The following is a 56,060-nucleotide window of genomic DNA, read 5'->3' as shown; positions in this document are numbered from 1 at the left end:
GCGTCGGAGGGGCGCGACATCATCAATCTTGGGATCGGGCAGCCGGACTTTCAGACCCCGGACCACATTGTAGAGGCCGGGGTGAAGGCGCTGCGGGACGGTGCTCACGGATACACCCCGGCAAATGGGCTGACTGCACTGCGTGAAGCCGTCGCTGCGGACCTCTGCCGGCGCCATGGGGCCGAAGTGAACCCCGACAACGTGATCATCCAGCCTGGCGGCAAACCCACCATGTTTTTCGCGGTCTTGGCGTTCGGCGAGCCGGGGGTCGAGATCATGTATCCCAACCCCGGCTTTCCGATCTACGAGTCGGTCATCGCTTATTCCGGTGCGACGCCTGTTCCCATCGCATTGTCCGAGGATCAGGGCTTCGCCTTCGATGCCGGCACGGTGCTTGGTCAGATCACCGACCGCACCCGCCTGATCATCATCAACTCGCCCGCCAATCCCACCGGGGGCGTGACGCCGAAGGACCAGATCGACAAGCTGGTTGCGGGTCTGGAAGACTATCCCGACGTCGCGATCCTGTCTGACGAGATCTACTCCCAGATGCTCTATGGCGGGCGGGAGCATGTTTCGCTGCTGAATTACCCGCAGATCCGGGACCGCCTGATCGTTCTGGATGGCTGGTCCAAGACCTATGCGATGACCGGCTGGCGGCTGGGTTTTGCCGTGTGGCCGGACAAACTGGTGGAGCCGATCACCCGACTTTGCGTCAACGACCATTCCTGCGTGAACGCCGCGACACAGCATGCCGGGATCGCCGCGTTGGAAGGGCCGCAGGACGCCGTAAATGACATGGTGGCCCAGTTTGATCGCCGTCGCCAGTACATCGTAGAGGCGCTGAATGCCCTTTCCGGCGTTCACTGCGCTGATCCGGGCGGTGCGTTCTACGTGTTCCCCAACATCGAAGGCACGGGCATGGACGCCCGTACCGCCCAGGACCGGCTGTTGAACGACGCAGGCGTCGCCACCGTCGCTGGCACCAGTTTCGGCGCGCATGGCGAGGGGTTCCTGCGCCTGTCCTACGCGAACAGCCTCGAGAATATCGAGGCTGCCATCGACCGGATCGGCAAGCTGCTCTAGGCCATGTCGCAGGCCGCAATAGCCGCCATGTTCAGGATATCGGCGGCGCCCATGCCGGTTGACGCGATCTGGACCGGCGCACGCAGTCCCGTCAGGATCGGGCCTAGAACGGTCGCGCCCCCCATCTCCTGCATCAGCTTGACCGAAATCGACGCCGAGTGTCGTGCGGGCACGACCAACACATTCGCCGGCCCCGTCAGGCGGCTGAACGGATAGTTCTCCTGCATCTTGGGGTTCAGGGCCACGTCGACGGTCATTTCGCCTTCATATTCAAAATCCACCCCGCGGGCGTCCAGAACATGGGGTGCGTGGTGCATCTTTTCGGACCGTTCGCTGACGGGATACCCGAAAGTCGAGAAGCTGACGAACGCAATCCGCGGTTCCAGCCCCAACGCGCGCGCTACGTCGGCCCCGCGGGAGGCAATATTCGCCAAGTCCTGCTCGTTCGGCCATTCGTGGACCAGCGTGTCCGCGATCAGCACGACGCGACCGTTCAAAAGAAGCGCGGTGATCCCGACGGCCCCGTCCTCGGCTCGGGCGTCGAAAACCATGTTGATCTGGTCCAAGACATGCGCCGACTTGCGCGTGGCGCCGGTAACCATCGCGTCCCCGTGACCGTGGGCCAGCATGCAAGCTGAGAAGATGTGGCGATCCCGCGCGGCCATCCGATGCACGTCGGACCGGTCATACCCCTTCCTCTGAAGCCGGGCGTAGAGGAAATCCTTGTAGACTGCCAATTTATCAGTCTTGGCCGCGTTGACGATCTGCAACCCTTCCATCGCGTCTTCGATGCCTTCGGCGCGCAGTTTATCGCGGATATCGGCCTCACGCCCGACGACGATGGCTTCTCCCAGCCCCTCTCGACGATAGGCAATGGCGGCTTTCAGCACCCGCAAATCGTCACCTTCCGCGAAGATCATGCGTTTCTGCGCGGCACGTGCCCGCGCATAGATCCCCTGCAGGATCGAAGCGGTCGGATCCATCCGTGCTTTCAGGGCCTGCTGGTATCCATCCATGTCGACGATCGGCCGCCGCGCCGCGCCGGTATCCATTCCGGCGCGCGCCACTGCGGGTGGAATGCGCCAGATCAGCCGGGGATCGAAGGGCGTCGGGATGATGTAGTCGCGCCCGAATTTCAGGCTACGCCCATAGGCGATGGCGACCTCGTCGGGTACGTCCTCGCGCGCCAAAGCGGCCAGCGCCTCGGCGCAGGCGATCTTCATCTCGTCATTGATCGCTCGGGCATGGACGTCCAGGGCACCTCGGAACAGGTAGGGAAATCCAAGGACGTTGTTTACCTGATTGGGATAGTCCGACCGCCCCGTTGCCACGATCACGTCCTCTCGGACGGCGTGAACCTCTTCCGGCGTGATCTCGGGGTCGGGATTGGCCATCGCGAAGATGACGGCATCGGGGGCCATGCTTTCGACCATGGCCTGCGTCACGGCACCCTTGACGCTGACGCCCAGAAACACGTCCGCGCCGTCCATGGCCTGTTCCAGCGTGCGTAGATCGGTTCGTGCGGCATGGGCGGACTTCCACTGGTTCATGCCCTCCGTCCGACCCTGCCAGATGACGCCCTTGGTGTCGCACATGATGCAATTGTCGGGCGTGGCCCCCATGGACTTGAGCAGTTCGAGACACGCGATCCCGGCCGCGCCTGCCCCGTTCAGAACGATGCGAACGTCCCCGATCTTCTTGCCCGAAAGGTGCAGTGCGTTGATAAGGCCCGCCGCACAGATCACCGCCGTCCCGTGTTGATCGTCGTGGAACACGGGGATGTCCATCTCTTCCTTCAGGCGGCTTTCGATGATGAAACATTCGGGCGCCTTGATATCCTCCAGATTGATCCCCCCGAAGGTCGGTCCCATCAGCCGCACCGCCTGGCAGAACGCGTCCGGGTCCTCGGTATCCAGCTCGATATCGATCGAGTTCACGTCCGCAAACCGTTTGAACAGCACCGACTTGCCTTCCATGACCGGTTTGGAGGCCAGCGCGCCCAGGTTCCCCAAGCCCAGCACCGCCGTCCCGTTCGATATCACGGCGACCAGATTGCCCTTGTTGGTATAATCATAGGCCTGTCCGGGCTCGGCTGCGATGCGCTCGCACGGGACGGCCACGCCGGGGGAATAGGCAAGGCTAAGGTCGCGCTGGGTGGACATCGGCACGCTGGCGGCGATGTCGAACTTGCCCGGACGCGGGTGCATGTGAAACTGCAGCGCCTCTTCGTCGGTGAATTTCTTGGCCATGGTGCCCCTCTTGCCTGTACCCCGACGGCTTCCATGCCACGGTAGTGGTGCGGGATTCTAGACAAAAAAGTTTCGTGGAACGATCCTGCGGTGAAACATTTGTAAAACGACGAAGAGGAGAACCACCAATGTCCATGATCGACCTGAAGGACGTCGCGCCCCGGAACGAGAGCGGGACAGTGAACGTCTTCGTCGAGACCCCGAAGGGCTCGCGCCATAAATACGATATCGACGATCACGGGCTGGTGCGGATCGCCATCGAGCTTCCCGAGGGCGTGACCTTCCCCTGCTCCTTCGGGTTCGTGCCCAACACCATCGCCCCTGATGGGGACGCCTTGGATATTGTGCTGATCACCGCTGGCGAGGTTCCAGCCAGGTCCCTGATCGAGGCCCGGCTGATCGGCGTTTTGAAGATGGAGAACGACGAAGGCGGAGAGATGAAGCGCAACGATCGCGTCGTCGCCGTCGCCACGATGAGCCGCGTCTTCTCGGAAATCAAAGAGCTCGAGCAGATGCATTCCGGGTTCGCGTGGGATATCGAGGAGTTCTTCAAAACTTATAACGAGATGATCGAGCGACCCTTCGAGGTCGTCGGCCGTGGCGATGCCGCGGAAGCGCACCGGATGCTGGAAGAAGCCGAAGCCGCCGCCTGACTTCCGCCGGCCGGGAGCTTTTGCTACAGGATGCCGACCGGAACCAGGGGGGCATCCGTGACCGACGCACCGACGCCGATGATGGCGCAGTTTCTCGAGATCAAGGCCGATCACCCCGATGCCCTTCTGTTCTACCGGATGGGCGATTTCTACGAGCTGTTCTTCGACGACGCCGCGGCGGCCGCGGGTGCTCTGGACATAGCACTGACCAAGCGCGGCAAGCACCTGGGCGAGGACATTCCGATGTGCGGCGTCCCGGTCCATTCTGCCGAAGGGTATCTTCTTACGCTGATCCGCAAGGGGTTCCGGGTCGCGGTCTGCGAACAGATGGAAGACCCGGCCGAAGCCAAGAAGCGCGGTTCGAAATCCGTGGTGAAGCGCGGAGTGGTGCGTCTGGTGACACCCGGTACCCTGACCGAAGAGTCGTTGCTGGATGCACGCCGCCACAACTACCTAGCCGCATGGGCCGACGTGCGCGGCGACGGGGCGCTGGCCTGGGTGGACATTTCCACAGGAGAGCTGCGCGTCACCCCCTGCCCCCGCGTCCGGCTTGGCCCCGAACTGGCCCGTCTCGCCCCGCGCGAGGTCCTGCTGAGCGAGACGGTCGAGGCCGAACTCGAGCCGCTCGTCACCGAACTGGGCGGTGCGGTGACGCCCCTGTCGCGCGGATCGTTCGACAGCGTTCAGGGGGAAAAGCGGCTGTGTTCCACGTGGAAGGTCGGATCGCTCGATGCGTTCGGCACGTTCGGCCGGGCCGAGATCAGCGCGATGGCGGCCATCGTCGACTATCTGGAAATCACGCAGCGCGGGAAAATTCCCCTTCTGCGCGCGCCTCTGCGGGAAGAACCGCAGGCTGTAATGCAAATCGATGCGGCCACGCGCCGCAACCTCGAATTGACCCATTCACTGTCGGGCGGTCGTCAAGGCTCGCTTCTCTGGGCGATCGACCGAACTGTGACTGCGGCGGGGGGGCGCCTGCTCGAACGGCGGCTGACATCGCCTTCGCGCGATCTGGGCACGATCCGCGCACGACAGGCCGGTGTGGCCCTGCTGGTGGATGATGGGCGGCTGGCAGAAACCCTTCGTGACCGTCTTAGGGAAGTTCCTGACATGGATCGCGCCCTGTCGCGCCTTGCCCTGGACCGCGGTGGACCGCGCGATCTGGCCGCCATTCGCGACGGACTCGCGCAAGCGCTGGAACTGCGCGCGATCCTGACGGATGCCCCAGACCTACCGGACGCCCTGACCGACGCGGGTGCGGCCCTCGGTGGGTATGGCACTTTGACCGACCTTCTGGACGCGGCGCTGGTGGCCGATCCGCCGCATCTTGCCCGCGACGGCGGGTTCATCGCGCCGGGCCACGACGCCGACCTGGACGAAGCGCGCCAGCTGCGGGACGAAGGCCGGGGCGTGATCGCCAGGATGCAGGCGGACTACGCCGCCGAGGCCGGGATCTCCGCACTTAAGGTCAAGCACAACAACGTCCTGGGCTACTTCATCGAGGTTACCTCGACCCATGCCGACAAGATGTTCGCCCTGTCGGACCGTTTCATCCACCGCCAGACCACCGCCAGTGCCGTTCGCTTCACCACGGTGGATCTGAGCGAGCTGGAAACGAAGATCCTCAATGCCGGATCGCGCGCGCTGGAAATCGAGAAGCGCCTGTTCGCTGGCCTTTCGGGCGCCATCGTGGCGGAGGCCGCCGCCATCGGTCAGGCCGCCCGCGCGCTGGCCGAACTGGATGTCGCAACCGCCCTTGCCCATCTTGCCACGACCGAGGACTGGACGCGCCCCAAGGTCGAGGACAGCCGCGTGTTCCACGTCGACGGCGGCCGCCATCCGGTGGTCGAACGTGCGCTGAAAGCGCAGGGCGGCGGTCCCTTCATCGCGAATGATTGCGATCTGTCGGATGGCGACGGTCCCGCCTGCTGGCTGCTAACCGGTCCAAACATGGCCGGTAAATCCACCTTCCTGCGCCAGAACGCGGTGATTGCCCTGCTGGCCCAGATGGGCGCCTTCGTCCCCGCGGACGCCGCCACCATCGGCATCGTCAGCCAGTTGTTCAGCCGTGTGGGCGCCGCCGACGACCTTGCCCGCGGCCGGTCCACCTTCATGGTCGAGATGGTCGAGACGGCGGCGATCCTCAACCAGGCGGACGAAAGCGCGCTGGTCATCCTGGACGAGATCGGCCGAGGCACTGCCACCTACGATGGCCTGTCGATCGCGTGGGCGACGCTGGAGCATCTGCACGACGTCAACCGGTGCCGCGCGCTGTTCGCGACGCATTACCACGAGCTGACCCATCTGGCCGAGAAACTGGACGGAGTTCGCAATGCCACCGTCGCGGTCAAGGAATGGGAGGGGGAGGTGATCTTCCTCCACGAGGTGCGCAAGGGATCTGCCGACCGTTCCTACGGGGTGCAGGTCGCGAAACTGGCTGGCCTTCCGGCTTCGGTGATCCAACGTGCGGAAACCGTGTTGACCGCGCTGGAGAAGGGCGAGGCCGAGGGCAAGAAGACCGCCCTGATCGACGACCTGCCGCTGTTTTCTGCCGCCCCGCCCCCGGCGGTTCCGGCGAAAGGTCCGTCCCCCTTGATCGAAAGGCTTCAGGCGCTTCTTCCGGACGAGTTGACCCCGCGCGAAGCGCTGGATCTTGTGTACGAACTGAAGGCCTTGTCCAAGACTTAGGTGCCCAATTGCACCGCCTTCGCCCAAATGCGCGCGCCCACTTCGATCAGCGCGTCGGGAAAATCGTAGCGCGGATCGTGCAAGGGCGGCTGGTCTCCCGCACCCAGAAACAGCATTGCGGCCGGCGCAAGTGTTCCCAATCGCCCGAAATCCTCGGACGGACGCCAAGGCTGCCCCTCTGGTCCGTGCGGCACGCCAGCGGCATCCAGCGCCCCGCGCAACAGCGCGACGGCGGGGGGATCGTTCACCGTGGCCTCGAACACCTCGTGATAGTCGATTTCGATACCTAATCCGTCCGCCTTTGCCGCGCCGCGGGCCATGGCTTCGGCTTCGGCCATCAGTGCCTCCATCCGCGCGTCGGTCAGCGTGCGCAGGGTAGCGCGCAGTTCGCCCGACCCCGGGGCCACGCCGAACGCCGTGCCGCCCATCGACACGCCCGCGACGGTGACTAGCGCGAACCGATCTTGTGGAAAATCCCCTTCGGCCAGCCCGGTCAGTTCCTCCATCAGCTGCGCCAGGGCGGCACGCGGGCTGATCCCGTGTTCGGGGGTCGAGGCATGCGCCTCGCGCCCCTTCAGCTGCACGCGCATTCCACGTGAGGCGCAGCCCATCGCGCCCTCGGCAAGGGCCACCTGCCCGAACGGAAGCCCCGGCAGGTTGTGCAGCGACACCACCAGATCGGGCGCCAGATCCGCCGTTCGTGTGTCGTTCAGAACGGCCAGGGCGCCTGCGCCATCCTCCTCGGCCGGCTGGAACAGAAGCACGACGCGGCCCATGTCGAACCCGCGCCCCAGCGCGCATCCCAACGCGCACAGGATCGCCATATGCCCGTCATGTCCGCACAGGTGCCCCTGCCCCGGCACGTCCGAGGCCCAATCGACCTCACTGGCCTCGGGGATCGGCAGCGCGTCCAGCTCGGCGCGGATCATCAGGCACCGCCCGGGCGCCGCACCGTGAAACACCGCAGCGACACCGGTGCCGCCCAGCCCGGTCAAGACCTCGGCACCTGCGGATCGCATCTGCGCGGCGATCACGCTGGCGGTCCAATTCTCGTGCCCGGAAAGTTCGGGGCGGGCATGCAAACGGCGGCGCAGATCCCGCGCCGCCGTCACGTCGTCTTTCGTTACATCAACCATACCCGCGACCCTGTAGCGGGACGGGCAGTCCGTCAATTCACGAACGGTGCGTCGTCGCCCCAAACCTCGCGAACACGCTCGTCCCTTTGGCACCCGTTGCGGTAGCGCTCGTAAGCAACCGATTTCGGCACGGCCAGTCCGACGGAGGAGAACGCGATCCGCTCATCGGATTTGTAGTAATCCTGATGATAGTCGCCCACCGGATAGAACTCACCGGCTGACTGCACGGGCGTCACGATCTCGCGTCCCAATTCCTCTTCGGCTGCGGCGATCGCAGCTTCGGCGGCTTGGCGTTGGTCTTCGTTCTCGACGAAGATTGCAGTTGTGTATTCCAGTCCGCGGTCGCAGAACTGCCCACCGGCGTCGAACGGATCGATGGAGCGCAGGAACAAGTCGTAGATCTGGCGATAGCTGACCTCGGTATCGTCAAAAGGCACGCGCACCGCCTCGATATGATCGCCGGAGTTCCCGTAGGTCGGGCTTTCGGTCGTTCCGCCGGTGAAGCCCGAGATGGCATCGCCGACGCCCTGGACCTTCTCGAAATCGGCTTCGACACACCAGAAGCAGCCGCCTGCCAGATAGGCGGTCTGCTGCGCGGCATGGGCCATGCCGGACGGGGCCGCGATGCCGAGCGCAGCGAACAGGGGTGCGAGAATGAGCTTTGGATTGGTCATGAAAATCCTCCTTTGGCGTTACTTTCGCGCGCCTCGCGCCTCTTTCAACGCACGAGGGTGTCAGATCACCCGACCGTGACGGTTTGCATAGGAATTCGCATTTTTTGAAACCTTTCCGAATCCGCCTCGTGACTGTGGGCATCGACACCAACAGGGAAGAATACCCATGAAAACGATGACACTCGCCGCCGCACTCTCCGTTCTTGCGACCGGGGCCTTCGCCGAAGCGCATTCGATGACGCCCGCCGTGTCTGCCTCGGACCAGGATGTATCGGAAGGAACGGTCACCGCGGAAACCGTTACGGCCACCGAGAATGGCTGGCTGGTCGTTCACCGCACCGACGAGGAAATGGCTCCGGGCCCCGTGGTCGGCTATGCCCCGCTGAAGATGGGCGAGACAATGGATGTTGCCGCGATCCTGCAGGAAGACGTGGCCTCGGGCGATATGCTGATGCTGATGGTTCACTCCGAAGCGGGTGGGAACGAGACCGGCGTCTTTGAATATACCCTCGGCGCGACCGAAGACGGGCCGATCCGCATGGACGACGAACTGGTCATGCAGGTCATCACCGCCGAGTGATACTTCGGACATGTCTGGATCGGGGCGGCCTTCGGGCCGCCCTTTTCCGTTTTCGACCGTCGTTCACGCTCGATTGAAAGGCCGCTTCGGATTCCGCGCTAGGTCATGTCAGAAACCGGAGGAGGATCCCATGACCGACCGCCGCACCGTTCTGAAGACCAGCATCGCAAGCCTTCTGGCCGGGTTTTCCGCCGGGCGCGTCCAGGCGCAGGGTGCCGGGCCGGTCGTTCTTATCACCGGGTGTTCCTCGGGCTTCGGTCGTCTGACCGCGCTGGAGTTCGCGCGCGCCGGGTACCGGACCGTCGCTTCGATGCGCAACTTGGCAACGGACAATGCGGGGCCTGCCGAGGATTTGCGCGCGATTGCCGCCTCCGAAGGGCTGGCCCTTAAGGTCGTCGAGATCGACGTGCGTGACGATGCGTCCGTCTCGTCCGGGCATGCCGCGGCGGTCGCGGCCTATGGCCCCGTGGAGATCCTGGTCTCGAACGCGGGTATTGGGATTCCCCTTCCCGCCGGCCTGTCGATCCCGGCAACCCAAGAGGTGATGGAGACGAACTTTTACGGCGGGCTGCGCATGGCTCATGCCGTTCTACCGGGGATGCGCGCGCAGAACCGGGGCCTGATCATCCAGGTGACCAGTGCATTGGGGCGGTACACCCTGCCCCTGTATGCGGCCTATTGCGCGTCGAAACATGCGCTCGAGGCCGCGTTCACCGCTTTGGCCTATGAAATGCATCCGTTCGGGATCGAGACGACCCTGATCCAGCCGGGTGGCTACGACACGATGTTCAAGGAAAACGCCCGCCGCGATGTGAACAGGTATCTCGAACGTATCTCCGAGGATCGGCAGGCGCCCTATTCCGACCATATCGATGCGTTGGAAAACATCCTGCGCGAGCAGCGCACCCCGCCGCCCCGCCAGATCGCGCGAGCAATCTTGGCGGTTGCAGAAATGCCGCGCGGCGAACGACCCCTGCACGTGGCCGAGGGGCCGGGCATGTCCGATCTTGCGCCTTTGAACGAACGATTGACTGACGTGACCGAATCCAGCCTGCGGTATTACATCGACCGCCCCGATTGGATGGACGTCGACATGGGGTGATCTTCCCCAGTGCCGATGCGATCCCCATATGAGGCAGGATTTCGAATGAGTGGAGTCTTTCATGGGGTACGCAAAAACCGCGCTTCTTATGGCCGCAATGACGGCCCTGTTCCTTGGCGTCGGCTATTTGCTGGGTGGGACGGCCGGTATCGTCATCGCGTTTGCGGTGGCCGTGGCGATGAACGCCTTTTCGTGGTGGAACTCGGACAAGATGGTCCTGCGGATGCACAACGCCCATCCCGTCGGGCCGGACGACCGTTCGGGCCTTTCCGAGATGGTTGCCGATCTGGCGCGGAACGCCGGGCTTCCGATGCCGGCCGTCTATTTGATCGACACGCCGCAACCGAACGCGTTCGCCACTGGTCGCAACCCCGAGAACGCCGCGGTCGCGGTCACGGCTGGCCTGATGCAATCGCTCACCCGCGAGGAACTGGCGGCCGTGATCGCGCACGAGCTGGCCCATATCAAGAACCGGGACACGGCGATCATGACCGTGACGGCCACCTTCGCCGGTGCAATCTCGATGCTCGCGAACTTCGCGCTGTTCTTCGGTGGCTCGCGCGAGAGGATGGGGATCGTCGGCACGCTGGCCATGATGATCCTGGCCCCGTTGGCCGCTGCGTTGGTGCAGATGGCCATCAGCCGCACCCGCGAATATGCTGCCGACCGCGAGGGCGCGGAAATCTGCGGCAACCCGTTGTGGCTGGCCTCGGCGCTTGAGCGGATTGCCCAGGGGGCTGCGCGCATCGACAACCACGCGGCCGAGCGCAATCCCGCCACCGCGCATATGTTCATCATCAACCCGTTGCACGCGCACAAGCACGACAACCTGTTCTCGACCCACCCCGCGACCGAGAACCGGATCGCCGCGCTGCGCGAGCTGGCCGGAAATGTCCGCCCGTCCGCCATCCCGCGGACAGGTCGCAAGTCCGTCAAGGCTGGTCCCTGGGGCTGACTATTTCAGAAGCTGAGAGAGTTTCAGGGCGACCTTCATGTCGCCCGAAACCTTGATCTTGCCGGTGGCGAAGGCCGTCATCGGGTTCAGCTTTCCCGCCACGAGCTTCTCCAAGTTGGCCTGGGAGATATGGATGGTGCAGTCCGCTGGTTCATCGGCCAGCCGCGCCTCGGTTCCGTGGAGCGTGATCGCCCCTTCGCCGCCGCAGTCGAACTTGATGCTGTCGTCCAGCGGCTTGCGGTCCAGCCCGCGCTGAAACCTGTCGCGAATATCTGCAAGTGCCATGCCCGTCCCCCTTGCAGGTGATGTGCCGGAAGGACGGGCAGCGCGGAAGCGTGACGTTACGACCCCAGCCGCCGCTTGCGCGCGGCCAGCAGTTTCAGCCGCAGCGCGTTCAGTTGGATGAACCCCGCCGCGTCCTTCTGGTCGTAGGCGCCGGCGTCGTCCTCGAACGTGACATGCGCCTCGGAGTAAAGCGAGTGGTCCGACCACCGCCCGACCGTCCGCGCCACACCCTTGTAAAGCTTCAGCCGCACCGTGCCGGTGACGTGCTGCTGGCTGTGGTCGATGGCGGCCTGCAGCATCTCGCGCTCGGGCGAGAACCAGAAGCCATTGTAGATCAGCTCGGCATAGCGCGGCATCAGCTCGTCCTTCAGGTGCGCCTGTCCGCGGTCCAGCGTGATCTGCTCGATCCCGCGATGGGCTTCCAGCAGGATGGTGCCGCCGGGCGTCTCATAGATGCCGCGGGATTTCATGCCGACGAACCGCCCTTCGACCAGGTCCAGCCGCCCGATCCCGTGCTTGCCGCCCAGTTCGTTCAGCTTGGTCAGGATCGTGGCGGGCGACATCGCCTCGCCGTTGATCGAAACGGCGTCGCCTTTCTCGAACCCGATCTCGACATATTCCGGCTCGTTCGGGGCATCCTCGGGGTTCACGGTGCGCTGATACACGTAATCGGGCGCGTCCTCGGCCGGATCCTCCAGCACCTTGCCCTCGGACGAGGTGTGCAAAAGGTTCGCGTCGACGCTGAACGGCGCCTCGCCGCGCTTGTCCTTGGCGATCTGGATCTGATGCTTCTCGGCAAAGTCGATCAGCTTGGTGCGGCTGGTCAGGTCCCACTCGCGCCAAGGCGCGATCACCTTGATGTCGGGGTTCAGCGCGTAGGCGGCCAGTTCGAACCGGACCTGATCGTTGCCCTTGCCGGTTGCGCCGTGGGCGACGGCATCGGCGCCCTCCTCGGCCGCGATCTCCACCAGCCGTTTCGAGATCAGCGGCCGCGCGATGGACGTGCCCAGCAAATAAAGCCCTTCATACAGCGCGTTGGCGCGGAACATCGGGAACACGAAGTCGCGGACGAATTCCTCGCGCAGATCCTCGATATGGATGGACGCGGCGCCCATCTGTTCGGCCTTCTTGCGCGCCGGCTCAAGCTCTTCGCCCTGGCCCAGATCGGCGGTGAAGGTCACGACCTCGCACCCGTATTCGGTCTGAAGCCATTTGAGGATGATCGAGGTATCAAGGCCCCCGGAATAAGCGAGGACGACTTTTTTCGGCTGCGACATGGTCCCGTGTCTCCTTTACGTCAGGGGGGCGGATATGATGTTTCGCTGGTATCGGCAAGATTGCGGGACACGGCGCGCTGACCGATGGTCCTAAATTCCGAAGGAGGTGAGGCGATGAAGGGTTGGGATCTTTTCAGGCATTCGGTTGCCATGATCTCGCACAACGTCGGCGCTGCGTTCCGTGTCACGGGGCTGCCGTATGCGATCATCCTTGTCGTGACGCTGATGTTTCCGGCGGTGTTCGGGGTCGATCCTGACCCGTCGCCGCGGCTCGGTCTTCTCTTCTTTCCGGCCGTACTTCTGTCCGTGCTCGCATTTCTGTGGCTGGCTGTTCAGTGGCACCGTTACGTTCTGACCGGAGAGATCCAGCAAGGGCTCGTGCCGCACTGGCACGGAAAGCTGAACCTTGCCTATTTCGGGCGGTCGATCCTGCTGGGCCTTCTGAGCATTCCCATATTCCTGATCGCGTTCATCCCCGCGGGCCTGCTGATCGCGGCCGCTCCGTCGATCTGGGTCATCCTACTGTCGAACACGCTGGCATTCGGGCTGGCGGGGGCGATCGTCGGCCGGTTCAGCCCCGTGCTTCCTGCCATTGCCGTGGGTCACAAGCTGTCCTTCGGGGACGCGTGGCGCGCGACGAAGGGGGCCACTGCGCCCATTTTGGTGATGGCCCTGTTTCTGGGTTTTCTATCCGCATTGCCTTCGATCCTGATCTTTGTGGGGCTTGGGATTATCGCTGTTGTTGCCAACCTGGCGTTCCAATGGCTTATCACGGTCCTCAGCGTCAGCGTAATGACCACCCTTTACGGCCATTATGTCGAAGGCCGCGAATTGACCTGACGGCGACATCGCGTCATCTGCTGTGACATGAGCGAATTTACCGATGCGGCCCGCAATCTGACCGAGCGTCTGCGCGACCTGTTTCCCGCAACGCCCTTGCAGCAGAATGCCTATCTCAGCCAGAAATACGGGGCCGACATCTGGCTCAAGCGCGAGGATCTGTCGCCCGTTCGGTCCTACAAGATCCGCGGCGCGTTCAACGCGATGCGCAAGGTCAGGGATACCGATCCCGACCAGACCCTGTTCGTTGCCGCCAGTGCGGGCAATCACGCGCAAGGCGTGGCGTTCAACTGCGCGCATTTCGGGGTGAACGGGGTGATCTTCATGCCGGTCACGACACCCCGGCAAAAGGTCGACAAGACCCGGGCCTTCGGCGGCGTCCATGTCGAAATCCGGCTGATCGGTGACTATTTCGACGAGACTTTGCAGGTCGCGAAAGAATTCTGCGCGGCGGAAGGCGGGCATTTTCTAGCCCCGTTCGATGATCCGGATGTGATCGAAGGACAGGCCTCGGTCGCCGTCGAAATGATGGCGGAGTTGCCGGGTGTTCCCGATCTCGTGGTCCTTCCTGTCGGTGGCGGGGGGCTGTCGTCCGGCGTGAAACGCTATCTGGAGGAGAACGCCCCCGGCGTGCCCCTCATGCTGGTCGAACCGAAGGGGGGTGCAAGCCTTTCGGGGGCGCTAAAGGCGGGTGAACCGGTTACGTTGCCGTGGGTTGATTCGTTCGTCGATGGCGCGTCCGTTGCGCGGATTGGGCAGTCCACGTGGGAGGTTCTCAAGGACGTGCCACCGGATCGCGTCTTGTTGGTACCAGAGGACCGGGTTTGCGCGACTATCCTCGAGATGTTGAACGTAGAGGGGATCGTGCTTGAACCTGCGGGTGCACTGTCCCTTGACGTTCTGCCAACGCTGGCAGCTGATATTCGCGGCAAGCGGGTGGTTTGCGTGACCTCTGGCGGCAACTTCGATTTCGAGCGCCTTCCAGAGGTCAAGGAACGGGCACAACGCTACTCCGGTGTCAAAAAGTATCTGATCCTGAGGATGCCGCAGCGACCCGGCGCGTTGAGGGATTTCCTGGACTTGCTTGGCCCCGACGATGACATCGCGCGGTTCGAGTACCTCAAGAAGTCAGCGCGGAATTTCGGGTCCGTCCTGATCGGGATCGAGACCGTGGCCGAAGAAAATTTCGCGGCACTGTTCGCCCGCTTGGATGCGGCGGAGTTCACCTATCGTGATATTACCAACGACCAGCTTCTGGCCGAGCTTCTGATCTAGCCGCCCGACAGCATCGAGCGGAGTTCCCGGCACGAGTCGGCGTAGGCCAAGGTTACGGATTGAAGATCGACGGGCAGGTTGTCGCGCGCCGCGTTTTCGCTCTGCTTGCAGATCACGGCCAGCCTGGAGAACCCCAGGTTTTCGGCGCTGCCACGAAGCCCGTGAAGCTGATCGGCAAGCTGGTCAGGCACTTGTTGAGGAAGCGCATCGACAGGGCCGGACGACTCCTCCTCAAACAGGTCGAGGAGTTCCAGAAGACCTTCCGTCCCGAAGATCTCCCGCATCTCTGCCAGGTGGGTCATGTCCAGAAGTGAAATCATCATGTCCTTGCGATAGGGCGCGCGGGTTAAGAATGGGTTAGGCCGTTTCTTAACCTGGCATTAAAGGGCGTCAGTCTATCTTGTTTAAAACGGAGCAAGAGTAACCTTGAAGGCAATCGATCCAGATACCCTCGTCTCTGTCGACGAGGCCGAGGCGCTTGCCAGGAACCTGCGTCTTCTGATCGTCGACGATTCCCGATTGCAGCGGCGTATCCTGATGACCGCACTCGGCGGGCAAGGCTACGATCTGGCCGAAGCGGGAAGCGCGGCCGAAGCGATCGAGGCCTGTCGAAGCGAACTGCCGGACATCGTCATCAGCGACTGGATCATGCCCGGGACCAGCGGCCTCGAACTCTGCGCGGAGATCCGTCAGACATTCACCGACGATTATATCTATTTCATCATCCTCACGTCCAAATCCGCGAAAGAGGATCTGGCCGAGGCGCTACGCTCGGGCGCCGACGATTTTCTCGCCAAACCCCTGTCCGGGGAGGAACTGTCGGCCCGGATTTCCGCCGGTGAACGGCTTTTGAGGATGAGCCGGGAACTGCGCGACAAGAATCGCCTGATTACCCGGACCCTGGAACAGATGCGCGCGATCAACGTGCGCCTAGATAAGGACCTTGCCGAGGCGCGGCGTCTGCAGATGTCGCTTGCCCCCAAGACAGCCGTGCGGTCGGATGCTTGGGACATTTCCTTCCTGCTACAACCTTCGGGCCACGTCGGTGGTGACCTGGTCGGGACCTTCCCAATTGCGAAAGACAAGATGGGGCTATTCTCCCTCGATGTCTCTGGTCACGGTATCGCGGCCGCCTTGATCACCGCCCGCCTGTCCTCATGGCTGTCCGGGGGATCGCCAGACCGAAACGCTTCCCTTTACTGGGAGGGGGATACGATACGCATGCATTCCCCCGACTACGTCTGTCGACAGATGAACGAAAGATTCCTGACCGATCACGATACGGGGCACTATTTCACCATGGTGATCGGTGAGCTTGATCTGATAACCGGCAGGTTCGTGTTCTGCCAGGCCGGGCACCCACATCCGCTGCTTCAGACGAAAAACGGGGATACGCGTTTTATCGGGTCGGGCGGCCCGCCCATCGGTTTGATAGATGGCGTGGAATACGAGAAATCCGAGGTCATGATCGACCCCGGTGATCGTCTGTTGATCTGTTCGGACGGAATCACGGAATGCCCTGACAGGTCCGGGGATTTGCTGGACGACGACGGGCTGAATGCGCTCATCTCGAATAATTTCGACGTCAGGGGCGAGAACCTCCTCGCTGTGATCGAGGGTACGCTGCGGCAAAGGATCGACGACGACGATTTTTCCGACGACGTTTCAGCCGTCCTGATCGAGCGTCAACTGTAGAACAGCCGTTCCAGGAACTGCCTGTCCCCGTCTATGGCCAGGCTTTCCCGGGCCTGCGCGATGTCCATCCAGGCGGCTTCGTGATCAGGCTCTGCCGGTGGGCCAACCCGCAATGTCGGTCGCGCCAGGTAAACGTGACACAGCTTTTCGGCGTACATCTCGTATTCAGGCATGTACACGAACCGGCGATGCGCGCCGAGCCGTCGCGGCCCGGAAATCCGGTATCCCGTTTCTTCGAGGACTTCGCGGTGAAGCGCTCGCAACGGCGACTCCCCGGGGTCGATCCCGCCACCCGGCAATTGCAGTTCCGGCCGCGGCGCCACCTGGTATGTCGTCAGGATCCTGCCACCGGATACCAGGATCGCGTAGACTCCGGGGCGCAGTGTGTACCTTATACCGCGGACCGGTCGTTCTCCGATGGGGATCATTGCGCAAGCTCCGGGGTTCAAGGACGCGTCATGCAGCTTATATGCACGCGGTATGCCAAATTCCGCCCATCCGAGGAAGCCATGACCCTGGGACAGACCATCGCCTGGGACGACACCGTCCTGCCATTTCAACTTGACCGATCCGACATCCGCGGCCGTGTCGCGCGGCTCGACGGGGTCTTGGGTAACGTGCTGTCGCAGCATGACTATCCCAAAGAGATCGAATCCCTCGTCGCCGAGGCCGTCGCGCTGACGGCCCTGATCGGGCAGACCATCAAGCTCCGCTGGAAGCTTTCGCTTCAGGTGCGTGGCGACGGTCCCGTGCGCCTGATCGCGACCGATTACTATGCCCCCGGCGAGGATGGCAGCCCGGCGCAGATCCGAGCCTATGCCAGTTACGACGCCGAACGACTGGAACCGGAGGTCACTCCGTTTTCGCAGATCGGCAAGGGATACTTCGCGATCCTTCTGGATCAGGGCGACGGGATGAAGCCGTACTCGGGGATCACTCCGATTGCCGGCGGATCGTTGTCGACCTGTGCTGAAACCTACTTCGCACAGTCCGAACAGCTGCCCACGCGATTTGCGGTGACCTTCGGTCAGACGCAGGAGCCGGGGCGGTCGCCTCATTGGCGGGCCGGGGGGGTCATGCTTCAGCACATGCCGGAAGCATCGCCACTGAGGGCCGATACCGAGGCAAGCGGGACCACCGGGCTGATGACGCCGGACGATATCCTGGACGGGGAAGAGGCCGAGAACTGGAACCGCGCGAACACGCTGCTCGACACCGTGGAGGAGACTGAGCTGATCGGGCCCCACGTTCAGCCGACCGAGCTTCTGGTGCGCCTGTTCCACGAGGAAGCGCCGCGTGTCTTCGACGCGCAGCCCGTGCGCTTCGGGTGTACATGCTCGGCGGATCGTGTGCGCGAGTCCCTGTCAATCTATTCGCAGCGCGACATCGCCCATATGACCACGGATGAGGGGATCGTTACGGCCGATTGCCAGTTCTGCGGTGCGCATTACGAGTTCGACCCAAAGACGCTTGGCTTCGAGGCCGAAAAGGCGCCCGGCGAGGGTGAGTGAGCTTCGCGAAAGATTGACGACGGCCCTGTCTCGACCGACCGGGCCGTCGTCCGATTTCGATCTGAACCGCAGCGCCGTGCCCCCGTCGCAGCGGTCGCTTCGGGGCGCCGGGGTTCTTGTTCCCGTTCGGCACGACGGGCGGATGATCCTGACCAAGCGGGCCTCGCATCTAAGCCAGCATCCCGGTCAGATTGCGTTCCCGGGCGGCAAGATCGATCCCACGGACGCCGACGCCACCGCCGCGGCCCTGCGCGAGGCTTGGGAGGAAACTGCCTTGCCGACGGATGCGGTCGAGGTTCTGGGTCACCTTCCCACCCATGAAACGGTGACGGGGTTCACGATCACCCCGGTTCTGGCGCTGGTCTCAGGCGATCCCCCATTGCGCCCCGAGATCGGCGAGGTGTCCGAAATTTTCGAGGTCCCACTGTCCTTCGTCGCGGACCCCGGTAATTTCACTGTGCAATCGCGGGTTTGGCGCGGGCAGAGGCGACATTACTATGCCGTTCCGTTCGGGCCGTACTACATTTGGGGGGCGACAGCGCGAATTTTGCGGGGCCTGGCCGAGCGAATGACATGGCAAGATTGAAGGTCGACGGCGACTGGCGTCGGCACGAAGGGGCACAGGCCCTGATGGGTGCCATTGCGGCATCCGGGTTCCGGTCCCTGTTCGTGGGCGGGTGCGTGAGGAACGCGGTGTTGGGGGCACCGGTCCTCGACATCGATATCGCGACGGACGCGTTGCCGCAGACGGTCATGGGCTTGGCCGACGCGGTGGGGTTCAAACCGGTTCCGACTGGCGTTGATCACGGCACTGTCACCGTCGTCGCGAACGGACATCCTTTGGAGGTGACGACGTTCCGCAAGGATGTCGAAACTGACGGGCGACATGCGGTGGTCACCTTCTCCGACGACGTGGCCGAGGATGCGGCACGTCGGGATTTCACGATGAACGCCCTCTATGCCGAAGCCGATGGGACCGTTGTCGACCCGCTAGGCGGGCTGCCCGACCTTCACGCCCGTCGCGTGCGTTTTGTCGGCGATCCCGGCACCCGCATCCGCGAGGATTACCTTCGCATCCTGCGGTATTTCAGGTTTCACGCTTGGTATGGCGACCCCGATGCCGGCATCGACGCTGAGGCGCTGGCCGCCTGCGCCGAAGGAGCCGAAGGGCTTGCAGGATTGTCGGCCGAGCGCATCGGGCAGGAAACGCTTAAGCTGCTGGGCGCGCGGGATCCCGCCCCCGCCATCGGTGCCATGCAGCAAAGCGGGATCCTGATGCGCGTCCTTCCTGGCGCCGATCCCGCTGCGCTTGCCCCCCTTGTCCATCTTGAGGATCTGATCGGTGCCGAGCCTGATCCGATCCGCCGTCTTGCCGCTTTGGGTGGCGAGGATGTGAGCGATCGACTGCGCCTGTCCAAAAGGCAGTTCAAAGGGCTGGAGACCTTGCGCGAGGGTCTCGGCTCGGAGGGTGGTCTTGAGGAAACCGCCTGGCGATACGGACGCGAGCAAGGCCAGGATATCGTCCTTCTACGGGCCGCCGTGTTCTCGGCGCCTTTGCCTGCCGATCTGAATGCGCGGTTGGATACCGGGGCAGGGGCCGTCTTTCCCGTGCGAGGCGCCGATCTGGCCGGGAAGCTTGAAGGGCCTGCCATCGGCCGCAAGCTGGACGAGCTTCAGCGGCGGTGGATCGACTCGGGCTTCACGCTGGACCGAGAGACGCTCCTCAAGGGGTGATCGTGCAAGGTTTTCCTTTCGGTCGCCGGTCCCTATCTGAGGGAGGTTAGCCCGAAAGGCCACGATGTTCCGGTTCTTCGAAAACCTTGTGGATCCTTATGCCCGGCATGAGGTGACGGATACCCCGCCGCACCGTCTCTGGCCGTTCCTGTTGTCGTGGTCGCATCCGTTCAAGCGGGTGTTCGCGTTGGCCGGTGCGACCTCGGTCGTGGTCGCGGTGATCGAAATCCTGCTGATCGCTTATATGGGCCGGGTTGTGAACATCCTGTCCGATGGGAACCCCGAGGCGGTTCTTTCGGATTACGGGGTCGAACTTGTCGTCGTCGCGCTGGGCATCCTTCTGGTCCGTCCGGCGATCCAGGCGCTGAACGTCCTGCTGTTGAACAACGCGATCATTCCCAACTACGGCACGTTGTTCCGGTGGCGCGCGCACAGCCATGTCATGCGCCAGTCCGTCGGGTGGTTCGAGGGGGACTTTGCCGGGCGGATCGCCAACCGGATCATGCAGACCCCCCCCGCGGCCGGCGAGGCCGCGTTCCAGGTCTTCGACGCGATGACCTATGCCGTCGCCTATATCGTAGGCGCGGCGCTTCTGCTGTCGGACGCCGATCCCAGGTTGGTCCTGCCGCTTCTGGTGTGGGGTGTGCTCTACGGCGTTCTGATCCGGTGGGTGATCGTGCGCATCGGACCAGCCAGCCAAGCGGCTTCGGACGCGCGTAGCTTTGTCACCGGTCGGGTCGTCGACAGCTACACCAATATTCATTCGGTTAAGCTGTTCGCACATCACGACCGCGAAATGGAGTACGGGCGCGAGGCGATCGAAAATGCCCGCATCAAGTTCCAGGAAGAGATGCGCCTCTACACCCTGATGGACATCGCCCTGACTATTCTGAACGGGGTGCTGACCGTTGGTGTCGTTGGTTGGGCCATTGCGCTTTGGTATGCGGGGTCGGCAACCGTCGGCGTGGTGGCGACCGCGACCGCGTTGGTCATACGGCTTGGCGGGATGACCGGCTGGATCATGTGGGCTGTCAGCTCGTTCTTCCGCAACCTCGGCGTGGTAGCCGAAGGGATGCAGACCATCGCCCAGCCCATTGCGCTGCGTGACACGCCGGGTGCGGGGGACCTGAACTTGGAAAAGGGCGAGATCCGGATCGAGGGTCTCAGCCATCACTACGGCAAAGCGCGAGGCGGGCTTGATGCACTGAACCTGACCGTTCGACCGGGCGAGAAGGTCGGACTTGTCGGACGCTCGGGCGCGGGGAAGTCCACGCTGGTGAAGCTTCTTCTGCGTTTCTACGACGCCGAAGGCGGGCGCATCCTGATCGACGGGCAGGACATCGCGACCGTCACCCAGGACAGCCTGCGCCGCCATATCGCGATGGTCAGCCAGGACAGCTCTCTGCTGCATCGCTCGGTCCGGGACAATATCCTGTATGGCGACCCGTCTGCGACCGAAGAGCAGATGGTCGAGGCCGCGCGCCGCGCCGAGGCGCATGAGTTCATCCCCGGATTGCATGACGGCGAAGGTCGGACCGGCTATGACGCGCATGTGGGCGAGCGTGGCGTGAAACTTTCCGGCGGGCAGCGCCAGCGCATCACGCTGGCCCGTGCGATCCTGAAGAACGCGCCGATCCTCGTCCTGGACGAGGCGACGTCGGCCCTTGATTCCGAGGTCGAGTCGGCGATCCAGGAAACTCTGTACAAGGTGATGGAAGGCAAGACCGTCATCGCCATCGCGCACCGCCTTTCGACCATCGCCCGGATGGACCGGATTGTCGTTCTGGACGACGGCCGGATCGTCGAAGAGGGCGCGCATGACGACCTGATTGCCGCCGGGGGCCTCTACGCGCGCCTCTGGGCCCGGCAATCGGGTGGATTTCTCGAACTGGAGGCCGCTGAATGATGTGGCGCATCGCGAACCTGATCGACGCCTTCCGTCCTGCGGATGGACCCCCGCCGCGGAGTCTGGGCAAGTTCTTCGTCTGGGCCCTGTCGGGGGCGTGGGGGTGGATGGCGCTGGCCGGACTGTTCTCGGCCATTGCCGGCACGGCCGAGGTGTTCACGGCGCTTCTTCTCGGCAGCGTGGTCGACTCGGCTGCCGGCACCGCGTCGGTTGCCGACTATTTCCGCGAGAATGCGACGCTGTTGATCGGCACGCTGGCCTTTTTTCTGATCTTCCGCCCGATCATGTTCGGACTGTCGTCGGCGTCGAACTCGATCATGGTATCGCCGAATGTGAACCCGATGGTGCTGATGCGCCTGCACCGGTGGACGCTGGGCCAGGCAGTGACGTTCTTCGACAACGATTTCGCCGGGCGCATCGCGCAAAAGCAGATGCAGACGGCCCGCGCGATCACCGATGTCGCGTCGGAGTTCATCAACGTGGTCTGCTTCGCGCTGGCCTCGCTGGTGGGCGCCGCGCTGCTGGTCGGAACCATCAATATCTGGATGGCGGTCGGGCTGTTCGTCTGGCTGGCTGGCTATCTTCTAACCATTCGCTGGTTCATGCCGCGGATCCGCACCCGGTCGAAGGCGCGGGCGGCCAGCCGGGCGATGGTGTCGGGCCAGGTTGTCGACACGATCACCAACATCAAGACAGTCAAGCTGTTCGCCCATGACGATCACGAAGATCGCGCCGCGCTGGATTCCATCGCGACGTTCCGCACCAAGGTCGTCGATTTCGGGATCCTCAGCGCCGGGTTCCGCTTCACGCTGATGACGCTGGCGGGGATCCTGCCGGTCCTGCTGATCGGCGGCACACTGTGGCTGTGGTCCCGTGGCGCGGCGACGCCGGGGGACATCGCGGCGGCCGGTGCGATCTCGATCCGGATCGCGCAGATGACCGGTTGGGTCAGTTTCACCCTGATGGCGATGTATTCCAACGTGGGCGAGGTCGAGGATGGGATGAACACTCTGACCCCGCCGCACCAGCTGACCGATCCCGCCTATGCGGATGCCTTGCCCGCCGGGTCCGAGGTGAAGTTCGAGGACGTGACATTCACCTACGGCCGCCAGGAGGGTGGTCTGCGCGATGTCAGCGTAACCCTGCATGAAGGAGAAAAGCTGGGCGTCGTGGGCGCCAGCGGTGCAGGCAAGTCCACGATGGTCGCGCTTCTTCTACGGCTCTACGACACCGAGGGCGGGCGGATCAGCGTGGCTGGCAAGGATGTCCGCGAGGTCGCGCAGGAGACGCTGCGCCAGCGGATCGGTATGGTCACGCAGGAGACCGCGATGTTCAATCGCTCGGCCCGCGAGAATATCCTGTACGGGCGCCCCGACGCGACCGAGGACGAGATGATCGAGGCTGCGAAACAGGCGGAAGCGCACGAGTTCATCCTGAAGATGAAGGATCACAAGGGGCGAAGCGGGTATGACGCGCATCTGGGCGAGCGCGGCGTGAAGCTGTCGGGCGGTCAGCGTCAGCGCATCGCCCTTGCGCGGGCCATTCTGAAGGACGCGCCGATCCTCGTCTTGGACGAGGCGACCTCGGCCCTGGATTCCGAGGTCGAGGCGGCGATCCAGGAGGCGCTCGACCGGGTGATGGAGGGCAAGACCGTTCTGGCCATCGCGCACCGCTTGTCCACCCTGGCGAACATGGACCGGATCATCGTTCTGGAAGAGGGCCGCATCGTCGAGGAAGGCACCCATCCCGATCTTCTGCGCAAGGACGGCATTTACGCCCGATATTGGAAGCGCCAGTCGGGCGGGTTCATGCGCTATGACGAGGCCGCAGAATAGAATGCGCCTGACGGTCGAACGCCTCGGACACAAGGGCGACGGAATTGCGCCGGGTCCCGTCTTCGTGCCACGCGCCCTGCCGGGGGAAGTGGTGGAAGGCGGTGTGACGGGCGATCGCATGGAGGCGCCGGTGATCGTGGAGCGGTCAGACGCCCGCGTGGCGCCGGATTGTCCTCATTACGATCGGTGCGGCGGGTGTTCCCTGATGCACGCGGCCGATCCGTTCGTCGGCCGGTGGAAGATAGACGTCGTGAAGCAAGCCATGGCAGCCCGCGACCTCCCTGCACCCGTGGTGGGCATCGCAACGTCTTCTCCGAGATCCCGGCGCCGAGCCGTCTTCACCGGGCGGCGCACCAAGGGGGATGTCATCGTCGGCTTTCACACTCGCCGCTCGACCGACGTTACCGCGGTGGACCAATGTCGCGTGGTCACGCCGCGCATCCTCGATGCCCTCCCGGCGCTTGAGACAATGACCGCCCGGTTGGCCAAGGCGAAATCGGACCTCTCGATCCAGGTCATCGACGGACCCGCGGGCCTGGATGTCGCAGTCACCGGGTGCGCCTCGCCCGATCGCAGCATTCTGACGGACTTGGTTGCGCTGGCGGGGAAAGCCGGGTTCGCCCGCCTGTCCGTCGCCGGAGAGCCGGTGCTGACCGACCGCGCGCCGTACCTGTCGCTGGCCGGCGTTCCCATGACGCCGCCCCCCGGTGCGTTCGTCCAAGCCACGGCCCATGCCGAGGCTGCGCTTCTGGCGTGCGTGTCCCGCGCGCTGGGTGATGCTCGCCGCGTCGTCGATCTGTTCGCCGGGTGCGGAACTTTTGCCCTGCCCGTGTCCCGCCGCTGCGACTTGCACGCGGTCGAAGGCGACGCCGCGATGACCGAAGCCCTGCAAACTGCATGGCGAAAGGCGAAGGGCCATCGTCCCCTGACGGCAGAGACGCGGGATCTTTTTCGCGATCCTCTGATAGCGTCCGAGCTGGATCGCTTTGATGCCGCCATCATTGACCCGCCCCGTGCGGGGGCCGAAGCGCAGTGCCGCGAACTGGCCCAGTCGCGCGTGCCGCACATCGCCGCGGTGTCCTGTAACCCCATAAGCTTTGCCCGGGATGCGGCGATCCTGATCGAGGGGGGCTATGCGCTGGAATGGATCCGGGTGATCGACCAGTTTCGCTGGTCCACGCATGTAGAGCTTGCGGCCGCGTTCCACCGGGCTTGACGGCAACAAACCGCCTCGCAGGAACGTGAGGGGCGTGGCGCGGCTTTCGACGGTATGGAAATGGCGATACAGGGAAAGAAAACCCCGTAGGCAAGCAGAGCATTTCAATGACGCTATCGCGCGCGATCCTGATCGTCGTCTTCCTTCTGGGGCTGAGCGCTTGCGGCCCGACAAGCAAATTTCTGACCTATGACGGGCCTGAGGTCACGCGGGTATTGGTCTTCAAGGAAGAAAGGAAGATGTATCTTCTGAACGGGACGAAGGTGCTTGAGGATTACGACATCGGACTTGGGTTTGCACCCACTGGCGACAAGAAGATCGAAGGCGACGGTCGCACGCCCGAAGGGCATTACCTGATCGACAAGCGCAATCCCAACAGCCGCTTTCACCTGTCGATCGGCGTCAGCTATCCCAACGCGGACGACATTGCCGAAGCCAAGCGGCTGGGCAAACCGCCGGGGGGCGATATCTTCATCCACGGGCGCGGGCCGACTTATCGCAAGGATGCCCCAGACGACTGGACGTGGGGCTGCATCGCGGTGACCGACCGCGAGGTCGAGAAGATATATGCCATGGTGAAGAACGGGACGCCGATCAGCATCTACCCGGCCGAAGCCGACATGACCCGGGAACAGGCAGAAGCCTTGCAGGCCAGACAACAGGCCCTGATGGCGCCCGCCGTGCCAATGCCCGGCCCAGTTTTGATGCAGGCAACCCCCGCTGTCCCGGCGCCCGGGGCGATTGTCGAGCCCAGCCCCGACGGCACGCCCGCCCCGGCCGCGGCTCAGTAGGGCGTCAGCGCCCCGCGGGAGGCGCGACGGCCACGCCTTCTGTCGTTCGGATCGCGGCGGCGTCTCGGGTTCCGGTGACCATGGTCCACCAGATCTTGCCGTTCTCTTCCTGGTACCAATCGAAACCGAGGTCACGCGCACGGGGGTCCGTGACGATGTCCCGTGTCTCGGGTGTTTCCATCCAGGCGGCAAGCGTCTCAAGCTCGGTCTCGTAGGTCTCGGAAATGTTCTCGCCCAGAAGGCGGCCTGTATAGCCCACGCGACGCACCCGATCCACAGGCGACGATCCATCAGACCCGAAGTGCCATGGTCGGTTCTGCACGCTCATGTCCCGGGAATGGGTGGCTGCGGCCGCCGTAAGCTCGGAATTCAGTGCCACGGGCGGGGCTCCGGCTGCCTGCCGGATGGCGTTCATTCCATCCAGGAACCGAATCTGGACGCGATCGCGTTCGATCGGGTCGATGCGGTAAAGCTGTGGAAGCGGGCGCCCGTCGGGCCCCAGCTGAACCGGCGGAGGCGGCGCAGCGCAGGCCGTTGCGGTCATCACAAGCGCCGCGGCGGCGATCAAGCGGATGGGCGTCATTGGTGTTCACTCCGGGTCGGATCAGCGAATGCCTCTAACTTCTGTCGCCCTCGTGTTCAATCTAGGGTCAGCGGATTGACGCCTGCGTGATTTGCGGCGTGTCCCGGTTCACGATACTTTAAGGCCGTAGGAAACGAGCATTTCCCAGAGGCAGATCACAATGACGACGAAACACAAGTTCGGCCTGAGCCGGCGTTCCTTTGTGGCCGCGGGCGCGGCTTCATTTCTGGCCGCCCCGGCGATCGCGCAGCAGAACGGGTCCACGGAATTTCGCGCCCCCGTCTCGGACAACACGAGGCGCAATGCCTCCAGCTTCCGAACCCTGGACTGGCAGCCCTATTTCGACACGTTGACGGGCGGTGCGATTCTTTGCGACATCTCTTCGCGCGCCCTCCATTACTGGAGCGAGGACGAGAGCGTGTACAAGCTGTACCCGACATCTGTGCCTCAGACCGACGACCTGACGCGCCGGGGCCGGACCGAAGTGATTCGCAAGGTCGAGGGGCCAAGCTGGGCGCCGACACCCGAGATGAAGCAGCGCAACCCAGAATGGCCGGACTTTATCGGTCCCGGCCCGGACAATCCGCTTGGAACGCATGCATTGTATCTGAGTTGGCAGTATTATCGCATCCACGGAACGCAAGACACCCGCAAGATCGGGCGTCGATCGTCCAACGGCTGCATCGGCCTTTATAATGAGCATATTGCCGAACTGTATTCGATGACCTCGAACGGCACGCAGGTGTTGCTCATTTGACAGATTCAGGCGGCGGTGGAACCAATCACGCGGCAGTGGCATTTGCGTGATGTAACTATTGGTGCTTATACCACGGTCGAGGTACAGTCTTTAGGTGCCTGCTGCCGCCTCGTTAAATTCTAGGCACCAGGCTAAACTGGAGTAATGACATGAAGAAACTCGCTCTTGCTGCCGCTCTCTCCGTTGCTGCCACCGGTGCGTATGCCGGCGGCATGGTCGTGGTTGAGCCCGTGATGGAGCCCGCCGTCGTCGTGGAAGAATCCTCGTCGTCCTCGGCTGGCATCGTGATCCCGCTGCTGCTGCTGGCCGTCGTGGCCGCGGTTGCCGCTTCGGACTGATCCGACACGCATTGAACTTCGAAAAGGCGATCGCTCAGCGGTCGCCTTTTTTTGTGCCTGTTTTCAGATCCAGCCCGACAGGTTTTCCACGATGACCTCTTCCAGCGCCGCGATATGCGCGTCGTCGTCATTGAGGCACGGGATGTAGGTGAACTTCTCGCCGCCGGCTTCCTCGAAGCTCTCCCTGATTTCCTCGTTGATCTCTTCCAGCGTCTCGATGCAATCGGACGAGAATGCCGGGGCGCACACGGCGATATTTTTGATCCCGCGCTCGGCCAGGCGTGCCACTTCCTCGACGGTATAGGGCTGCAGCCATTCCTCGGGGCCGAAACGGCTCTGGAATGTGGTTTTGATCTGGGTGTCGTCCCAGCCCAGCCGCTCCTTCAGCAGGCGTGTCGTTTTCTGGCACTGACAATGGTACGGATCGCCCTCCATCAGATATCGCTGTGGCACCCCGTGATAGGAGCACACCAGCATGTCGGGCTTGGTGTCGAGCGCGCCGTAGCTGCGTTCGACGGACCTTGCCAGTGCGTCGATGTATGTAGTGCGGTCGAAATAGGGGGGCACGGTGCGGGACGCCGGCTGCCATTTGGCCTTCATCAGGGCGCGGAAGAACTGGTCGTTCGCGGTGGCCGTGGTCGCCCCGGCATATTGGGGGTAGAGCGGGAAGAACAGGATCTTCTGGCACCCCTCCCGGATCATCTGGTCCACCTTCGACATCGTCGACGGATTGCCGTACCGCATGCAGAACTCGACCCGCACGTCATCGCCGAACCGCTGGTTCAACGCCTCGCGCAACTTCACCGTCTGAGACTTGGTGATCGTCATCAACGGGCTCTCGCCTGCATCCTCGTTCCAGATCGACTTGTAGGCCGCCCCGGACGAGAATGGCCGCTTCGACAGGATCACGCCCTGCAACAGCGGCTGCCAGATAAGGGGCGAATAGTCGATGACGCGCTTGTCCGACAGGAACTCGCTCAGGTACCGTCGCATCGACCAGTAATCGTATCCGTCAGGTGTTCCCAGATTGGCCAGCAGCACGCCGATCCGGGCGGGCGGCACCTTCGGGTGGTCCTGTCGAGCATGTTCGGGACGTTCCGCGTCGGCGGCGGTGAACATCGGTTTGTCGGTCGCTTTACCGTCCAGCATGTCTTTCGTCCTCAGGGTCCTGGGCTTCCGGTCGGCATATAGAATTGCCTTGGGGGGTCAATCTCCGCGCTGCTGCGAATCGTCGCGCAGGCTGTGTTCGTCCGTTCGCAATGCATCGGCCAACCGCGACTTGGCCGACCCCGGGCGCAGCGGCTTGGGTTGGCTGTCGTCCGGGGCCCATCCCGAAAGGTGCATAAGCTCGAACGTCGCCCGGATCCGCGCGGGGTCGTCAGCCGCGGGGAATTTGTCGCGGTAAATGCGCGCGGCCGTGTCAAACATCCGACGGGGCGCGAACCGCCTGTCCCTTGATGCCAAGGCATTCGCCTCACCCATCCCGCGAAGTTCGCGCATCAGGGCAAAAGCGTCGGCGTAGGACACGGTCAAACGCTCGGTATCCGCCACTGGCAGGGACAGACCGGCGCGTTGCAGAAGGCCACCTGCGTCGCGCAGGTCGATCATGGGGGCGACGCGGGGCGACAATCCACCACGCACGTTGGCTTCGGCCTCGGACAGGGAAAGGCGCAGTTCCGACAAGGTCTGACCGCCGAAGCTGGCTGACAGGAACAGGCCATCGGGTCGCAGAGTACGGCGTGATTGCACCATCTGGCCGATCGGATCGTCGGCCCAGTGCAGGGCAAGGGCGTGGATCACCAGGTCGAACGATGCAGGTTCTGCGTCGAGGGTCGGGGTATCGGCGATCATGGTCGCACCGGGAAACTGACTTGACCAGAATTCAGGCTGCCCGGTCACGACCGCCACGTCCGTGAACGATCGTTTAACCATTTCCAGTCTTTCCTTCACCTGATCGGCGGCGATCTCGTGCAGGAACAGGCCGGACCGCGTCGTGCGGTCGCGTCGGCGCAGAAGGGCGGGGCGGTCGGTCAGCTTGGGTGGATCGGCGGTCATGGCAGGAAGGTAAGATCGGATGGGACTGTTGCAAACCGCGCTTGGCGTGATCTACCCGCCAAGCTGTTCGCTGTGCGAGGCCGAAGTCGACACGACGGGCGGCCTGTGTGGTGCATGCTGGGTCGAGGCGCGGTTTCTGGACGGGTGCCTGTGCGGGTTATGCGGGGTGCCGTTGCCCGGCGAAAACGCCGAGGACGGGCTGCGTTGCGACGATTGCTTGTCCATCGTTCGCCCGTGGACCAAAGGCCGATCAGCTATGATCTATGCGGGTGCGGCGCGGCAAATGGTTTTGCGTCTGAAGCATGGGGACCGTCTGGATCTTGTCCGCCCTGCCGCCCAATGGATGGCCCGCGCGGCCGAGGGGGTGATGCCGGTCGACCCGTTGCTGGTGCCGGTTCCGCTTCACTGGACGCGTCTAATCGCAAGACGATACAATCAGGCTGCGCTTCTGGCGCGCGAGGTTGGTCGGATCGCCGGTGCAGAAGTGGCGCCCATGGCCCTTCGCCGCATCCGCCGCACCCCGAAGCAAGAGAGGACGACGCTTGCGGACCGGTTCGAAACGATGTCAGGCGCTATTTCGGCCGACCCTGTCCACGGTGCTGTGATGCAGGGCCGGAACGTGGTTCTGATCGACGATGTCATGACGTCCGGCGCGACCCTGTCGGCCTGCGCGGACGCGTGTCTTTCGGCGCGGGCGGCAGACGTTCGCGTCGTGACACTGGCACGGGTGGTGAAGGACGCCTAGATCGGGGGCAAGACGTCAGAACACTCGAGGATATCATGTCGAACGTAGAAATCTATACTACGCCGCTTTGCGGGTACTGCCATGCCGCCAAGCGCCTTCTGAAATCCAAGGACGCCGCGTTCATCGAGACGGATGTGTCATCCGATCCGGGCCTGCGCGAAAAGATGATGGAGCGTGCAAGCGGGCGCCGCACCGTCCCGCAGATTTTCATCGATGGCGCCCATGTCGGTGGATACGACGACCTCGCGAAGCTCGATCGCGAGGGAAAACTTGATCCGATGCTTGGATGAGGGTGGGGCTTCTTCAGCTTCGATCCTCGGACGATCCCGCTGCGAACCTGCCTGTTACGCTGAACCATGTGCGCGATGCGGCAGGGCAGGGGGCGGCTCTGATTGTGACGCCGGAGGTCACGAATTGCGTTTCAGCCGACCGGGCCCATCAGAAGACCGTCCTGCGCCCGGAGGCTGAAGATCCCACCCTGGCCGCCTTGCAGCAGGCCGCGGCCGAGCTTGGGGTTCACGTCCTCATCGGCTCTCTCGCGGTGAAGACAGAGGAGGAGCGGTTCGCCAACCGCTCGTTCCTCGTGAGTCCGGATGGTCAGATTGTCGCGCGTTACGACAAGATCCACATGTTCGACGTCGAGGTGTCCGAGACCGAGAGTTACCGCGAATCCGCGGGCTACAGACCCGGCGAGACTGCGGTTGTCACGAGGATCGGGGATGTCGGCGTCGGAATAACAGTCTGCTATGACGTCCGGTTTCCCCACCTCTACCGGCTGCTTGCCCAGAACGGTGCGCAGATCTTGACCATCCCGTCCGCTTTTTCCCCCGTCACTGGTGCCGCCCATTGGGAGCCGTTGCTGCGCGCCCGTGCGATCGAGACCGGCTGCTTCGTCCTTGCCCCCGCGCAATCGGGCCAGCACGAGGCGCAGGCTGGTCGTCCCCGCAAGACATATGGTCACAGCATGGTGGTCGGACCCTGGGGCGAAGTCCTGCTGGATATGGGAGAGGAGCCGGGCGTCGTGGTTCTTGATCTCGACCTCGATCAGGTGGACACGGCGCGGCGACGCGTCCCCAGTCTGACAGCCGATCGGCCTTTTACGATTTGACGGACCCGGTGACGTAGTTCACCGACAGATCCCGGTCCGACAGCGACCATCGCCACGCCACGGGGTTGAAGACCATCCCGGTCCTGTCGACACAGGTCAGGTCGGTGGAATCGATCATCTGGCGCAACTCGTCCGGCGTTATGAACCGGTTCCAGTCATGCGTCCCCCGGGGCAGCCAGCCCAGAACCCATTCGGCCCCGACGATGGCCAGCGCAAAACTTTTCGTGGTGCGGTTCAGTGTCGAACAGATCAAAAGCCCGCCGGGCTTCGTCAGCCGATCGCATGTGGCTATGAACTCGGCCGGATCCGCGACGTGCTCGACGATTTCCATGGCAAGCACGCCGTCGAACGCCGCGCCTTCGTCCGCAAGCGTTTCGGCCGTGGCCGCCCGGTATTCGATGTCTAGGCCCTGCTCGGCGGCGTGAGTCTGTGCAACGGGGATATTCCGCTCGGCCGCGTCGATGCCGGTCACACGGGCGCCAAGTCGTGTCATCGGCTCGGCCAGCAGGCCGCCGCCACAACCCACGTCCAAAAGGCTCAGACCTTCGAACGGACGGTCGGTCTTCAGGTCGCGGCCGAACTGCGCGGCGATCTGGCGGGTGATGTAGTCCAGACGGCAGGGGTTCATCTCGTGCAGGGGTTTGAACTTGCCGGTGGGATCCCACCACTCGGCTGCCATGGCGCTGAATTTGTCGATCTCGGTTTGGTCGATAGAGGACATGGGCGACCTTTCCGTCATTTTGGCTGATACACCCCTCGCAGGGGCGGCTTCGGGGCTATATAGGCGGTGTATGGACAAGGCGGCAGGGCAAAAGAGCGCGGCGGCGTATCTCTATCCCCGGATCGACCCGTTCGACCAGCGAATGCTGGCGGTGGGCGACGGGCATTCGGTGTATGTCGAGCAATGTGGCAACCCCGAAGGTGTTCCCGTCGTGGTGCTGCATGGCGGTCCGGGCGGTGGATGCTCTCCGTCGATGCGCCGGTACTTCGACCCCGAGCATTATCGGATCGTGCTGTTCGACCAGCGCGGCTGTGGCCGGTCGCGCCCACATGCGAGCGTCCAAGACAATACCACCTGGCACCTGGTCGCGGATATCGAGCTGATCCGGAAGACTCTGGGGATCGAGGACTGGATCGTGTTCGGCGGATCCTGGGGGGCCACGCTGGCCCTGATCTACGGCGAAGCGCATCCGACGCGGGTCCGGCACCTGATGCTGCGCGGCGTGTTCCTGATGACGCAGGCCGAGCTTGACTGGTTTTATGCCGGCGGGGCCGGGCGGTTCTGGCCCGACCTTTGGCAGCGCTTCACCAACCTCGTCCCGGAGGACGAGCGGGACAATCTGGTCGCGGCCTATCACAAACGCCTGTTCTCGGGCGAGATGATGACCGAGGTGCGGTTCGCCCGCGCATGGGCCGCGTGGGAGAACACGCTGGCGTCGATCGACAATGACGGTCCGTCCGGGGAAAGCCCGGCCGATTATGCCCGAGCCTTCGCCCGCCTGGAAAACCATTATTTCACGCACCAGGGCTTCCTTGACTACGACGGACAGATCCTGGGCGAGATCGAGAAGCTGAAGGACGTTCCCGGCACCATCGTGCAGGGCCGGTACGACATGATCTGCCCGCCGGTATCGGCGCATGCCCTGCACAAGGCGTGGGACCGCTCGAAGCTGATCTTCGTTCCCCATGCGGGTCACGCGCTGAGCGAGCCCGGGATCAGCGCAGCACTGGTGCGCGAGATGGATCGTTTGAAGCGGGAATAGCCCATCTTGCATTCCCCGGCGCGTTGGATTATGTGCCCTTCAACAGCGGCGCATCGGGGTCCAAACCCGAAGCCCACCGGACGCTTTCGAACGGGCCGCGGGCCCGTTTTTTTGTGCCGGAATACGAACGTATCTAGTAGGAGTCCCGTTTCAGACATGTCGGACCTGATTGCCAAGGCCAGCATCGACCGCCGCCTCGCCGAGGTGGTGACGCCCGTGATCGAGGATCTGGGTTTCGAGCTGGTGCGCGTCCGCTATCAAGGCGGCAAGACGCCCACCGTGCAGATCATGGCCGACCGTCCGGAAGGCGGGATCGAAGTGGATGACTGTGCGATCATTTCGACCGCGGTGTCGGCGCATCTGGACGTCGAGGACCCGTTGGAGGATGCCTACAATCTGGAAGTCTCGTCTCCCGGGATCGACCGTCCGCTGACCCGTCTCAAGGATTTCGAGATGTGGGAGGGCTATGTCGCCAAGATCGAGACGACCGAGATGATCGACGGTCGCCGCCGCTTCAAGGGCGTGCTGGCCGGCGTCGAAGGCTCGGAAGTGCTTGTTGAGATCGAGGAAGGCACCATCGGGCTGCAATTCGACTGGCTGTCGGACGCCAAGCTGGTGTTGACCGACGACCTGATCCGGGACGTTCTGAAAAGCCGCAAGGACAAGGGCGAGATCGACGAGACCCAGTTCGACGAAGTGCAAACCATCATCGACAGTGAAGACGATGCGCGTCTTCCCGACCAGAAGGACTAGAGCCACATGGCCATCACCTCTGCCAACCAGCTTGAGCTTCTCCAGACCGCCGAGGCCGTCGCGCGCGAGAAGCAGATCGACCCCGGTCTGGTGGTCGAAGCCATGGAAGAGAGCCTCGCCCGGGCCGCCAAGTCGCGCTATGGCTCGGAAATGGACATTCGCGTATCCATCGACCGCAAGACCGGCCGCGCGACCTTCACCCGTGTGCGCACCGTGGTCGAGGACGAGGAACTGGAGAACTATCAGGCCGAGATGACGGTCGAGACAGCGAAGCAATACATGGCGGATCCGCAGATCGGCCAGACCTACGTGGAAGAGGTTCCGCCGGTCGAGATGGGGCGGATCGCCGCCCAGTCCGCCAAACAGGTCATTCTGCAGAAGGTCCGCGAGGCCGAGCGGGACAAGCAGTTCGAGGAATTCAAGGACCGGATCGGCACGATCATCAACGTTGCCGTCAAGCGCGAGGAATACGGCAACGTCATCGTCGACTTGAACCCTGGCGAGGGCGTCTTGCGCCGCAACGAGAAGATCGGCCGCGAAAGCTACCGGACCGGCGACCGTATCCGCGTCTATATCAAGGACGTCCGCCGCGAACCGCGTGGACCGCAGATTTTCCTTAGCCGCACCGCACCCGAGTTCATGGCCGAACTGTTCAAGATGGAAGTGCCCGAGATCTACGAGGGCGTCATCGAGATCAAGGCGGTTGCCCGCGACCCCGGTAGCCGTGCGAAGATCGGCGTGATCTCGTATGACAGCTCGATCGACCCCGTGGGGGCCTGCGTCGGCATGCGCGGCAGCCGCGTTCAGGCCGTCGTGAACGAGCTTCAGGGCGAGAAGATCGACATCATCCCGTGGAATGAGGACATGCCGACCTTCCTGGTGAACGCGCTGCAGCCGGCCGAGGTGACGAAGGTCGTCTTGGACGAGGATGCCGAGCGGATCGAGGTCGTGGTCCCCGAGGAGCAGTTGAGCCTGGCCATCGGCCGCCGCGGTCAGAACGTACGTCTGGCGTCCCAGCTTACCGGTCTGGATATCGACATCATGACCGAAGAAGAGGAAAGCGCGCGCCGCCAGAAGGAATTCGAGGAGCGCACGCAGCTGTTCGTCGACACGCTGGATCTGGACGAGTTCTTTGCCCAGCTTCTGGTCGCCGAAGGATTCACCAACCTCGACGAGGTGGCTTACGTCGAGCTGGACGAGCTGACGGTGATCGACGGCGTGGACGATGACACCGCCGAAGAGCTTCAGGCTCGTGCCCGCGACTATATCGAAGCGCAGAACAAGAAGGCCCTCGATCACGCCCGCGAGCTGGGTGTCGAGGACAGCCTGGTTGAATTCGAAGGGCTTACGCCCCAAATGATCGAAGCACTGGCGGAAGATGGCGTGAAAACGCTGGAGGATTTCGCCACCTGCGCCGATTGGGAGCTTGCCGGCGGCTGGACGACAGTCGACGGACAGCGCGTGAAGGACGACGGTCTTCTGGAGAATTTCGGAGTCGACCTCGAAGAGGCGCAGGCGATGGTCATGACGGCGCGCATCCAGCTTGGCTGGGTGGACCCCGAGGACCTGGCCGCCGAGGAAGAAGACGACGCGGAAGAAACCGATGAGGAGGCGACCGCCTAAGTGAGCCGCGGCAAGCCGAAGCCAGCGCCGGACGAACCCGAGCGCAAATGCCTGGTCACAGGTGAGGTGAGCCCGAAGCGCGGGCTCATCCGGTTCGTCGTGGGACCCGAAGATATGGTGTTCCCCGATGTCGCGTCGAAGCTTCCGGGACGGGGAATGTACGTGTCGGCCGAGCGTGATGCGCTTGAGATGGCGGTGGCCAAACGGGCGTTTTCGCGCGGTGCGAAAAGGCAAGTTTCGGTGCCGGACGATCTGGTCGATCAAGTCGAGGCGCAACTGACCAAGCGCGCGACCGACCGACTGGCGATGGCCCGCAAGGCGGGCGCTGCCATCTCGGGGTTCGAGAAGGTGAAGGACTGGCTCGAGAAGGACAGATGCAGGATCCTCCTGCAGGCCTCCGACGGGTCCGAAAGAGGCAAGTCGAAGCTCTATCGCCCTGGGGGGCGTGGCAGCTTCTTCGACATATTGACCGCGGATGAATTGGGTTTGTCCTTCGGTCGGGAACGTGTGATACATGCGGCGCTTGCCGCAGGCAGACTCGCTGAGGATTTCAGGGACGATGCCGTGCGGCTTTCAGGCGTTCGCAAGCGGGAAGTTGGCGACGAAGACGCCGGAAAGGTGAAGAAGACCTGATGAGTGAGAACGACGGCAAGAAGACCCTCGGCGTGCGTGGTGGAAATCGTCCCGGACAGGTGAAGCAGAGCTTCAGCCACGGGAGGACCAAGAGCGTCGTGGTCGAAACCAAGCGCAAGCGCGTGGTCACGCCGAAACCCTCGACTGCGAAGACCGAAGGCGGCGGAACCACGAAGCCCGTCGGTGGGGACCCACGCAAGCGTCCCGCCGGGATTTCGGATGCCGAGCTTGAGCGTCGGATGAAAGCACTTGCCGCCGCAAAGGCGCGCGAGTCCGAAGAGGCTGCGGCCCGCGAGGCCGAAGAGAAAGCCCGCGCCGAAGAGCGTGAGCGCAAGAAGGCCGAGATCGAGGCCAAGGAACGTGAAGAGCGTGAGCGTGAGGAAGCCCTCAAGGCCAAGGCCGAGGAGGACGCCAAGCGTCTGCGCGAGGAGCAGGCCGCGAAAGAGAAGGCGGCCGAACCCGCCGCACCCGCGGTCGATCCCGCCGAAGCCGAGGCGAAGGCGCAGCGCGCAGCCAAGCCCGCGCCGAACCGTACCGACCGCGACACCCGCGATCGGGATCGCGCCGCGAAGCCCACCAAAGGTGGCGACGATAAGCGCCGGTCCGGCAAGCTGACCGTTAATCAGGCCCTGACCGGTGGCGAAGGCGGCCGGCAACGGTCCATGGCGTCCATGAAGCGCCAGCAGGAACGCGCCCGACGCAAGGCGATGGGGCAAAACCAAGATCGTGAGAAGGTCACGCGCACCGTTCAATTGCCCGAGGCGATTGTGGTCAGTGAGCTGGCCAACCGCATGTCCGAACGTGTCGCCGACGTGGTGAAAGCACTGATGCAGAACGGCATGATGGTCACGCAGACGCAGACCATCGATCAAGACACAGCCGAGCTGATCATCGAAGAGTTCGGCCACAAGGTCCAGCGCGTCAGCGACTCGGACGTGGAGCAAGTCATCACGCAGACCGAAGACCGACCGGAAGAGTTGAAGGACCGCGCGCCCATCATCACGATCATGGGCCACGTGGACCATGGCAAGACGTCGATCCTCGACGCGATCCGGAAAGCACGTGTCGTCCAGGGCGAGGCCGGTGGAATCACGCAGCATATCGGCGCATATCAGGTGCAGTCGGAAAGCGGCACGACGCTGACCTTCCTGGATACGCCGGGCCACGCTGCCTTTACGTCGATGCGGGCCCGTGGCGCGCAAGTGACGGACATCGTTGTTCTCGTCGTGGCAGCGGATGACGCCGTGATGCCGCAAACGATCGAGGCGATCAATCACGCCAAGGCCGCCAAGGTCCCGATGATCGTGGCGATCAACAAGTGCGACAAGCCCGAAGCGAATCCCGACAAGGTTCGAACCGATCTGTTGCAGCACGAGGTTATTGTCGAGAAAATGTCCGGCGAAGTGCAGGACGTGGAAGTGTCGGCGACCACCGGGGCGGGCCTTGACGATCTGCTTGAATCCATCGCGTTGCAATCCGAGTTGCTCGATCTGAAGGCCAACCCGGATCGTGCCGCCCAAGGTGCGGTGATCGAGGCAAAGCTCGATGTCGGCCGTGGTCCGGTCGCTACGGTTCTGATCCAGCATGGCACCCTGAAGCAGGGCGATATCTTTGTCGTCGGCGAGCAGTGGGGCAAAGTGCGCGCCATGGAGAACGATAAGGGTGAGCGCGTGAAAGAGGCCGGCCCTTCCGTGCCCGTCGAAGTGTTGGGCCTCAACGGTACGCCCGAGGCCGGCGACGTCCTCAACGTGGTCGAGACCGAGGCGCAGGCCCGCGAGATTGCCGAGTACCGCCAGAAAGCGGCCAAGGACAAACGCGCCGCTGCCGGCGCCGCGACGACGCTCGAGCAGATGATGGCCAAGGCGAAGGCGGACGAGAATGTCGCCGAGCTGCCGATCCTGGTGAAGGCGGACGTGCAAGGTTCGGCCGAGGCCATCGTTCAGGCGATGGAGAAGATCGGCAACGACGAGGTTCGCGTGCGCGTGCTGCACTATGGTGTCGGCGCGATCACCGAGACCGATGTCGGTCTGGCGGAAGCATCCGGAGCTCCGATCATGGGCTTCAACGTGCGGGCCAATGCATCCGCACGGCAGACCGCGAACCAGAAGGGCGTCGAAATCCGCTACTACAGCGTGATCTACGACCTCGTGGACGATGTGAAAGCGGCGGCCTCGGGGCTTCTGTCGGCCGAGGTTCGTGAAACCTTCATCGGCTATGCCCAGATCAAAGAGGTTTTCAAGGTCACCAAGGTCGGCAATGTTGCCGGTTGTCTGGTGACCGAAGGCGTCGCACGCCGGGCTGCTGGTGTTCGTCTTCTTCGCGACAATGTCGTGGTCCACGAAGGCACGCTGAAGACCCTGAAGCGCTTCAAGGACGAAGTGTCCGAGGTCATCTCGGGTCAGGAATGCGGTATGGCGTTCGAGAATTACGACGACATCCGCCCGGGCGATGTCATCGAGATCTTCACCCGCGAGGAGGTCGAGCGCAGCCTGTAACGGGCGACGCTCGCCTAACCTGGCAGTATCGAAAAGCCCGTCGGTCGATTGGCCGGCGGGCTTTTTGCTCATTATATTTTTTCGGCAAAACCCATATAGATCACCGTCTTGAACGGCAACGGCCCGAAGATCAGGTCACCGCGCCAATCGATGCCGCGCGGACCCAGCCCTGTCGATCTTACCTGAGCCAACCCAGCCTTGGTCAAAGCCGCAGAGAGTTCGTCAGGCGTGATGAACAACTGTGGGTCATGAGTGCCTTTGGGCAGGACCTTCAAGAGGTCTTCCGAAATACTGATCGCGGCGAGGCGGGAAATTGCGTTTCGATTCAGCGTATCGAAGAAGAATCGTCCGGAGGGGCGAAGAACGCGTGCGACATTGGCCAAGACAGCATCAAGATCGCGAACGTGCTCCAGCACATCGACGCAGACCACGGCGTCGAAACTGGCGTCGGGATAGTCCATGTCTTCTCCCGTTCCGACATCGTAACGAATCTCAAGGTCTTGCGACGCGGCATGCTGTTTCGCCGCAGCGATCGCCCTCTTTGCAGGATCGATGCCCGTCACATTCGCGCCACGTTTCGCCAGGGCTTCCGCCATGAACCCCCCGGCACATCCCAGGTCCAACACCGTTTTTCCATGCCAATCAAAATGCCGATCGAACCATTTAAGTCGGCCGGGGACCATGTTTTTAAGGGTTCGGATCCACCTCACGTCGTCCGACCACCAACGGTCAGCCTCGGTATCGTATATCTCAAGGTTGTTTCGGGGCATCGCGATCTCCTTCCCGACGGAACTTAGGCGAGATCGGGAATTACCAAGCGGGTTTTAACTGTTAGCGTCCTCTTCACACCGGTCCCTTAAACCCGACCCTGGGGAACAAAGAGGGAATTGTCATGGCAGGGGGCAACGCACCGGTCATTATCAAGCGAAAGAAGAACATTGTGGGCGGGGGCCATCATGGGGGCGCCTGGAAGGTCGCCTATGCGGACTTCGTAACCGCGATGATGGCGTTCTTCCTGATGATGTGGCTTCTGAATGCAACGTCGGAGGAACAGAGAGCCGGCCTTGCCGACTATTTCAGTCCTGAAATTCCGGTGTCACGCGAGTCAGGGGGCGCGCGATCCTTGCTCGACTCGCCCCCTGTAATCCAACCATCCCAAGCCCCTGCGCCGGCAAACAGTGAGGAAGAGGATAATTTCCAGGATGTGCTCGAACACTTCGTGGCCAATTCGGGCGAAAGTGACGTGGGCGACGATTTGTTGCAGCATATTCTGACGCGGGTTACGGACGAGGGCCTCGTCGTGGACCTGTTCGATCTTCCAGGCGCCCCATTGTTCGAGCCTTCCAGCGGGCGCCCGACGCGGCTGATGCGCGATCTGGTGGCCGTGGTCGATGACGTCTTCCGTGATCAGAAGAACAAGGTCGCGATCAAGGCGCATGTCCGATCGGATCTTGCGGCGACCCGCACGCGATCGTCTTGGCCTTTATCGACCTCTCGCGCTGAATCCGTGCGTACGCTGCTGGCTTCGGGATGGATCGGTGACGCCAGGCTGGACCGCACGGAAGCTCACGGGGACAAGGAACCGCTGCACCGCAATCGTCTGGATGTGCGGAACAACAGGATCGAGATCGTTTTGCTGCGCAGAAACGGGACGCGTTAGGGGGCCGTTAAGGTCGGTGACGTAACGATTGGGAAACACCGGAGGATCCGGAGATTAAAGGAGCCTAGTCCCATGTCGATTTCCTCTTCGCTCGCAGCGGGTGTCAGCGGCCTGAGCGCCAATGCCGAAAGGTTGGCAAGCATTTCCGACAATATCGCGAACTCGGCGACCTACGGATACAAGCGCTCGACCACGGACTTCCACACGCTTGTCGTCAATGGCGGCGCGGGTGCGAAGTATACGGCCGGCGGTATCACGACCTCGAACATGCGACTGGTCGATGAGCGTGGCCAGTTGCAAACGACGAGCAATGCAACAGACATTGCCATCAATGGGCGCGGCTTCTTGCCGGTTCGGGATTATACCGACACTGATGGTGGCGCGACATTGGGACTCAAGACGACCGGCTCTTTCCGCCCGAATGCCCAAGGTTTCCTCGTCGATGCGACCGGGCAGGTACTTCTGGGCATTCCGGCGAATATCGACGGTACATTTCCGAAGTTTGCCCGCGACAGTTCGGATGCGCTCCGCCCGGTGAGCGTGTTCCACAACCAGTTCGCGGCGAACCCGACGGATGAGATGAAACTTGCCCTGAACCTGCCGTCATCGGATTCCGAGCCGGGGAACATCGGCGCGCAACATGAGCTTACGATCGAATATTACGGTAACTTGGGCCAGACCGAGCAGCTAACCTTTGGGTTCACTTCGACCGCAGCCAATACTTGGCAACTTGAGGTCACCGACCTTGGCACAGCGGCAAACGTTGGGACGTTTGACCTATCGTTCAATGACTTGACGGTGGGCGGCGGTACTTTGGCTTCGGTGACGCCCGCTGCGGATTACGATGCCGCGACAGGTGAACTGATCATGGACGTCAACGGCGCAGAAATTCGCGTGGATATCGGTTTGCTGAACGAAGGTGGTGGCATCACGCAGTTGAACTCGACCTTCGCTCCGTCAAACATTTCGAAGAATGGATCCACGGTGGGCAACTTTGCCGGGGTCGAGGTCGATCCCAAGGGCGTCATCCACGCAATCTACGACTCTGGCTTCACGCGGCCGATTTATCAGGTTCCGGTAGTCGACGTTGCAAACCCCAATGGGCTTACGGCTTCGGACAGCGGAACTTTCGAGGTTTCACTGCAATCGGGTAACCTTTTCATGTGGGATGCTGGCACCGGGCCCGTTGGTGAGACGGCCGGATACACACGGGAAGCGTCTACCACCGACGTCGCGATGGAGCTTACGCAGCTGATCCAAACGCAGCGTGCCTACTCGTCGAACGCAAAGGTCATCCAGACCGTCGACGAGATGTTGCAGGAAACAGCGAACCTGAAGCGGTGATCTGAAAAATGAGCATTTCCGCCGCCCTCTCTTCCGCTGCCTCTGGTCTGACCGTCACCGGTCGCGCCGCCGCGACTGTATCAACGAACATCGCCAACGCGATGACGCCGGGTTACGCAGCACGTCAACTGGAACTCAGTTCCGCGCCGTATGGCGGCGTATCCAGCACAGGTGTTTCCCGACGCGAAACGGCGGCAGTCTTGTCAGCAAGACGGGAAGCGGACGCCAATGCGGCGGGTATCAATGTCCGTCTCGGCGCGGCGAACAAGGTCGCAGATGCGATCGGGCGAGCCGAGGATCCTGATTCGCTCTCCGCGAAGGTCGCCGCATTCTCAGCAAGCTTGACCTCAGCTGCCAGCCAGCCCGGCTCGACTGTCCGTCTTCAGAACGTCCTTACCGCAGCAACTCGCTTGTCCGACCATGTCAATCAGGCCGGACAGGCCATTCAGGATGAACGTTTGACGGTTGAGAAAGGAATTGCCAAAGACGTGAATTCCTTGAACGAAGGCCTCAGCCGGCTGGAAACCCTGAACAAGGATATTATCCGCGCCGCAGCTTTGGGCCAGGATACGAACAGCCTTCTGGATCAGCGACGCCGTACGGTCGACACCATCTCGGATCTCGTGCCGGTGAAAGAAATGCCGCGCGATGATGGGAGCATCGCCCTTGTGACCGAAAACGGGGCAATCCTGATCGACGGCAAGGCCGGAAAGATCGGCTTTACCGAGATGCCCGCGATGACGCCCGCAATGACCCTTGGAAGCCCTCTGTCGGGACTTACGTTGAACGGTCGCCCGATTGATATCACAAAGGGCAACCATGCTTTGGCTGGCGGGTCGATCGCGGCCAAGCTCGAGATCCGCGACGAAGCACTTCCCGCCGCCCAAGAGAAGATGGACGCGTTTGCGCGAGACATGATCGAACGCTTCTCCGAAGCCGGGCTCGACTCGACGCTGGCGCCTGGCGCCGCGGGGTTGTTCACGGAGGCCGGTAGCGCATTGACCGTTCCAGCCGCTTCGGGACTTGCGCAGCGGTTGTCCGTCAATCCGGCGGTGGACCCCGCGTCGGGGGGCGCGCTGTACCGCTTGCGGGACGGTTTGGGCGCGGCGGCGCCGGGGCCTTCGGGCGAAGCCCGGTTCCTCCATGCGCTTGGGGACGCTTTGGATTCCGCTCGCCTTCCATCCAACCCATCTTTGGGAACAAGCAGTCAGAGCGCCGGGGGGCTGGCAGGCTCGCTGGTATCAGGTTCCACGGCATCGGCCTATGCGCTTTCCAACGACCTGGGCTTCGCCGAGGCGCGCGCGACCACGTTCCGCGACGCAGAGCTGTCCGAGGGCGTCGACACGGATGACGAGCTGAGAACGCTGATGCTGATCGAGAAATCCTATGCCGCAAACGCCCGGGTAATTCAGGTGGCAAATTCGATGCTCGATCGACTGATGGAGATTTGACATGCCAACATTGACCATAGGTGATCTGGCCCAGAATTTCCTCATGCGGCACTCGAATGCGCGTCTCTCAAGGAATCTTTCGACGCTGGGGGACGAACTGACCTTCGGGATCAAGAAGGATGTTGCTGCGGCAATGTCCGGCGATACGGGACAGGTCGCAAGTATTGATCGAGCTCTCGTTCGACTGGATGCTCAGATGCTGGCAACGAACGAAGCAGGCATTCGCGCCGATGCGACCGGAATCGCACTGAAAACGTTCACGTCGCGGCTGCAATCTATCGATTTGAGTGTACTGTCCCAAAGTGCAACTGGGCCGCAGCTTCCCGCTTTGGCCGCAGGCGCCAAACAGGCGTTCCTCGGGGCGCTGTCCGACCTCAACGGCACGGCGGCGGGGCGGCCACTTTTTGGTGGGACCGCCGGAGCCGGTCCAGTGCTGCGAAATGCTGAAGAAATCTATGCCAACCTTGTCGCAAGCGTATCAGCCGAAACAACTTCACAGGATGCAAGTAACGCGATCGACGCGTATTTTGCGGATGGTGGGCCATTCCAGACCGGCGATTACCTGGGCGAGGTAACTGATGATGCGCCAGTTCGGCTGGGTGGCGGTGCCGTGGTGGAAATGAACACGCGTGCGGACGATCCGAAGGTCCGCGCCGGACTGGCCGCCATGGCACGAGTGGCGATGTTGGGGGAGAACATCGCAATGTCCCTTGAGGAGAAAGCGGCGCTCGGACGCAATGCCGTTCCGCACTTGCTTGCCGCCACCGGGGGCGCGATCGAGCTGCACTCGCAGACCGGCGCATCTCAGGCAACGATCGATTCTTCAAAAGTCCGGCTGGGGGTTGAACGTGACGCGCTCCGAACCGGGCGGTTGGATTTGCTCTCGGCCGATCCCTACGAAACAGCAACGCGCCTTCAACAGACCGAGCAGCAGATCGAAACGCTGCACACTCTCACGGCGCGTCTTTCCCGACTGAGTTTGGTGAACTTCATATGATACGTTTGCTCGCCGCAGTCGGACTGATCCTGTTTGCCGGATTGGCGCATGCCACGCCGGTCCGGATCAAGGACTTGGTCGAGTTCGACGGCGTTCGCGGCAATGACCTTGTCGGCTACGGTTTGGTCGTGGGCCTCAACGGAACGGGTGACGGACTCCGCAACTCGCCGTTCACGGAAGAAATCATGTCGAGCATTCTGGAACGTCTCGGCGTGAACGTGTCGGGTGAAGACTTCAGGCCGAAGAACGTGGCGGCCGTTCTGGTTACCGCGGATTTACCTCCATTTTCTCGGGCAGGTAGCCAAATCGACGTTACCGTGTCTGCTATCGGGGACGCCTCCTCGCTTCTTGGTGGGACGTTGATCATGACCCCTTTGAACGCGGCCGATGGAGAGATCTACGCTGTTGCGCAGGGCCCGGTTCTGGCAGGCGGCATCGTGGCCGAAGGCGAAGCGGCTAACGTTACTCAGGGGGTTCCAACGTCAGGCACGATTCCCTCTGGGGCGCGAGTAGAGCGCGAAATCGACTTTGATTTCACGCAACTGGACTCGATCAGGTTGGCCTTGCGGACGCCGGATTTCACGACGGCCGGGCGGATTGAGCAAGCCATAAACCAGTCCCTCCGCCGCAGTGTTGCGGTGATGTTGGATGCCGGGACGGTGATGGTCGATATTGGGGCGACGCAAGCCGCCTCGCCGGCTCACGCACTGTCCCAGATCGAGAACATCTCTGTGGAGCCCGAACGTCGCGCCCGGGTGGTGGTCGATCAGCGCTCGGGAACGATTGTGATGGGTGAAGATGTCCGGATTAGTCGTGTTGCCGTCAGCCAGGGCGGACTAACCCTTCGGGTTGAGGAAGCCCCCGTGGCGGTTCAACCTAATCCGTTTGCCCCGGGTGAGACGGTCGTGGTCCCCCGCACGGGTGCCGAGATCGAACAGCGTCCTGGCATCGGTCTGGCCGAAGTTCCGGGTGGTGCTTCGCTGTCGGATGTAGTCGCGGGCTTGAACGCATTGGGCGTGGCGCCCCGGGACATGATCGACATCTTGAAGACCATCAAGGCAGCCGGTGCGCTCCACGCTGATTTTATCGTTCAGTAGCTGGGGCTGACGCGAAAATAATACTACGGATGGCGTCCGCGGTTTCCGCGGGCGCTTCTTCGTGCGCCAGATGCCCATAGGGTCCGAGGGACACATACGAAACGTTTGGATTCTCGGCTGCGATGTCGCGGGATACGGAGGGCGGAACAGTGCCATCGCGGTCTCCGACGATCAGGGTCGCGGGTGTTTCCATAGTCTTGATCCTGTCGCGCACGCTGCGGGTGGACCAGCGGGCCATCATCTCCAGTGCGCCTTCCACATGCGAGGGATTCCCAACCAGGCGCGAGTAAAGGCGACGACCTGTCGGATCCAGTATCGACCCTGTCGCATCCAAAAGTCGATCCACGCCGCCCGTTGATGTCGCAATTCGAGAGAACAGGTTTGGAACCAGTGGGAAGGATGCCAGAGCGCGAGCCATTATGGGAAAAAGCCATGCCGGGGGCCCCTCGAACGCGCCCAACGCTGCGTTGAGTCCAATAATATGCGGTCCGGGGCGGGATTGAGCCATGGCGAATGCGATCGCAGCCCCGGCCGAATGCCCGACAATGACATCGGGTTGCACGCCCATCGTGTTACAAAGGTGCCAAGTATCTTCGGCCATCGCCGGCAGGGAGGAGCGATGGCGCGATCCCAGCGCGGTGAAGCCATGGCCTGGCAAGTCCGGGGCGACGACGCGATAGTCGCGGGCAAGGTCCGGCATCAGGTCACGCCAGGAATGCGTCGCCCCCCCGGTTCCGTGAAGCAGCAGCAGCACCGGACCGTTCAGCCCCATCGTTTGCGCATGCCATCTGTGCGGACGGCTATCTACGAACTGTGAGTGGTCCCGGTTTGGCCAATCCGCCCCATCGTTGTCCCAGCGCATCAGGTGAGCTCGGCTCGCAAGCGGTCCTGCGCCCCATACGGCAAGGCCAGGTACGTACCCCCGAGTAGACTGGCTAGGGGCCGAAGCGTCGGGCTAGGACGTGTGCCCGTGTTGATCACCAGCGTGGGCACCCCGGCTTGGCGGAGTTTGCGTGCGACCTGTTCGGCGTCCGCCGCTGCGCGTGCGCGATTGGCGGTTTTGTCGAGTGCGATGTTCGCGCGTCCGTCCGTCAGCAACACCAGTGTCGGGGTTTGGCCCTTCCGGCGGGCGGCTTCAGTCAAGTGACTTGCTTCGACGAGGGCCGCGGCCAAGGGCGTGCCGCCTCCGCCCGTCAGGCCCGCCAATCGACGCTTGGCCTGGACTAGAGACCGGGTCGGGGGCACCGTCACTGCAGCGCCGTCCCCTTTGAAAGAAATAAGTGCCACGTGATCGCGCGAGGCATAGGCTTGTGAGAGCAGCGACTCGATGGCGCCCTTCGCTTCGGACATGCGCGCCATCGCGGATGAGCCCGAGGCGTCCACCACGAATATGATCAGTCGCTCGGTCCTCGTATCATGACGTTTGAGGTGCAGGTCAGCGGGTTCGATCAGAACCGGACGCGGATCGTTATGGTGGCTTGCGCGGCGAATGGTCTGCCATGGCGCGGTCGCGCGCAGAGTGGCGAAAAGGTCAATACGCCCGGCGGACGGTCGGCCCGGTCGCGGCGGCAAGGGCCGTCCCCGCGGTCCACCCATCTTGCGCGCGCCTGCCGTGCCCTGCGTCGCGCCTTTGGACCGGGCGGCGACGAGCGAGGCGAGAAGACCGCGCGGCAATGCCATCCGGGTCGCTTCGACGAGGCGCTCTGTCCCTTCGGTGCCGGAGTCCTGTGACTGTTGATCTGGCGGCGGATCGGGCGGGGGTTGGTTTTCGGGCGCTTCATCCTCGGGAAGGGTCGTTGCGCGATGGGCTAGAGTCAATTGGCAAGCCGCGGCCGCGTCGGCTTCGGTCACACAGTCCCTGCCGTCCACGGCTGCGATGGCCCGGGCGCAGCAACAGGCGGCAAGAGGTCCGCGAAAGGATACGATGCCCAGACCGACACTGGCCGCCACGATCGCATCCCGCACCGGGTCGGGCAGGATTGCCTTGGCATAGAGGTCGTGGACTTTTTCATCGACCGGCGAGATGGGCGAGAGGTCCGACAGGCAAACCCCATCCAGCGTGACGAACAGGCCCAACCGCTCGGTCAGGGCAGTTGGCGGGGTTGCGTCGTCTTCGCCCTCGTCCACCGCGATGAGTGTCTTTCCCCCCGCATCGAGGGCCCGCCCCAGGCGGGCCGCAAGTCCGGGGGTGCACCGGTCGGCCATTGAAAGCGTCAGCACGGCATGGGTTTCAAGAAGACCGGGGCGTGTGACAAGCCGGCCGGCGGCTAGCGTGGCGGCGATATCGGGCCCGCCCAGAAGGGCCTCGTCCGATATGGCCGGGTGAACACGTATCCCCGAGGGCAGGGCCGCCAGAAGGGTATCGCGGGCAGGGGAAGGGCGCGCGCGAAGCCACATACCCCCCAAGTCCTGCCCCGCGACGTGCAGCACGCGCGCCGCCAGACTGGCGCTGTCCCAAGTCATTCGGCGGCGTCGGCAAGGGGCCCGAAGACCTCGTCCAACAGGCGATGTATCCGGATGGCCGATCCGGCATCGTCCATCGGATCGCGTCGCAGGCGATGCTGCAAGGCCATGGCCGCGATCTGGCGCAGGTGATCGCGGCCGATCCGGGTTGCCCCTTCATAGGCCGCTTGCGCCCGGGCGGCCTTCAGCAGGGTCAGCTCGCCGCGCAGCCCGTCCGAGCCGAGCGCAATGCACAGCTCGGCGCAGTCGCGCAGGGTGTCGTCCGTCGTTTCCACCCCGGCAAGATGCTTGCGGGCGTCGAGGATCGCGCGACGTTGAGAGTCTTCGAACGGTTTCCACCGGCGCAGGAAGGCGGCGCGGTTCGCCTCGAACGCGTCGCGACGGCGGATGACTTCGATCCGGGTCTCGACGTCCGTGGGGGAGGCGACATCCACCATCAGCCCGAAACGATCCAGAAGCTGGGGCCGAAGCTCCCCTTCTTCGGGATTGCCCGAGCCCACCAGCACGAACCGGGCCGGATGCCGGATCGACAGACCTTCGCGTTCGACGACGTTCTCGCCCGATTGCGCCACGTCCAGAAGGAGGTCGACGATATGATCCTCCAGCAGGTTGACCTCGTCCACGTAGAGGTACCCCCGGTTGGCTTGGGCCAGCAGCCCTGGCTGGAACGCTTTTTCCCCCTTGGTCAGCGCCCTTTCGATGTCCAGCGCACCGGTCACACGATCCTCGGCGGCGCCGAGCGGCAGGTCAATCACCGGGGTGGCGCGCTGCACGACGCGGGTGCCGGCGGTATCGACCCATTCGGGCACGTCGCGCAGCCGGGGCGAGTTGACGGGGCAACCTTCGACGGCGCGGATCTTCGGCAGTAACCCAGCCAGGGCCCGGACGGCAGTGGACTTTCCGGTGCCGCGGTCGCCCATGACCAATACGCCGCCGATCGACGGGTCGATAGCGGTCAAGATCATCGCCTGCTTCATCTGGTCCTGGCCGACGATGGCGGTGAAGGGGAAGGGGGTCATGCAGCCTCCGGTCGGGTCGAAAGGGGGGGCGCGTCGCGCCAGGCTCCGGCCTCGCCCGCGACGTGAAAACGGGCGTAGAGTTCCTCGGCAAACCAGCCGCCCTCGCGGACCTGGCGGATCGCTTCGGCATGGGCGCCCGAGGTTCTGGCAAAGCGCGCCATGCTGGCGGTGTCGGGCCAGACCGAGAACGTGACCTGATGCAGCCACGGCATCTCGCCGATGCCAATCTTGAAAAGAACGTCCGGGTTCACGCCGATCCTGGCCGAGATGGCAGGCTCGGCCCGCCAGAACTGCGCCAGATGACGCGCGCGTATGGTGCCGCGGGTCAGGGCAGCGACGGGGCCGTCGGGCGTCTCGGACGGGATGAACGGGGTGCGGCCCGACCAGGACCCGCGTGCCGATGTCGGGTTCAGGAACAAAGTCCAGCTTTCCGTGGCGCGCCGTGCCCAGCGCTTATACACGCCTGCCTTGCGTATCCGGTCTTGCGCCGTCTCGATGTCCGGCCAGCAGGCGAGGATTGCCCAGACCTTCGTGTTCGGGATCGGCGTAAAGCCCTGACCCGACCCTGATCCGCACAGTTTCCAGAACCGGCAGTCGCGGTCGCGCCAGAAATCGACACGGCTGAGCCCCATCTGTCCGAAGACCCAGGCGCGGTCCCGAAGCCTGTCGAAACGGTAAAGGCTGAGGGTTACGGTCTGAATGGCAGCTCTCCTGATCGTCGCTGAAGTGTGACAGCGTTCGGGACTTGATGAAAGACGTCCCATGCGACAATGTAAAGTTTAGTTTACAGTGGAAGGCCCGCTCATGGACGATCTTGCAAGCTTGCGCGACGGTGATCGGGCCGTCGTGATTGGTGCCGGGCTGGGCGGTCTGGCAGCGGCGATGCGGCTGGGGGCGAAGGGCTATCGCGTGACGGTGCTGGATCGGCTGGACGGTCCGGGCGGGCGCGGGTCGGCAATCCACAAGGACGGGTTTCGGTTCGACCTGGGGCCGACCATCGTTACGGTGCCACAGCTTTTGCGGGACCTTTGGGCGACATGCGGGCGTGATTTCGACACAGATGTCGATCTGCGTGCGCTCGACCCGTTCTATGAAATCAGGTGGCCCGATGGATCTACCTTCACCGCGCGTCAGGACACGGATGCCATGCGAGCCGAAGTGGCGCGCCTGTCGCCCGAAGACCTCCCCGGTTACGAGCAATTCCTGAAGGACAGCGAGGCGCGATACCATTTCGGGTTCGAGGATCTCGGGCGCCGGTCCATGCACAGGTTTGAGGACCTCTTGAAAGTCCTGCCGAAATTCGTTGGCCTCAGGGCGGATCGCTCGGTCGCGGCCCATGCGGCCCGGCGGTTTCACGATCCGCGGCTGCGGATGGCGTTCAGCTTTCATCCGCTGTTCATCGGCGGCGACCCGTTCAACGTGACCTCGATGTATATCCTCGTTAGTCACCTCGAGAAGGAATTCGGCGTCCACTATGCCATGGGCGGTGTCGTAGCGATCGCCGAGGCGATGGTGCGGGTGATCCGCGATCAGGGCGGGGAGGTCCGATACGGCGTCGAAGTGGACGAGATCCTGTTGCAAGGCGGGCAGACCCGCGGCGTGCGCACCGTCGAAGGACAGATGATCCCTGCGCCTCTAGTCGTGTCGAATGCGGATGCCGGTCACACCTATTCCCGTCTTTTGCCCGGCAAGAAGCGGTGGACCGAGTCAAAGCTGAGAAAGCGGCGGTATTCCATGGGGTTGTATGTCTGGTATTTCGGGACGCGTGGCACGCGGGACATGTGGTCCGACGTGGGCCACCACACGATCCTGAACGGGCCACGCTATCAGGGCCTTGTCCACGACATCTTCTTGAAGGGCCAATTGTCCGACGACATGTCGCTGTATGTGCATCGCCCGACCGTCACCGACCCGAGCGCCGCGCCCGAGGGGGACGATACCTTCTATGCCCTGTCGCCGGTGCCGCATCTGGGCCACGCGCACCCCGTCGATTGGCGGGCCGAGGCCGCCGTCTACCGCGAGAAGGTCGCGGCGCAGCTTGAAACGCTGATCCCTGGATTCCGCGACCGTATCGTGGCCGAGCACGAGATGACGCCCGGGGATTTTCGCGACCGCTACCTGTCCCCCCATGGGTCGGGCTTTTCGATCGAGCCGCGGATCCTGCAATCGGCGTGGTTTCGGCCCCATAACGTCAGTGAGGAGGCCAAGGGTCTGTTCCTCGTGGGTGCGGGAACGCATCCCGGGGCGGGGGTGCCTGGCGTGATTTCTTCGGCCGAGGTTCTTGGCAAGCTCGTCCCTGATGCTCCGGGCGGGATGCGTTCTGAAAGGTTGGCCGCAGAATGACCCATGAAACCGACATGGCCTACTGCCGCGAGGCGATCCGCCATGGATCGCTGTCATTCCACGCAGCGTCTCGTCTGCTTCCCAGAAAGGTGCGCGATCCGGCGTTGGCCTTGTACGCCTTCTGTCGCCTTGCCGACGACGCGGTGGACGATGGCGCCGACAAGCGCGACGCCGTGCTCCGCCTGCGTGACCGGCTGGACCTTAGCTATCGCGGCACCCCACAGAACCGCCCCGCCGATCGCGCCTTCGCCGAGATGATCGCGCGCCACGACATGCCCCGCGCGCTGCCCGAGGCCCTTTTGGAGGGGCTGGCCTGGGATGCGCTGGGCAGACGCTATGACACGCTTTCGGATCTCTATGGATATTCCGCGCGGGTGGCATCGGCCGTCGGTGCGATGATGTGTGTGTTGATGGGCGTTCGGGATGCGAACGCCTTGGCGCGGGCCTGCGATCTGGGCGTTGCGATGCAGCTGACGAACATCGCCCGCGACGTGGGGGAGGACGCGCGCGCCGGGCGTCTGTATCTGCCGCAGGAATGGCTTTTGGCCGCGGGCGTGGACCGGGACGCCTTTCTGGCGGATCCGTGTTTCGACCCCCGGCTCTGCACCATGGTGCAAGCCCTCCTGACCGATGCTGCCCGCCTATATAACCGATCCGAAGCCGGGATCGCGGCGCTGCCCCTTTCCGCGCGCCCCGGCATCTATGCTGCGCGTCACGTTTATGCCGCCATCGGCGGTGCGGTGCGGCGCAATCGCTTCGACAGCATCCAACCACGTGCGCGGACAGGTCGGGCGCGCAAGGTTGCGCTTCTGGGGCTGTCGACGGTGCGTGCGGGGGCAAGCACCGTCATGCCACGCTCGGCCGTGATCTTCGCGCCGCCCTTGCCCGAGACGGCCTTTCTTGTGACGGCTGCGCGCCGGGATGCGCCCGCCCGGACCGAGTGGGGGCATACGCTCGTCGAGGTCTTTGCCCAGCTCGAGCGGCACGACCGCGCAGGAGCCGAGGTCTGAGGAACAACGCGCGGTATGGCCCCGTTCCTCGGTTAAACCGAGGAGCCTCAGTAATGACCGAATACACCTTCACGCTGAAAGACATCTCGCCGGTCACGCATGATACCTACCGGCTGATCTTCACGCGCCCCGACGATTTCGACTTCGAATCCGGCCAGTGCACTCACTGGGCCTTCGACGCCGATGGATGGCGCGACGAGGACCGCCCCTTCACCATGACCTCGCAACCCGAAGAGACCGACAAGGTCGAGTTCGTGATCAAGACGTATCCCGATCACGAGGACGGCGTGACGAAAGAGATTCCCAAGATGACGCCCGGCGACAAGGTCATTGGCGATGAGCCCGGGGGCGCGATCACCGACAAGGGCGTCGGAGTGTTCATTGCCGGGGGCGCGGGCGTGACGCCCTATATCCCTATCCTGCGCCGTCGCGCGAAGGACGGCACGCTGAACGGCTGCACCCTGATCTATTCCAACAAGACCGAGCGTGACATCATCCTTCGCAGCGAATGGGAGTCAATGTCCGGTCTGAAGACCGTCTTCACCGTTACCGACGAGGATAGCGCTGCGGTTGAAACCGGTATGATCGACGAGGGCTTCCTGAAAAAGCACCTCGATGGTTTGGATCAGCGCTTCTATCTGTGCGGACCCAAGCAGATGGTGAACGACATTCGCGATGCGCTGAAACGGATCGGTGTCGACGAAGACAATATCGTGACCGAAAACGGCTGGTAGACGCCCTCGAGGATCGAGGCGTCAGTGCTTGCGCAGCGCCTCGATCAGTTCGTCCTTCGTCATGTCCGATCGCCCCTCGATCCCGATCTCTTGCGCACGATCATAGAGGTCGTCTTTCGTCCAGTCTTCGTATTGTCGGTTTTCGCCGCCCTTTTTCGACGGATCCATGTCGTCATTGGCCTGCGCGTTGGCGATCCGGGCCGCCTTTTCCTTTGACATGCCCTGGTCGCGCAGTGCCTCGAAGGTTTCGTCGTCCTTGATGGACGGTCCGTGGTTCTTGGCCATCGTGCTCTCCAAACTAGGTTTGAATCGGAACGGAATAGGATTTGGGCGGTTCCCGTCGATCACGAGCGAGGATTCTGAAAGATGGTCGACTCGACCGAAGAGCGCGTTCGCGCGATGGAATTGAACCGGAAGGACCATCAGGAAACCGATGGTGAGGAAGAGCAGCAGATAGATCAGGCTGCGCGTCTTTCGGCCCGCATGATCTACGAGGTCATCCGCCGCGATGGCGCGGACGAGATGACCCGCCCGAAAACGTCGCTGGTCTTTTCCGGTCTGGCCGCCGGCATACTGATCGCCTTCTCGATCATCGGCGAAGCCATTCTGCGCGCCCACCTGCCCGATGCCCCGTGGCTGCCGCTGGTCGAAAGCCTGGGTTATACTCTCGGGTTCTTGTTGGTCATCATGGGCCGGATGCAGCTTTTTACCGAGAACACCATTACCACGGTGCTGCCGCTGACGTCGAACCCGTGCAGGGAATACTTCTTTCTTACCGGACGCCTGTGGGCGATCGTGCTGGCCGCCAATGTCGTCGGCGCGTTCATCGCAGGCACGTTCATGGCCTACACTCCGACCTTCGGCCCCGAGATCAAGACGGCCCTGCGCGAGATCTCGGAACACGCGGTCCTGCATCCTCCGGTCGAGGCGTTCTTCAAGGCTCTTCCTGCCGGGGTCATCATCGCGGCAATCGTTTGGATGATGCCAATGGCGCCTCAGGGCCCCGTCCTCGTCATCGTCATTTTCACCTGGCTGATCGCGGTCGGTGGCTTCACGCACATCATCGCCGGATCGGTTGAGATGGCGTACCTGGCGGTACAGGGGCTGATCACCTTCACGGAAGCGTTGAAGTTTTTCATCCCGGTTCTCGTGGGCAACGTGATTGGCGGAACGGTGGTGTTCACCCTTATCACATGGGCGCAGGTGGCGGCCGAGGTCGAAGAATGACGCCACTTCGCAAAACGTGATGTTGCGTCGGGTGGCGGACCCATCAATGGCTCTCTAAAGTGGATAATGTTGCTCAGCGGGGGGCCAATACGTGAAGGGACGCTTTCTCGGCGCAAGTTTCGCCGCAGTATGTCTTGCGCTGCCAGCGTCGGCTTTCGAAAATCTGTCGTTTCAGGTTGCCGGGTCCGAGAACCTGACCGAAGACCTGCGCCGTGCTTCGCTTCTGGTGGCGGCCGTCAATGAAGATGTGACCGACCCAGCCGAGCTTCTGGCCGCCGCGCGCGCCGATTACGGTCGGCTGGTGGGGGCCTTATATGCCGACGGGCGATACGGGCCCGTCATCAATATCACGGTGAACGGAACCGAGGCGGCCGATATCTCTCCGCTAACCCGGCTTGGATCGATCCAAAGCGTCAATGTCCGGGTGCAGCCGGGACCGGTCTATGCGTTCTCGACCGCCGAGATTGGGCCCTTGGCTCCGGAGACCGAGCTTCCCGACGGGTTTCGCGTCGGCAGGCCCGGGGAATCCGGTGTCATTCGCGATGCCGCACAGGCGGCAGTTCTGGGCTGGCGTCAGGTCGGCCATGCCAAGGCTGATATCGGCGACCAGTCGGTCGTTGCGCAGCACGAGGAAAACCGCCTCGCGGCGCAGATCGGAGTTGCGCCGGGACCGTTGGTGCGGTTCGGCGACCTGATCCTAACCGGGCAGGAGGCTGTGCGCCCCGAGCGACTGCGCGCGATCGCGGGTTTTCCGACGGGCGATATCTACAGTCCGGAGGATATCGACGATGTCGCGCGCAGGCTCAGGCGGACGCAGGTCTTCTCGGCCGTGGCGCTGACCGAGGCCGAGACGCTGGGGCCGAACGACACGCTGGACGTGGATGCGAACCTTGTTGCGTTCCCACCCCGGCGGATCGGTTTTGGGGCCGAGATCTCGACTGTCGAGGGGCTGACACTGACCAGTTACTGGATCCACCGCAATCTGTTCGGCGGGGCCGAGCGTTTGCGTCTGGATGGCGAAGTGTCGGGTCTGGGTGGGGGGACCGGCGGCATCGATTATTCCTTCGGCGCCAGGTTCGAGCGTCCGGCCACCTTCGCCCCCGAGAACACCTTCTTCGCCGAGGCGCTCGCTGCCCGGTTCGACGAGGAGGACTATGTCTCGGATACCGTCTCGCTGACCTTGGGCATTCAGCGGTATGTGAACGACCAGATCGAGATCGAATACGGATTGGGCTATCGCTTCAGCTCTGTCGAAGACGACGCGGGCGAGACCGAGTATTCCATGCTGATCGCGCCGCTTTCGGCGACCTACGATTCGCGCGAGGACCCGCTGGACGCCAAAGGCGGGTACTATCTGGACCTCACCGCCACCCCGTTTCTGGGCGTGAACGAGCAGACCGGATCGGGTGGCCGCGTAACCTATGACGCACGCACTTATCTGAGCTTCGGCGAGGATGATCGGTTCACGCTCGCCGGCCGCGTTCAGGGCGGTTCGATCCTGGGGGCCGAGCTTGACGAGGTTCCGAACGAATACCGCTTCTATTCGGGCGGCGGCGGATCCGTACGCGGGCAGGGGTATCAATCCTTGGGTGTGTTCCTGGATAACGGCGTGCGTTCCGGCGGGGCGTCCTATGCCGGTTTCCAATCCGAACTGCGCGCTGGTGTGACCGAACGGATCGGTGTGGTCGGCTTCTATGACTACGGCACTGTCGGATTCGACAGCTTCCCCGACGGGGATCGCAATCATGCGGGCGCGGGGGTCGGTGTCCGGTATCTAAGCCCCATCGGACCCATCCGTCTGGACATCGCGACACCGCTTGGCGGTCCCGATGACGAGGACGAGTCCGGCGGCGTCGAAGTGTATGTCGGTATCGGCCAGGCGTTCTAGGGGAACCTCACCATGCGCAAGTTCACGCGGCTTTGTGTTCTGTCCCTGGGGCTCGGCGTCCTTCCGGTCATGGCACAGGAAACCCCCGATCCGGACGAGGATGGGGGCGGGTTTCTTGAAAACCTGATCGAGGACCGACTGTCTTCGGACGGCTTCCAGGTGCAGGTTCGCGGGTTCGAAGGGGCGCTGTCAAGCACGGCGCGCGTGGCCCAAATCGTCATCTCGGACGAGGAAGGCGCCTGGCTGACCGTGAACGATGCGGTGCTGGACTGGAATCGCAGCGCCCTTTTGCGCGGACGCCTCGAGGTCGAGGAACTGGCGGCCGCAGAGATCCTGTTGCCGCGCCTGCCCCAAGGCGAAGAACAGGCGGACGTGCCCCAGCCGGAAGCGCAACCGTTCTCCCTGCCCGAACTGCCGGTGTCCATCCAGATCGGCCAGATCGACGCCGAAAGGATCGAGTTGGGCCAGACCGTCCTCGGCGAAGAA

Annotated in this window: 54 protein-coding genes (2 of these 54 running past the window's edge); 37 read left to right on the top strand and 17 right to left on the bottom strand. The window is 63.2% G+C overall.

What is annotated here, in order from left to right:
* Positions 1-1,086, top strand: the 3' portion of a protein-coding gene (locus PAA8504_RS04795) for a pyridoxal phosphate-dependent aminotransferase (RefSeq protein ID WP_108893026.1). It extends 75 nt beyond the left edge of the window; the window shows 1,086 of its 1,161 coding nt (coding positions 76-1,161); its start codon lies beyond the left edge, outside the window; its stop codon occupies positions 1,084-1,086.
* Here the strand turns inward: PAA8504_RS04795 and PAA8504_RS04790 are convergent.
* The gene (locus PAA8504_RS04790) at positions 1,083-3,335 is read right to left on the bottom strand and encodes an NADP-dependent malic enzyme (RefSeq protein WP_108893025.1); all 2,253 of its coding nucleotides are present in this window, start codon (positions 3,333-3,335) and stop codon (positions 1,083-1,085) included. The genes PAA8504_RS04795 and PAA8504_RS04790 overlap by 4 nt on opposite strands.
* A gap of 128 nt (positions 3,336-3,463) precedes the next feature.
* Between PAA8504_RS04790 and PAA8504_RS04785 the strand changes: the two genes are divergently transcribed.
* Positions 3,464-3,988, top strand: a complete 525-nt coding sequence (locus tag PAA8504_RS04785) for an inorganic diphosphatase (RefSeq protein WP_108893024.1) — start codon at positions 3,464-3,466, stop codon at positions 3,986-3,988.
* 78 nt (positions 3,989-4,066) lie between these two features.
* Entirely contained in the window at positions 4,067-6,676 is a 2,610-nt protein-coding gene (mutS, locus tag PAA8504_RS04780; RefSeq protein ID WP_108893502.1) for a DNA mismatch repair protein MutS, read from the top strand.
* Here the strand turns inward: mutS and PAA8504_RS04775 are convergent.
* The gene (locus PAA8504_RS04775) at positions 6,673-7,812 is read right to left on the bottom strand and encodes an amidohydrolase (protein WP_108893023.1); all 1,140 of its coding nucleotides are present in this window, start codon (positions 7,810-7,812) and stop codon (positions 6,673-6,675) included. The genes mutS and PAA8504_RS04775 overlap by 4 nt on opposite strands.
* Before the next feature lie 32 nt (positions 7,813-7,844).
* Complete coding sequence (gene msrA, locus PAA8504_RS04770) at positions 7,845-8,486, bottom strand: peptide-methionine (S)-S-oxide reductase MsrA (protein WP_108893022.1); 642 nt, start codon at positions 8,484-8,486, stop codon at positions 7,845-7,847.
* A gap of 166 nt (positions 8,487-8,652) precedes the next feature.
* Between msrA and PAA8504_RS04765 the strand changes: the two genes are divergently transcribed.
* From PAA8504_RS04765 to htpX, 3 genes are all read left to right on the top strand, one after another.
* A complete protein-coding gene (locus PAA8504_RS04765) occupies positions 8,653-9,066 on the top strand; it encodes a DUF7282 domain-containing protein (protein ID WP_108893021.1) in 414 nt (137 codons plus the stop codon).
* Positions 9,067-9,196: 130 nt separating this feature from the next.
* Positions 9,197-10,168, top strand: a complete 972-nt coding sequence (locus PAA8504_RS04760; protein ID WP_181375692.1) for an SDR family NAD(P)-dependent oxidoreductase — start codon at positions 9,197-9,199, stop codon at positions 10,166-10,168.
* A 61-nt stretch (positions 10,169-10,229) separates the two neighbouring features.
* Positions 10,230-11,123: a zinc metalloprotease HtpX gene (htpX, locus tag PAA8504_RS04755; protein WP_108893019.1), complete on the top strand. Its 894-nt coding sequence runs from the start codon at positions 10,230-10,232 to the stop codon at positions 11,121-11,123.
* Here the strand turns inward: htpX and PAA8504_RS04750 are convergent, their stop codons facing one another.
* Positions 11,124-11,408: an SCP2 sterol-binding domain-containing protein gene (locus tag PAA8504_RS04750; protein WP_108893018.1), complete on the bottom strand. Its 285-nt coding sequence runs from the start codon at positions 11,406-11,408 to the stop codon at positions 11,124-11,126.
* A 56-nt stretch (positions 11,409-11,464) separates the two neighbouring features.
* The gene (locus PAA8504_RS04745; RefSeq protein ID WP_108893017.1) at positions 11,465-12,685 is read right to left on the bottom strand and encodes an argininosuccinate synthase; all 1,221 of its coding nucleotides are present in this window, start codon (positions 12,683-12,685) and stop codon (positions 11,465-11,467) included.
* A gap of 114 nt (positions 12,686-12,799) precedes the next feature.
* On the opposite strand from PAA8504_RS04745, the gene PAA8504_RS04740 reads away from it, so the two are divergent.
* Both PAA8504_RS04740 and ilvA read left to right on the top strand, forming a co-directional pair.
* Positions 12,800-13,525, top strand: coding sequence for a hypothetical protein (locus PAA8504_RS04740; RefSeq protein ID WP_108893016.1), 726 nt, complete (start codon positions 12,800-12,802; stop codon positions 13,523-13,525).
* A 27-nt stretch (positions 13,526-13,552) separates the two neighbouring features.
* Positions 13,553-14,800: a threonine ammonia-lyase IlvA gene (gene ilvA / locus PAA8504_RS04735; protein ID WP_108893015.1), complete on the top strand. Its 1,248-nt coding sequence runs from the start codon at positions 13,553-13,555 to the stop codon at positions 14,798-14,800.
* Here the strand turns inward: ilvA and PAA8504_RS04730 are convergent.
* Complete coding sequence (locus PAA8504_RS04730) at positions 14,797-15,120, bottom strand: Hpt domain-containing protein (RefSeq protein WP_181375691.1); 324 nt, start codon at positions 15,118-15,120, stop codon at positions 14,797-14,799. The two genes, ilvA and PAA8504_RS04730, sit on opposite strands and share 4 nt — an antisense overlap.
* Before the next feature lie 106 nt (positions 15,121-15,226).
* Between PAA8504_RS04730 and PAA8504_RS04725 the strand changes: the two genes are divergently transcribed.
* Positions 15,227-16,495 (top strand): PP2C family protein-serine/threonine phosphatase, encoded by a 1,269-nt coding sequence (locus PAA8504_RS04725; RefSeq protein ID WP_245897520.1) that lies wholly within the window; start codon positions 15,227-15,229, stop codon positions 16,493-16,495.
* On the opposite strand, the gene PAA8504_RS04720 is transcribed toward PAA8504_RS04725, so the two are convergent.
* A complete protein-coding gene (locus PAA8504_RS04720; RefSeq protein ID WP_108893013.1) occupies positions 16,486-16,923 on the bottom strand; it encodes an NUDIX domain-containing protein in 438 nt (145 codons plus the stop codon). The genes PAA8504_RS04725 and PAA8504_RS04720 overlap by 10 nt on opposite strands.
* A gap of 81 nt (positions 16,924-17,004) precedes the next feature.
* Here PAA8504_RS04720 and hslO point away from each other — a divergent pair, with 81 nt between their 5' ends.
* From hslO to PAA8504_RS04685, 7 genes are all read left to right on the top strand, one after another.
* On the top strand, positions 17,005-18,006 hold the full coding sequence (gene hslO / locus PAA8504_RS04715; protein ID WP_108893500.1) for an Hsp33 family molecular chaperone HslO: 1,002 nt from the start codon (positions 17,005-17,007) through the stop codon (positions 18,004-18,006).
* Complete coding sequence (locus PAA8504_RS04710; RefSeq protein WP_245897519.1) at positions 17,999-18,592, top strand: CoA pyrophosphatase; 594 nt, start codon at positions 17,999-18,001, stop codon at positions 18,590-18,592. Before hslO ends, PAA8504_RS04710 begins: the two co-directional genes overlap by 8 nt.
* On the top strand, positions 18,589-19,740 hold the full coding sequence (locus tag PAA8504_RS04705; RefSeq protein WP_370739680.1) for a CCA tRNA nucleotidyltransferase: 1,152 nt from the start codon (positions 18,589-18,591) through the stop codon (positions 19,738-19,740). Before PAA8504_RS04710 ends, PAA8504_RS04705 begins: the two co-directional genes overlap by 4 nt.
* 64 nt (positions 19,741-19,804) lie before the next feature.
* Entirely contained in the window at positions 19,805-21,646 is a 1,842-nt protein-coding gene (locus tag PAA8504_RS04700) for an ABC transporter ATP-binding protein (protein WP_108893011.1), read from the top strand.
* Complete coding sequence (locus tag PAA8504_RS04695) at positions 21,643-23,481, top strand: ABC transporter ATP-binding protein (RefSeq protein ID WP_108893010.1); 1,839 nt, start codon at positions 21,643-21,645, stop codon at positions 23,479-23,481. Before PAA8504_RS04700 ends, PAA8504_RS04695 begins: the two co-directional genes overlap by 4 nt.
* 1 nt (position 23,482) lies before the next feature.
* Positions 23,483-24,697 (top strand): class I SAM-dependent RNA methyltransferase, encoded by a 1,215-nt coding sequence (locus tag PAA8504_RS04690; RefSeq protein ID WP_108893009.1) that lies wholly within the window; start codon positions 23,483-23,485, stop codon positions 24,695-24,697.
* 107 nt (positions 24,698-24,804) lie between these two features.
* Entirely contained in the window at positions 24,805-25,488 is a 684-nt protein-coding gene (locus PAA8504_RS04685) for a L,D-transpeptidase family protein (protein ID WP_108893008.1), read from the top strand.
* 4 nt (positions 25,489-25,492) lie between these two features.
* On the opposite strand, the gene dalA is transcribed toward PAA8504_RS04685, so the two are convergent.
* Positions 25,493-26,071 (bottom strand): divisome-associated lipoprotein DalA, encoded by a 579-nt coding sequence (dalA, locus tag PAA8504_RS04680; protein ID WP_181375689.1) that lies wholly within the window; start codon positions 26,069-26,071, stop codon positions 25,493-25,495.
* A gap of 160 nt (positions 26,072-26,231) precedes the next feature.
* Here dalA and PAA8504_RS04675 point away from each other — a divergent pair, with 160 nt between their 5' ends.
* Together PAA8504_RS04675 and PAA8504_RS04670 are read left to right on the top strand one after the other, a co-directional pair.
* The gene (locus tag PAA8504_RS04675) at positions 26,232-26,828 is read left to right on the top strand and encodes a L,D-transpeptidase (RefSeq protein ID WP_108893007.1); all 597 of its coding nucleotides are present in this window, start codon (positions 26,232-26,234) and stop codon (positions 26,826-26,828) included.
* Between the two features lie 149 nt (positions 26,829-26,977).
* The gene (locus PAA8504_RS04670) at positions 26,978-27,166 is read left to right on the top strand and encodes a hypothetical protein (protein ID WP_108893006.1); all 189 of its coding nucleotides are present in this window, start codon (positions 26,978-26,980) and stop codon (positions 27,164-27,166) included.
* Between the two features lie 63 nt (positions 27,167-27,229).
* Here the strand turns inward: PAA8504_RS04670 and hemH are convergent, their stop codons facing one another.
* On the bottom strand, positions 27,230-28,315 hold the full coding sequence (gene hemH, locus PAA8504_RS04665; RefSeq protein WP_245897518.1) for a ferrochelatase: 1,086 nt from the start codon (positions 28,313-28,315) through the stop codon (positions 27,230-27,232).
* Positions 28,316-28,372: 57 nt separating this feature from the next.
* A complete protein-coding gene (locus PAA8504_RS04660; protein ID WP_108893005.1) occupies positions 28,373-29,221 on the bottom strand; it encodes a methyltransferase domain-containing protein in 849 nt (282 codons plus the stop codon).
* A 19-nt stretch (positions 29,222-29,240) separates the two neighbouring features.
* Between PAA8504_RS04660 and PAA8504_RS04655 the strand changes: the two genes are divergently transcribed.
* From PAA8504_RS04655 to PAA8504_RS04645, 3 genes are read left to right on the top strand one after another with little or no spacing between them, the layout of a single operon-like run.
* Positions 29,241-29,966, top strand: coding sequence for a ComF family protein (locus PAA8504_RS04655; protein WP_108893004.1), 726 nt, complete (start codon positions 29,241-29,243; stop codon positions 29,964-29,966).
* A 35-nt stretch (positions 29,967-30,001) separates the two neighbouring features.
* Positions 30,002-30,256, top strand: coding sequence for a glutaredoxin 3 (gene grxC, locus PAA8504_RS04650; protein ID WP_108893003.1), 255 nt, complete (start codon positions 30,002-30,004; stop codon positions 30,254-30,256).
* A complete protein-coding gene (locus PAA8504_RS04645; protein WP_108893002.1) occupies positions 30,253-31,074 on the top strand; it encodes a carbon-nitrogen hydrolase family protein in 822 nt (273 codons plus the stop codon). The genes grxC and PAA8504_RS04645 overlap by 4 nt, the downstream gene beginning before the upstream one ends.
* Here the strand turns inward: PAA8504_RS04645 and ubiG (PAA8504_RS04640) are convergent.
* On the bottom strand, positions 31,064-31,795 hold the full coding sequence (gene ubiG, locus PAA8504_RS04640; RefSeq protein ID WP_245897517.1) for a bifunctional 2-polyprenyl-6-hydroxyphenol methylase/3-demethylubiquinol 3-O-methyltransferase UbiG: 732 nt from the start codon (positions 31,793-31,795) through the stop codon (positions 31,064-31,066). The genes PAA8504_RS04645 and ubiG (PAA8504_RS04640) overlap by 11 nt on opposite strands.
* Positions 31,796-31,865: 70 nt before the next feature.
* Here ubiG (PAA8504_RS04640) and pip point away from each other — a divergent pair, with 70 nt between their 5' ends.
* The 5 genes from pip to infB all read left to right on the top strand — a co-directional run bounded on the left by pip (position 31,866) and on the right by infB (position 38,341).
* Positions 31,866-32,837 carry a prolyl aminopeptidase gene (gene pip / locus PAA8504_RS04635; RefSeq protein ID WP_108893000.1) on the top strand — a complete coding sequence of 324 codons (972 nt, stop codon included), beginning with the start codon at positions 31,866-31,868 and terminating at the stop codon, positions 32,835-32,837.
* A gap of 156 nt (positions 32,838-32,993) precedes the next feature.
* Positions 32,994-33,590, top strand: coding sequence for a ribosome maturation factor RimP (gene rimP, locus PAA8504_RS04630; protein ID WP_108892999.1), 597 nt, complete (start codon positions 32,994-32,996; stop codon positions 33,588-33,590).
* A gap of 6 nt (positions 33,591-33,596) precedes the next feature.
* Positions 33,597-35,213 (top strand): transcription termination factor NusA, encoded by a 1,617-nt coding sequence (gene nusA, locus PAA8504_RS04625; RefSeq protein ID WP_108892998.1) that lies wholly within the window; start codon positions 33,597-33,599, stop codon positions 35,211-35,213.
* The gene (locus PAA8504_RS04620) at positions 35,214-35,846 is read left to right on the top strand and encodes an RNA-binding protein (RefSeq protein WP_108892997.1); all 633 of its coding nucleotides are present in this window, start codon (positions 35,214-35,216) and stop codon (positions 35,844-35,846) included.
* On the top strand, positions 35,846-38,341 hold the full coding sequence (gene infB / locus PAA8504_RS04615) for a translation initiation factor IF-2 (RefSeq protein WP_108892996.1): 2,496 nt from the start codon (positions 35,846-35,848) through the stop codon (positions 38,339-38,341). Before PAA8504_RS04620 ends, infB begins: the two co-directional genes overlap by 1 nt.
* 71 nt (positions 38,342-38,412) lie before the next feature.
* Here infB and ubiG (PAA8504_RS04610) read toward each other — a convergent pair whose 3' ends face one another.
* On the bottom strand, positions 38,413-39,111 hold the full coding sequence (ubiG, locus tag PAA8504_RS04610) for a bifunctional 2-polyprenyl-6-hydroxyphenol methylase/3-demethylubiquinol 3-O-methyltransferase UbiG (RefSeq protein ID WP_108892995.1): 699 nt from the start codon (positions 39,109-39,111) through the stop codon (positions 38,413-38,415).
* Between the two features lie 122 nt (positions 39,112-39,233).
* On the opposite strand from ubiG (PAA8504_RS04610), the gene PAA8504_RS04605 reads away from it, so the two are divergent.
* The 5 genes from PAA8504_RS04605 (at position 39,234) to PAA8504_RS04585 (ending at position 44,890) form a co-directional block, all read left to right on the top strand.
* Positions 39,234-40,001 (top strand): flagellar motor protein MotB, encoded by a 768-nt coding sequence (locus tag PAA8504_RS04605; protein ID WP_108892994.1) that lies wholly within the window; start codon positions 39,234-39,236, stop codon positions 39,999-40,001.
* Positions 40,002-40,073: 72 nt separating this feature from the next.
* Positions 40,074-41,345 carry a flagellar hook protein FlgE gene (locus tag PAA8504_RS04600; RefSeq protein WP_108892993.1) on the top strand — a complete coding sequence of 424 codons (1,272 nt, stop codon included), beginning with the start codon at positions 40,074-40,076 and terminating at the stop codon, positions 41,343-41,345.
* Between the two features lie 8 nt (positions 41,346-41,353).
* Complete coding sequence (gene flgK, locus PAA8504_RS04595) at positions 41,354-42,796, top strand: flagellar hook-associated protein FlgK (RefSeq protein WP_108892992.1); 1,443 nt, start codon at positions 41,354-41,356, stop codon at positions 42,794-42,796.
* Position 42,797: 1 nt separating this feature from the next.
* Positions 42,798-43,793 (top strand): flagellin, encoded by a 996-nt coding sequence (locus PAA8504_RS04590; RefSeq protein WP_108892991.1) that lies wholly within the window; start codon positions 42,798-42,800, stop codon positions 43,791-43,793.
* Positions 43,790-44,890: a flagellar basal body P-ring protein FlgI gene (locus tag PAA8504_RS04585; RefSeq protein WP_108892990.1), complete on the top strand. Its 1,101-nt coding sequence runs from the start codon at positions 43,790-43,792 to the stop codon at positions 44,888-44,890. The genes PAA8504_RS04590 and PAA8504_RS04585 overlap by 4 nt, the downstream gene beginning before the upstream one ends.
* Here PAA8504_RS04585 and bchO read toward each other — a convergent pair.
* Genes bchO through crtA form a run of 4 tightly spaced genes read right to left on the bottom strand, consistent with a single transcriptional unit; the run spans position 44,877 to position 49,136 of the window.
* Positions 44,877-45,752 (bottom strand): alpha/beta fold hydrolase BchO, encoded by an 876-nt coding sequence (gene bchO / locus PAA8504_RS04580; RefSeq protein ID WP_108892989.1) that lies wholly within the window; start codon positions 45,750-45,752, stop codon positions 44,877-44,879. The genes PAA8504_RS04585 and bchO overlap by 14 nt on opposite strands.
* Entirely contained in the window at positions 45,752-47,353 is a 1,602-nt protein-coding gene (locus PAA8504_RS04575) for a VWA domain-containing protein (protein WP_108892988.1), read from the bottom strand. The genes bchO and PAA8504_RS04575 overlap by 1 nt, the downstream gene beginning before the upstream one ends.
* Positions 47,350-48,372, bottom strand: a complete 1,023-nt coding sequence (gene bchI, locus PAA8504_RS04570) for a magnesium chelatase ATPase subunit I (protein ID WP_108892987.1) — start codon at positions 48,370-48,372, stop codon at positions 47,350-47,352. The genes PAA8504_RS04575 and bchI overlap by 4 nt, the downstream gene beginning before the upstream one ends.
* Positions 48,369-49,136: a spheroidene monooxygenase gene (gene crtA / locus PAA8504_RS04565; protein WP_108892986.1), complete on the bottom strand. Its 768-nt coding sequence runs from the start codon at positions 49,134-49,136 to the stop codon at positions 48,369-48,371. The genes bchI and crtA overlap by 4 nt, the downstream gene beginning before the upstream one ends.
* A gap of 40 nt (positions 49,137-49,176) precedes the next feature.
* Here crtA and PAA8504_RS04560 point away from each other — a divergent pair, with 40 nt between their 5' ends.
* From PAA8504_RS04560 to PAA8504_RS04550, 3 genes are read left to right on the top strand one after another with little or no spacing between them, the layout of a single operon-like run.
* Positions 49,177-50,715 (top strand): phytoene desaturase, encoded by a 1,539-nt coding sequence (locus PAA8504_RS04560; protein WP_108892985.1) that lies wholly within the window; start codon positions 49,177-49,179, stop codon positions 50,713-50,715.
* Complete coding sequence (gene crtB / locus PAA8504_RS04555) at positions 50,712-51,725, top strand: 15-cis-phytoene synthase (RefSeq protein WP_108892984.1); 1,014 nt, start codon at positions 50,712-50,714, stop codon at positions 51,723-51,725. Before PAA8504_RS04560 ends, crtB begins: the two co-directional genes overlap by 4 nt.
* A 53-nt stretch (positions 51,726-51,778) precedes the next feature.
* Complete coding sequence (locus tag PAA8504_RS04550; RefSeq protein ID WP_108892983.1) at positions 51,779-52,459, top strand: FAD-binding oxidoreductase; 681 nt, start codon at positions 51,779-51,781, stop codon at positions 52,457-52,459.
* Between the two features lie 21 nt (positions 52,460-52,480).
* On the opposite strand, the gene PAA8504_RS04545 is transcribed toward PAA8504_RS04550, so the two are convergent.
* A complete protein-coding gene (locus PAA8504_RS04545) occupies positions 52,481-52,744 on the bottom strand; it encodes a DUF7218 family protein (RefSeq protein ID WP_108892982.1) in 264 nt (87 codons plus the stop codon).
* An 81-nt stretch (positions 52,745-52,825) separates the two neighbouring features.
* Here PAA8504_RS04545 and PAA8504_RS04540 point away from each other — a divergent pair, with 81 nt between their 5' ends.
* From PAA8504_RS04540 to PAA8504_RS04530, 3 genes are all read left to right on the top strand, one after another.
* The gene (locus PAA8504_RS04540) at positions 52,826-53,686 is read left to right on the top strand and encodes a formate/nitrite transporter family protein (RefSeq protein WP_306419522.1); all 861 of its coding nucleotides are present in this window, start codon (positions 52,826-52,828) and stop codon (positions 53,684-53,686) included.
* A gap of 91 nt (positions 53,687-53,777) precedes the next feature.
* On the top strand, positions 53,778-55,574 hold the full coding sequence (locus tag PAA8504_RS04535) for an autotransporter assembly complex protein TamA (protein ID WP_108892981.1): 1,797 nt from the start codon (positions 53,778-53,780) through the stop codon (positions 55,572-55,574).
* 12 nt (positions 55,575-55,586) lie between these two features.
* Positions 55,587-56,060 carry the start of a translocation/assembly module TamB domain-containing protein gene (locus PAA8504_RS04530; protein WP_108892980.1) on the top strand. It continues 4,809 nt past the right edge of the window, so only the first 474 of its 5,283 coding nucleotides appear in the window; the start codon lies at positions 55,587-55,589; its stop codon lies beyond the right edge, outside the window.

This window comes from Palleronia abyssalis (assembly GCF_900302445.1).
In the GTDB taxonomy this organism is placed as follows: domain Bacteria; phylum Pseudomonadota; class Alphaproteobacteria; order Rhodobacterales; family Rhodobacteraceae; genus Palleronia; species Palleronia abyssalis.
The sequence above is the reverse complement of the archived record's forward strand: the minus strand, read 5'-3'. Positions and strand labels throughout refer to the sequence as shown.

Bases quoted from the DNA above. Each gene is read 5' to 3' on its own strand.
- htpX (WP_108893019.1), top strand. From the start codon at position 10,230: ATGGGGTACGCAAAAACCGCGCTTCTTATGGCCGCAATGACGGCCCTG.
- PAA8504_RS04695 (WP_108893010.1), top strand. From the start codon at position 21,643: ATGATGTGGCGCATCGCGAACCTGATCGACGCCTTCCGTCCTGCGGAT.
- PAA8504_RS04585 (WP_108892990.1), top strand. From the start codon at position 43,790: ATGATACGTTTGCTCGCCGCAGTCGGACTGATCCTGTTTGCCGGATTG.
- PAA8504_RS04660 (WP_108893005.1), bottom strand. From the start codon at position 29,221: ATGACCGCCGATCCACCCAAGCTGACCGACCGCCCCGCCCTTCTGCGC.
- PAA8504_RS04575 (WP_108892988.1), bottom strand. From the start codon at position 47,353: ATGACTTGGGACAGCGCCAGTCTGGCGGCGCGCGTGCTGCACGTCGCG.
- hslO (WP_108893500.1), top strand. From the start codon at position 17,005: ATGACCCTGGGACAGACCATCGCCTGGGACGACACCGTCCTGCCATTT.
- PAA8504_RS04550 (WP_108892983.1), top strand. From the start codon at position 51,779: ATGACCGAATACACCTTCACGCTGAAAGACATCTCGCCGGTCACGCAT.
- PAA8504_RS04730 (WP_181375691.1), bottom strand. From the start codon at position 15,120: ATGATTTCACTTCTGGACATGACCCACCTGGCAGAGATGCGGGAGATC.
- PAA8504_RS04790 (WP_108893025.1), bottom strand. From the start codon at position 3,335: ATGGCCAAGAAATTCACCGACGAAGAGGCGCTGCAGTTTCACATGCAC.
- PAA8504_RS04685 (WP_108893008.1), top strand. From the start codon at position 24,805: ATGACGCTATCGCGCGCGATCCTGATCGTCGTCTTCCTTCTGGGGCTG.
- PAA8504_RS04670 (WP_108893006.1), top strand. From the start codon at position 26,978: ATGAAGAAACTCGCTCTTGCTGCCGCTCTCTCCGTTGCTGCCACCGGT.
- flgK (WP_108892992.1), top strand. From the start codon at position 41,354: ATGAGCATTTCCGCCGCCCTCTCTTCCGCTGCCTCTGGTCTGACCGTC.
- mutS (WP_108893502.1), top strand. From the start codon at position 4,067: ATGATGGCGCAGTTTCTCGAGATCAAGGCCGATCACCCCGATGCCCTT.
- bchI (WP_108892987.1), bottom strand. From the start codon at position 48,372: ATGACCCCCTTCCCCTTCACCGCCATCGTCGGCCAGGACCAGATGAAG.
- PAA8504_RS04560 (WP_108892985.1), top strand. From the start codon at position 49,177: ATGGACGATCTTGCAAGCTTGCGCGACGGTGATCGGGCCGTCGTGATT.
- PAA8504_RS04765 (WP_108893021.1), top strand. From the start codon at position 8,653: ATGAAAACGATGACACTCGCCGCCGCACTCTCCGTTCTTGCGACCGGG.
- pip (WP_108893000.1), top strand. From the start codon at position 31,866: ATGGACAAGGCGGCAGGGCAAAAGAGCGCGGCGGCGTATCTCTATCCC.
- dalA (WP_181375689.1), bottom strand. From the start codon at position 26,071: ATGACGCCCATCCGCTTGATCGCCGCCGCGGCGCTTGTGATGACCGCA.
- PAA8504_RS04540 (WP_306419522.1), top strand. From the start codon at position 52,826: ATGGTCGACTCGACCGAAGAGCGCGTTCGCGCGATGGAATTGAACCGG.
- PAA8504_RS04545 (WP_108892982.1), bottom strand. From the start codon at position 52,744: ATGGCCAAGAACCACGGACCGTCCATCAAGGACGACGAAACCTTCGAG.
- ubiG (WP_108892995.1), bottom strand. From the start codon at position 39,111: ATGCCCCGAAACAACCTTGAGATATACGATACCGAGGCTGACCGTTGG.
- PAA8504_RS04775 (WP_108893023.1), bottom strand. From the start codon at position 7,812: ATGGTTGATGTAACGAAAGACGACGTGACGGCGGCGCGGGATCTGCGC.
- PAA8504_RS04785 (WP_108893024.1), top strand. From the start codon at position 3,464: ATGTCCATGATCGACCTGAAGGACGTCGCGCCCCGGAACGAGAGCGGG.
- PAA8504_RS04700 (WP_108893011.1), top strand. From the start codon at position 19,805: ATGTTCCGGTTCTTCGAAAACCTTGTGGATCCTTATGCCCGGCATGAG.
- PAA8504_RS04600 (WP_108892993.1), top strand. From the start codon at position 40,074: ATGTCGATTTCCTCTTCGCTCGCAGCGGGTGTCAGCGGCCTGAGCGCC.
- crtB (WP_108892984.1), top strand. From the start codon at position 50,712: ATGACCCATGAAACCGACATGGCCTACTGCCGCGAGGCGATCCGCCAT.
- PAA8504_RS04645 (WP_108893002.1), top strand. From the start codon at position 30,253: ATGAGGGTGGGGCTTCTTCAGCTTCGATCCTCGGACGATCCCGCTGCG.
- PAA8504_RS04745 (WP_108893017.1), bottom strand. From the start codon at position 12,685: ATGTCGCAGCCGAAAAAAGTCGTCCTCGCTTATTCCGGGGGCCTTGAT.
- PAA8504_RS04655 (WP_108893004.1), top strand. From the start codon at position 29,241: ATGGGACTGTTGCAAACCGCGCTTGGCGTGATCTACCCGCCAAGCTGT.
- PAA8504_RS04590 (WP_108892991.1), top strand. From the start codon at position 42,798: ATGCCAACATTGACCATAGGTGATCTGGCCCAGAATTTCCTCATGCGG.
- hemH (WP_245897518.1), bottom strand. From the start codon at position 28,315: ATGCTGGACGGTAAAGCGACCGACAAACCGATGTTCACCGCCGCCGAC.
- nusA (WP_108892998.1), top strand. From the start codon at position 33,597: ATGGCCATCACCTCTGCCAACCAGCTTGAGCTTCTCCAGACCGCCGAG.
- PAA8504_RS04760 (WP_181375692.1), top strand. From the start codon at position 9,197: ATGACCGACCGCCGCACCGTTCTGAAGACCAGCATCGCAAGCCTTCTG.
- infB (WP_108892996.1), top strand. From the start codon at position 35,846: ATGAGTGAGAACGACGGCAAGAAGACCCTCGGCGTGCGTGGTGGAAAT.
- PAA8504_RS04720 (WP_108893013.1), bottom strand. From the start codon at position 16,923: ATGATCCCCATCGGAGAACGACCGGTCCGCGGTATAAGGTACACACTG.
- PAA8504_RS04740 (WP_108893016.1), top strand. From the start codon at position 12,800: ATGAAGGGTTGGGATCTTTTCAGGCATTCGGTTGCCATGATCTCGCAC.
- msrA (WP_108893022.1), bottom strand. From the start codon at position 8,486: ATGACCAATCCAAAGCTCATTCTCGCACCCCTGTTCGCTGCGCTCGGC.
- crtA (WP_108892986.1), bottom strand. From the start codon at position 49,136: ATGGGACGTCTTTCATCAAGTCCCGAACGCTGTCACACTTCAGCGACG.
- ubiG (WP_245897517.1), bottom strand. From the start codon at position 31,795: ATGTCCTCTATCGACCAAACCGAGATCGACAAATTCAGCGCCATGGCA.
- PAA8504_RS04675 (WP_108893007.1), top strand. From the start codon at position 26,232: ATGACGACGAAACACAAGTTCGGCCTGAGCCGGCGTTCCTTTGTGGCC.
- bchO (WP_108892989.1), bottom strand. From the start codon at position 45,752: ATGCGCTGGGACAACGATGGGGCGGATTGGCCAAACCGGGACCACTCA.
- ilvA (WP_108893015.1), top strand. From the start codon at position 13,553: ATGAGCGAATTTACCGATGCGGCCCGCAATCTGACCGAGCGTCTGCGC.
- rimP (WP_108892999.1), top strand. From the start codon at position 32,994: ATGTCGGACCTGATTGCCAAGGCCAGCATCGACCGCCGCCTCGCCGAG.
- grxC (WP_108893003.1), top strand. From the start codon at position 30,002: ATGTCGAACGTAGAAATCTATACTACGCCGCTTTGCGGGTACTGCCAT.
- PAA8504_RS04690 (WP_108893009.1), top strand. From the start codon at position 23,483: ATGCGCCTGACGGTCGAACGCCTCGGACACAAGGGCGACGGAATTGCG.
- PAA8504_RS04605 (WP_108892994.1), top strand. From the start codon at position 39,234: ATGGCAGGGGGCAACGCACCGGTCATTATCAAGCGAAAGAAGAACATT.
- PAA8504_RS04750 (WP_108893018.1), bottom strand. From the start codon at position 11,408: ATGGCACTTGCAGATATTCGCGACAGGTTTCAGCGCGGGCTGGACCGC.